The sequence below is a fragment of the Vibrio sp. TAP-3B genome (genome assembly GCF_057784735.1).
The window spans coordinates 2,479,699-2,537,369 of sequence record NZ_CM173495.1; the positions used below are offsets into that span (position 1 = coordinate 2,479,699).

Annotated in this window: 52 protein-coding genes and 1 pseudogene (1 of these 53 running past the window's edge); 34 read left to right on the forward strand and 19 right to left on the reverse strand. The window is 47.5% G+C overall.

Annotated features, from left to right (window positions below; all coding sequences use genetic code 11):
* From AC3D28_RS11730 to AC3D28_RS11750, 5 genes are all read left to right on the forward strand, one after another.
* Positions 1 to 415 carry the final stretch of a dipeptide ABC transporter ATP-binding protein gene (locus AC3D28_RS11730; RefSeq protein ID WP_488534834.1) on the forward strand. Its footprint begins 1,301 nt before the window's first position, so only the last 415 of its 1,716 coding nucleotides appear in the window; its start codon lies beyond the left edge, outside the window; it ends in the stop codon at positions 413 to 415.
* A 92-nt stretch (positions 416 to 507) separates the two neighbouring features.
* Positions 508 to 2,061, forward strand: coding sequence for an ABC transporter substrate-binding protein (locus AC3D28_RS11735; RefSeq protein WP_488534835.1), 1,554 nt, complete (start codon positions 508 to 510; stop codon positions 2,059 to 2,061).
* 144 nt (positions 2,062 to 2,205) lie between these two features.
* On the forward strand, positions 2,206 to 3,183 hold the full coding sequence (locus tag AC3D28_RS11740) for an ABC transporter permease (RefSeq protein ID WP_098416924.1): 978 nt from the start codon (positions 2,206 to 2,208) through the stop codon (positions 3,181 to 3,183).
* A 2-nt stretch (positions 3,184 to 3,185) separates the two neighbouring features.
* A complete protein-coding gene (locus AC3D28_RS11745; protein WP_488534836.1) occupies positions 3,186 to 4,142 on the forward strand; it encodes an ABC transporter permease in 957 nt (318 codons plus the stop codon).
* 163 nt (positions 4,143 to 4,305) lie between these two features.
* Positions 4,306 to 5,301, forward strand: a complete 996-nt coding sequence (locus tag AC3D28_RS11750) for an SPOR domain-containing protein (RefSeq protein WP_488534837.1) — start codon at positions 4,306 to 4,308, stop codon at positions 5,299 to 5,301.
* Positions 5,302 to 5,357: 56 nt separating this feature from the next.
* Here the strand turns inward: AC3D28_RS11750 and AC3D28_RS11755 are convergent, their stop codons facing one another.
* Complete coding sequence (locus AC3D28_RS11755; RefSeq protein WP_488534838.1) at positions 5,358 to 7,574, reverse strand: putative Ig domain-containing protein; 2,217 nt, start codon at positions 7,572 to 7,574, stop codon at positions 5,358 to 5,360.
* Between the two features lie 241 nt (positions 7,575 to 7,815).
* On the opposite strand from AC3D28_RS11755, the gene AC3D28_RS11760 reads away from it, so the two are divergent.
* Entirely contained in the window at positions 7,816 to 8,682 is an 867-nt protein-coding gene (locus AC3D28_RS11760; protein WP_488534839.1) for a hypothetical protein, read from the forward strand.
* Between the two features lie 9 nt (positions 8,683 to 8,691).
* On the opposite strand, the gene AC3D28_RS11765 is transcribed toward AC3D28_RS11760, so the two are convergent.
* The 4 genes from AC3D28_RS11765 to AC3D28_RS11780 are packed head-to-tail and all read right to left on the reverse strand — an operon-like array spanning position 8,692 to position 13,675.
* Entirely contained in the window at positions 8,692 to 10,260 is a 1,569-nt protein-coding gene (locus AC3D28_RS11765; RefSeq protein WP_488536085.1) for a hypothetical protein, read from the reverse strand.
* 2 nt (positions 10,261 to 10,262) lie between these two features.
* Positions 10,263 to 10,835: an ECF-type sigma factor gene (locus AC3D28_RS11770; protein ID WP_488534840.1), complete on the reverse strand. Its 573-nt coding sequence runs from the start codon at positions 10,833 to 10,835 to the stop codon at positions 10,263 to 10,265.
* A gap of 2 nt (positions 10,836 to 10,837) precedes the next feature.
* On the reverse strand, positions 10,838 to 12,307 hold the full coding sequence (locus AC3D28_RS11775) for a chromosome partitioning protein ParA (protein WP_488534841.1): 1,470 nt from the start codon (positions 12,305 to 12,307) through the stop codon (positions 10,838 to 10,840).
* A 15-nt stretch (positions 12,308 to 12,322) separates the two neighbouring features.
* A complete protein-coding gene (locus AC3D28_RS11780; RefSeq protein WP_488534842.1) occupies positions 12,323 to 13,675 on the reverse strand; it encodes a serine/threonine-protein kinase in 1,353 nt (450 codons plus the stop codon).
* A 220-nt stretch (positions 13,676 to 13,895) separates the two neighbouring features.
* Between AC3D28_RS11780 and AC3D28_RS11785 the strand changes: the two genes are divergently transcribed.
* Positions 13,896 to 14,903 carry a LacI family DNA-binding transcriptional regulator gene (locus AC3D28_RS11785; protein WP_488534843.1) on the forward strand — a complete coding sequence of 336 codons (1,008 nt, stop codon included), beginning with the start codon at positions 13,896 to 13,898 and terminating at the stop codon, positions 14,901 to 14,903.
* 211 nt (positions 14,904 to 15,114) lie between these two features.
* Here the strand turns inward: AC3D28_RS11785 and edd are convergent, their stop codons facing one another.
* Together edd and AC3D28_RS11795 are read right to left on the reverse strand one after the other, a co-directional pair.
* Positions 15,115 to 16,911, reverse strand: a complete 1,797-nt coding sequence (gene edd, locus AC3D28_RS11790; protein WP_488534844.1) for a phosphogluconate dehydratase — start codon at positions 16,909 to 16,911, stop codon at positions 15,115 to 15,117.
* Positions 16,908 to 17,436 (reverse strand): annotated as a pseudogene (locus AC3D28_RS11795) (gluconokinase). Before AC3D28_RS11795 ends, edd begins: the two are co-directional and overlap by 4 nt.
* A 154-nt stretch (positions 17,437 to 17,590) precedes the next feature.
* Between AC3D28_RS11795 and AC3D28_RS11800 the strand changes: the two are divergent.
* Positions 17,591 to 18,967, forward strand: coding sequence for a GntP family permease (locus AC3D28_RS11800; protein WP_488534845.1), 1,377 nt, complete (start codon positions 17,591 to 17,593; stop codon positions 18,965 to 18,967).
* A 9-nt stretch (positions 18,968 to 18,976) separates the two neighbouring features.
* Positions 18,977 to 19,588 carry a bifunctional 4-hydroxy-2-oxoglutarate aldolase/2-dehydro-3-deoxy-phosphogluconate aldolase gene (locus AC3D28_RS11805; RefSeq protein ID WP_098416903.1) on the forward strand — a complete coding sequence of 204 codons (612 nt, stop codon included), beginning with the start codon at positions 18,977 to 18,979 and terminating at the stop codon, positions 19,586 to 19,588.
* 131 nt (positions 19,589 to 19,719) lie between these two features.
* Here the strand turns inward: AC3D28_RS11805 and xapA are convergent, their stop codons facing one another.
* The gene (gene xapA / locus AC3D28_RS11810) at positions 19,720 to 20,544 is read right to left on the reverse strand and encodes a xanthosine phosphorylase (protein WP_488534846.1); all 825 of its coding nucleotides are present in this window, start codon (positions 20,542 to 20,544) and stop codon (positions 19,720 to 19,722) included.
* A 121-nt stretch (positions 20,545 to 20,665) separates the two neighbouring features.
* On the opposite strand from xapA, the gene AC3D28_RS11815 reads away from it, so the two are divergent.
* Positions 20,666 to 21,571, forward strand: a complete 906-nt coding sequence (locus tag AC3D28_RS11815; protein ID WP_488534847.1) for a LysR family transcriptional regulator — start codon at positions 20,666 to 20,668, stop codon at positions 21,569 to 21,571.
* Between the two features lie 80 nt (positions 21,572 to 21,651).
* On the opposite strand, the gene gorA is transcribed toward AC3D28_RS11815, so the two are convergent.
* Together gorA and AC3D28_RS11825 are read right to left on the reverse strand one after the other, a co-directional pair.
* On the reverse strand, positions 21,652 to 23,007 hold the full coding sequence (gene gorA / locus AC3D28_RS11820) for a glutathione-disulfide reductase (protein ID WP_488534848.1): 1,356 nt from the start codon (positions 23,005 to 23,007) through the stop codon (positions 21,652 to 21,654).
* Positions 23,008 to 23,264: 257 nt separating this feature from the next.
* Positions 23,265 to 24,104 carry a 23S rRNA (adenine(2030)-N(6))-methyltransferase RlmJ gene (locus AC3D28_RS11825; protein WP_488534849.1) on the reverse strand — a complete coding sequence of 280 codons (840 nt, stop codon included), beginning with the start codon at positions 24,102 to 24,104 and terminating at the stop codon, positions 23,265 to 23,267.
* Positions 24,105 to 24,490: 386 nt separating this feature from the next.
* On the opposite strand from AC3D28_RS11825, the gene prlC reads away from it, so the two are divergent.
* Positions 24,491 to 26,533, forward strand: coding sequence for an oligopeptidase A (gene prlC, locus AC3D28_RS11830; RefSeq protein ID WP_488534850.1), 2,043 nt, complete (start codon positions 24,491 to 24,493; stop codon positions 26,531 to 26,533).
* Positions 26,534 to 26,596: 63 nt separating this feature from the next.
* On the opposite strand, the gene asnC is transcribed toward prlC, so the two are convergent.
* The gene (asnC, locus tag AC3D28_RS11835; protein WP_098416896.1) at positions 26,597 to 27,061 is read right to left on the reverse strand and encodes a transcriptional regulator AsnC; all 465 of its coding nucleotides are present in this window, start codon (positions 27,059 to 27,061) and stop codon (positions 26,597 to 26,599) included.
* Positions 27,062 to 27,195: 134 nt separating this feature from the next.
* On the opposite strand from asnC, the gene AC3D28_RS11840 reads away from it, so the two are divergent.
* Positions 27,196 to 27,975 (forward strand): class I SAM-dependent methyltransferase, encoded by a 780-nt coding sequence (locus tag AC3D28_RS11840; protein WP_488534851.1) that lies wholly within the window; start codon positions 27,196 to 27,198, stop codon positions 27,973 to 27,975.
* Between the two features lie 187 nt (positions 27,976 to 28,162).
* On the forward strand, positions 28,163 to 28,735 hold the full coding sequence (locus AC3D28_RS11845; protein WP_488534852.1) for a hypothetical protein: 573 nt from the start codon (positions 28,163 to 28,165) through the stop codon (positions 28,733 to 28,735).
* A 73-nt stretch (positions 28,736 to 28,808) separates the two neighbouring features.
* Here AC3D28_RS11845 and AC3D28_RS11850 read toward each other — a convergent pair whose 3' ends face one another.
* Both AC3D28_RS11850 and uspA read right to left on the reverse strand, forming a co-directional pair.
* A complete protein-coding gene (locus tag AC3D28_RS11850; protein ID WP_488534853.1) occupies positions 28,809 to 29,687 on the reverse strand; it encodes a carboxylate/amino acid/amine transporter in 879 nt (292 codons plus the stop codon).
* 64 nt (positions 29,688 to 29,751) lie between these two features.
* Entirely contained in the window at positions 29,752 to 30,177 is a 426-nt protein-coding gene (uspA, locus tag AC3D28_RS11855; protein ID WP_098416889.1) for a universal stress protein UspA, read from the reverse strand.
* A gap of 155 nt (positions 30,178 to 30,332) precedes the next feature.
* Between uspA and ftnA the strand changes: the two genes are divergently transcribed.
* The 3 genes from ftnA to AC3D28_RS11870 all read left to right on the forward strand — a co-directional run bounded on the left by ftnA (position 30,333) and on the right by AC3D28_RS11870 (position 32,653).
* A complete protein-coding gene (gene ftnA / locus AC3D28_RS11860; RefSeq protein WP_098416888.1) occupies positions 30,333 to 30,860 on the forward strand; it encodes a non-heme ferritin in 528 nt (175 codons plus the stop codon).
* A 90-nt stretch (positions 30,861 to 30,950) separates the two neighbouring features.
* Positions 30,951 to 31,274: a universal stress protein UspB gene (uspB, locus tag AC3D28_RS11865; RefSeq protein ID WP_098416886.1), complete on the forward strand. Its 324-nt coding sequence runs from the start codon at positions 30,951 to 30,953 to the stop codon at positions 31,272 to 31,274.
* Positions 31,275 to 31,459: 185 nt separating this feature from the next.
* Entirely contained in the window at positions 31,460 to 32,653 is a 1,194-nt protein-coding gene (locus AC3D28_RS11870; protein WP_488534854.1) for a BaiN/RdsA family NAD(P)/FAD-dependent oxidoreductase, read from the forward strand.
* Positions 32,654 to 32,735: 82 nt separating this feature from the next.
* On the opposite strand, the gene AC3D28_RS11875 is transcribed toward AC3D28_RS11870, so the two are convergent.
* A complete protein-coding gene (locus tag AC3D28_RS11875; protein WP_488534855.1) occupies positions 32,736 to 34,079 on the reverse strand; it encodes a sigma-54 interaction domain-containing protein in 1,344 nt (447 codons plus the stop codon).
* A 433-nt stretch (positions 34,080 to 34,512) separates the two neighbouring features.
* On the opposite strand from AC3D28_RS11875, the gene AC3D28_RS11880 reads away from it, so the two are divergent.
* The 4 genes from AC3D28_RS11880 (at position 34,513) to AC3D28_RS11895 (ending at position 37,824) form a co-directional block, all read left to right on the forward strand.
* Positions 34,513 to 35,064 carry a BON domain-containing protein gene (locus tag AC3D28_RS11880; protein ID WP_488534856.1) on the forward strand — a complete coding sequence of 184 codons (552 nt, stop codon included), beginning with the start codon at positions 34,513 to 34,515 and terminating at the stop codon, positions 35,062 to 35,064.
* A gap of 233 nt (positions 35,065 to 35,297) precedes the next feature.
* Entirely contained in the window at positions 35,298 to 35,495 is a 198-nt protein-coding gene (locus tag AC3D28_RS11885) for a hypothetical protein (protein ID WP_048624594.1), read from the forward strand.
* A 110-nt stretch (positions 35,496 to 35,605) separates the two neighbouring features.
* Positions 35,606 to 36,037 (forward strand): hemerythrin domain-containing protein, encoded by a 432-nt coding sequence (locus AC3D28_RS11890; RefSeq protein ID WP_488534857.1) that lies wholly within the window; start codon positions 35,606 to 35,608, stop codon positions 36,035 to 36,037.
* A 146-nt stretch (positions 36,038 to 36,183) separates the two neighbouring features.
* Entirely contained in the window at positions 36,184 to 37,824 is a 1,641-nt protein-coding gene (locus AC3D28_RS11895) for a diacylglycerol kinase family protein (protein ID WP_488534858.1), read from the forward strand.
* A gap of 154 nt (positions 37,825 to 37,978) precedes the next feature.
* Here the strand turns inward: AC3D28_RS11895 and AC3D28_RS11900 are convergent, their stop codons facing one another.
* Both AC3D28_RS11900 and AC3D28_RS11905 read right to left on the reverse strand, forming a co-directional pair.
* Positions 37,979 to 38,374 carry a hypothetical protein gene (locus tag AC3D28_RS11900; protein WP_488534859.1) on the reverse strand — a complete coding sequence of 132 codons (396 nt, stop codon included), beginning with the start codon at positions 38,372 to 38,374 and terminating at the stop codon, positions 37,979 to 37,981.
* A gap of 148 nt (positions 38,375 to 38,522) precedes the next feature.
* The gene (locus AC3D28_RS11905; protein WP_488534860.1) at positions 38,523 to 38,957 is read right to left on the reverse strand and encodes a DUF2383 domain-containing protein; all 435 of its coding nucleotides are present in this window, start codon (positions 38,955 to 38,957) and stop codon (positions 38,523 to 38,525) included.
* 387 nt (positions 38,958 to 39,344) lie between these two features.
* On the opposite strand from AC3D28_RS11905, the gene AC3D28_RS11910 reads away from it, so the two are divergent.
* The 4 genes from AC3D28_RS11910 (at position 39,345) to AC3D28_RS11925 (ending at position 41,575) form a co-directional block, all read left to right on the forward strand.
* Positions 39,345 to 39,593: a hypothetical protein gene (locus tag AC3D28_RS11910; RefSeq protein ID WP_488534861.1), complete on the forward strand. Its 249-nt coding sequence runs from the start codon at positions 39,345 to 39,347 to the stop codon at positions 39,591 to 39,593.
* A gap of 88 nt (positions 39,594 to 39,681) precedes the next feature.
* Positions 39,682 to 40,194 (forward strand): hypothetical protein, encoded by a 513-nt coding sequence (locus AC3D28_RS11915; RefSeq protein WP_488534862.1) that lies wholly within the window; start codon positions 39,682 to 39,684, stop codon positions 40,192 to 40,194.
* Positions 40,139 to 40,498, forward strand: a complete 360-nt coding sequence (locus AC3D28_RS11920) for a DUF883 C-terminal domain-containing protein (protein ID WP_488534863.1) — start codon at positions 40,139 to 40,141, stop codon at positions 40,496 to 40,498. The genes AC3D28_RS11915 and AC3D28_RS11920 overlap by 56 nt, the downstream gene beginning before the upstream one ends.
* 60 nt (positions 40,499 to 40,558) lie before the next feature.
* Positions 40,559 to 41,575, forward strand: a complete 1,017-nt coding sequence (locus AC3D28_RS11925; protein ID WP_488534864.1) for an AI-2E family transporter — start codon at positions 40,559 to 40,561, stop codon at positions 41,573 to 41,575.
* 47 nt (positions 41,576 to 41,622) lie between these two features.
* Here the strand turns inward: AC3D28_RS11925 and AC3D28_RS11930 are convergent, their stop codons facing one another.
* Positions 41,623 to 44,061: an EAL domain-containing protein gene (locus tag AC3D28_RS11930; protein WP_488536086.1), complete on the reverse strand. Its 2,439-nt coding sequence runs from the start codon at positions 44,059 to 44,061 to the stop codon at positions 41,623 to 41,625.
* A gap of 182 nt (positions 44,062 to 44,243) precedes the next feature.
* The gene (locus tag AC3D28_RS11935) at positions 44,244 to 45,152 is read right to left on the reverse strand and encodes a DMT family transporter (protein ID WP_488534865.1); all 909 of its coding nucleotides are present in this window, start codon (positions 45,150 to 45,152) and stop codon (positions 44,244 to 44,246) included.
* A 168-nt stretch (positions 45,153 to 45,320) separates the two neighbouring features.
* On the opposite strand from AC3D28_RS11935, the gene rmuC reads away from it, so the two are divergent.
* The 7 genes from rmuC to tatC all read left to right on the forward strand — a co-directional run bounded on the left by rmuC (position 45,321) and on the right by tatC (position 51,506).
* Positions 45,321 to 46,853: a DNA recombination protein RmuC gene (gene rmuC, locus AC3D28_RS11940; protein ID WP_488534866.1), complete on the forward strand. Its 1,533-nt coding sequence runs from the start codon at positions 45,321 to 45,323 to the stop codon at positions 46,851 to 46,853.
* 77 nt (positions 46,854 to 46,930) lie between these two features.
* A complete protein-coding gene (gene ubiE, locus AC3D28_RS11945) occupies positions 46,931 to 47,710 on the forward strand; it encodes a bifunctional demethylmenaquinone methyltransferase/2-methoxy-6-polyprenyl-1,4-benzoquinol methylase UbiE (RefSeq protein ID WP_098416859.1) in 780 nt (259 codons plus the stop codon).
* A 12-nt stretch (positions 47,711 to 47,722) separates the two neighbouring features.
* Complete coding sequence (locus AC3D28_RS11950; protein ID WP_488534867.1) at positions 47,723 to 48,358, forward strand: ubiquinone biosynthesis accessory factor UbiJ; 636 nt, start codon at positions 47,723 to 47,725, stop codon at positions 48,356 to 48,358.
* Positions 48,355 to 49,989, forward strand: coding sequence for a ubiquinone biosynthesis regulatory protein kinase UbiB (gene ubiB / locus AC3D28_RS11955; RefSeq protein WP_488534868.1), 1,635 nt, complete (start codon positions 48,355 to 48,357; stop codon positions 49,987 to 49,989). Before AC3D28_RS11950 ends, ubiB begins: the two co-directional genes overlap by 4 nt.
* 48 nt (positions 49,990 to 50,037) lie before the next feature.
* Positions 50,038 to 50,283: a Sec-independent protein translocase subunit TatA gene (gene tatA, locus AC3D28_RS11960; RefSeq protein WP_098416854.1), complete on the forward strand. Its 246-nt coding sequence runs from the start codon at positions 50,038 to 50,040 to the stop codon at positions 50,281 to 50,283.
* A 3-nt stretch (positions 50,284 to 50,286) separates the two neighbouring features.
* Complete coding sequence (tatB, locus tag AC3D28_RS11965; RefSeq protein WP_488534869.1) at positions 50,287 to 50,685, forward strand: Sec-independent protein translocase protein TatB; 399 nt, start codon at positions 50,287 to 50,289, stop codon at positions 50,683 to 50,685.
* A gap of 68 nt (positions 50,686 to 50,753) precedes the next feature.
* Positions 50,754 to 51,506: a twin-arginine translocase subunit TatC gene (gene tatC, locus AC3D28_RS11970; RefSeq protein WP_488534870.1), complete on the forward strand. Its 753-nt coding sequence runs from the start codon at positions 50,754 to 50,756 to the stop codon at positions 51,504 to 51,506.
* Between the two features lie 36 nt (positions 51,507 to 51,542).
* On the opposite strand, the gene AC3D28_RS11975 is transcribed toward tatC, so the two are convergent.
* Positions 51,543 to 52,304 carry a TatD family hydrolase gene (locus tag AC3D28_RS11975; RefSeq protein WP_488534871.1) on the reverse strand — a complete coding sequence of 254 codons (762 nt, stop codon included), beginning with the start codon at positions 52,302 to 52,304 and terminating at the stop codon, positions 51,543 to 51,545.
* Between the two features lie 184 nt (positions 52,305 to 52,488).
* On the opposite strand from AC3D28_RS11975, the gene hemB reads away from it, so the two are divergent.
* The 3 genes from hemB to polA all read left to right on the forward strand — a co-directional run bounded on the left by hemB (position 52,489) and on the right by polA (position 57,517).
* Positions 52,489 to 53,550 carry a porphobilinogen synthase gene (gene hemB, locus AC3D28_RS11980; RefSeq protein ID WP_098417127.1) on the forward strand — a complete coding sequence of 354 codons (1,062 nt, stop codon included), beginning with the start codon at positions 52,489 to 52,491 and terminating at the stop codon, positions 53,548 to 53,550.
* A 127-nt stretch (positions 53,551 to 53,677) separates the two neighbouring features.
* Positions 53,678 to 54,112 (forward strand): GNAT family N-acetyltransferase, encoded by a 435-nt coding sequence (locus AC3D28_RS11985; protein WP_179885740.1) that lies wholly within the window; start codon positions 53,678 to 53,680, stop codon positions 54,110 to 54,112.
* Between the two features lie 618 nt (positions 54,113 to 54,730).
* The gene (gene polA, locus AC3D28_RS11990) at positions 54,731 to 57,517 is read left to right on the forward strand and encodes a DNA polymerase I (protein ID WP_488534872.1); all 2,787 of its coding nucleotides are present in this window, start codon (positions 54,731 to 54,733) and stop codon (positions 57,515 to 57,517) included.
* The last annotated feature ends 154 nt before the right edge of the window (positions 57,518 to 57,671 follow it).

Sequence of the window (57,671 nt, forward strand, 5' to 3'; positions counted from 1 at the left end):
TCATGACCTGCTTGATCACGTTGGCTTAGGCCGTATGGCAGGGCTTAAATATCCTCATGAATTCTCCGGTGGCCAGCGTCAACGTATTTCAATTGCACGCGCTCTGGCAACCCGCCCTCGACTTATGATCTGTGACGAACCGACCTCGGCATTGGATGTCTCGGTACAGGCACAAATTCTGAATTTGTTGAAAGATCTACAAAGTGAGCTGAACTTGACGATGTTGTTTATCAGCCACGACTTACCGGTTATTCGTCAAATGTGTGACCGAGTGGGTGTCATGCAAATGGGCACATTATTGGAAGTGGCGCCAACAGAACAGCTATTTATGGCACCTCAACACGAGTACAGCCAAAAATTGATTTCTTTGATGCCTGAATTTACGGGCTTGAGAGAAGAGATAAAAATGGCATAAACCAAGTGACTCGCTTGGCCAACCTTTAGTCATAATAAAGACGCAAACACAACAACAAGGGATCCGGATCCCCGCATGAAGGAGTTATGCAAATGAAAACCATGAAAAGCAAATTAGCAGTGGCGCTAATGGCCGCTGGCCTGAGTTTTAACGCATTAGCAGCTGATATTACCGTGGGCTACGCCGCAGACCCTGTCTCGCTTGACCCACATGAACAGCTGTCTGGCGGCACACTGCAAATGTCACACATGGTGTTTGATCCACTGGTTCGTTTCACGCAAACCATGGACTTCGAACCTCGCCTAGCAGAAAGCTGGGAGCGTATTAACGATACGACCGTTCGCTTCACCCTGCGTGAAGGCGTGACGTTCCACTCAGGTAATACACTAACGGCTGATGATGTGGTGTGGACGTTCGAACGTCTTCAAAATTCGCCAGACTTTAAAAACATCTTTGACCCTTACGAAAAAATCGTCAAAGTGGACGACAACACGTTCGATTTAGTCACAAAAGGCCCATACCCACTGGTACTGCAAACGGCGACGTACATCTTCCCTATGGACAGCAAGTTCTACACGGGTAAGACAGAAGACGGCAAAGACAAGTCCGAGCTCGTAAAGCATGGTAACTCATTTGCATCGACTCACGTATCCGGTACGGGTCCGTTCATCGTGACATCACGTGAGCAAGGGGTAAAAGTTGAATTTGAGCGTTTTAACGATTATTGGGATAAAGCGTCAAAAGGGAACGTAGACAAGTTAACGCTAGTGCCAATTAAAGAAGATGCGACACGTGTGGCAGCGCTGCTTTCCGGTGGTGTAGACATGATTCACCCCGTCGCACCAAACGATCACAAGCGAGTGAAAGGTGCGGACGGTATTGACCTCGTTACGTTGCCAGGTACACGTATCATCACCTTCCAAATGAACCAAAACAGCAATGAAGCGCTGAAAGATGTACGCGTTCGTCAGGCGATTGTGCATGCCATCAATAACGAAGGCATCGTGAAGAAAATCATGAAAGGCTTCGCCACTGCAGCAGGCCAACAAAGTCCGATTGGCTACGTGGGGCATGATGAAAAACTCGTTCCGCGCTATGATCTGAAGAAAGCGAAACAGTTGATGAAAGAAGCCGGTTACGAGCAAGGCTTTACGCTGACCATGATGGCGCCAAACAACCGTTACGTAAACGATGCAAAAGTAGCACAAGCATCGGCCGCAATGCTGTCTAAGATCGGCATCAAAGTTGATCTGAAAACTATGCCTAAAGCGCAATACTGGCCTGAATTCGATAAATGTGCCGCAGACATGTTGATGATCGGTTGGCACTCGGATACAGAGGATTCGGCTAACTTCAACGAGTTCTTAACCATGACTCGTAACGAAGAAACCGGTCGTGGTCAGTACAACTGTGGTTACTACTCAAACCCAGAAATGGATAAAACGGTTGAAGCGGCGAACGTCGAAACGGACCCAGCGAAACGTGCAGCAATGCTGAAAGGCGTTGAAGCGACGCTATACAACGACGCTGCATTCGTACCATTACACTGGCAAAGTGAAGCGTGGGGTGCGAAGTCTAACGTGAAAGCGGCTGACATCGTTAACCCAATGGTCATGCCTTACTTTGGTGACCTAGTGGTTGAGTAATCATTGAGTCATGACAGAGAGGGGCGTCAGTCCTTCTCTGTTTTCGACACTTGGCTCAGTTTTATTTCAGTCGGATTGAGTTCGTTTTACAGACTGAATTTTATCTCTAAGTTTAGAGAACTATGGACAGTTAAGGGGCAAGGAATGTTTTCGTTTCTGGTCAAGCGCCTGTTTCAGGCACTGATAGTGATGTTTGTGATCAGTTTGGTGGCGTTTGCCATTCAGGACAACCTGGGTGATCCGCTGCGTGAGCTTGTAGGTCAGTCGGTTTCAGAATCGGAGCGCCAAGCGCTGCGTGACGAATTGGGCCTGAACGATCCCTTTATCACAAAGTACACACGCTTTGTCGGTAATGCACTGCAAGGTGATTTGGGTACATCATACTTTTTTAAGCGACCTGCGGTTGAGGTTATCCTCGACAAGCTGGTGGCCACGCTCGAGCTGGTGTTGGGCGCGACGCTCATCATCATCGTTTTCTCTATACCACTCGGGGTATATTCCGCCATTCACCCAAAGAGTGTCTTTACTAAATTTGTCATGGCGATGAGCAGTGTCGGTATCTCGATACCGGTTTTCTTAACCGCCATCATGCTGATGTACGTTTTTTCTATCGAGCTTGGTTGGCTACCGTCGTATGGACGGGGGGAAACGGCGAATGTTCTCGGATGGGAGTCGGGTTTCTTCACCATTGATGGCATTAAGCACCTGATCCTGCCGTGTATTGCGCTAGCATCGATCATGTTACCGTTGTTTATTCGGTTGGTGCGTTCAGAGATGCTCGAAGTTTTGAGTTCGGAATACATTAAGTTCGCCAAAGCCAAAGGGTTAAATTTACAAAAGATTTATTACCAACACGCTCTCAAGAACACGATGTTACCGGTACTGACCGTCGGTGGGGTGCAAATTGGCACCATGGTGGCTTACACCATTCTTACCGAAACGGTATTCCAGTGGCCGGGAACCGGCTTCCTTTTCCTTGAGGCAATCAACCGTGTTGATACACCGTTGATCACTGCTTACGTTATTTTTGTTGGTTTGATTTTTGTGGTAACCAATACCATCGTTGACTTGCTATACGGCATCATTAACCCAACTGTGGACCTGACTGGAAAAGGAGCTTAATCATGAGCCAAACCAATACTCCTGCTGCTCCTTCTGCTGTGCCAACGGCGTGGCAGCGCTTCAAAAATTCGGACTTTTTATACTATTTTAAGCGCGATAAAGTGGCGATGGCGAGCTTTACGGTATTTATGGTGTTCTTAGTATTGGCATTAGCAGCGCCGATCCTAGCCCCGAGCGATCCGTATGATTTAACTTCTATCGATATCATGGACTCAGAATTGCCACCTTCCTGGATGGAAGACAGTGATGAGCGTTTTGTCTTAGGTACAGATGAGCAAGGCCGTGATATTTTATCGACCATTCTTTACGGCTCACGCTTATCGCTCACCATCGGTTTCCTAGCGGTCGGTCTACAGCTGATTCTGGGTATCATTATTGGTTTGTCAGCAGGTTACTTCGGGGGGCGTATCGATAGTTTCTTGATGCGTTTTGCCGATGTGCAGTTATCGTTCTCAACCATGATGGTGGCTATTATTGTATCGGCCATTTTTAAAGCCAGCTTCGGCAGTGATTTCTACAGTCAATATGCGGTCGTGATGTTGGTGGTGATCATCGGCGTCGCGGAATGGCCTCAGTATGCGCGAACGATTCGTGCATCGGTACTTGCAGAGAAGAAGAAAGAGTACGTAGAAGCGGCGCGCGTGATGGGCTTTAAAGCGCCACGCATCATGTTTCGTCATATCTTGCCAAACTGCCTGTCGCCTATCTTGGTTATCTCAACCGTACAGGTCGCGAATGCCATCATGTCGGAAGCGGCACTGTCGTTCCTAGGTTTGGGCCTGCCGGTTGATCAGCCATCGCTTGGCGCACTGATCAGCATTGGCTTTAATTACATTTTCTCTGGCGCTTGGTGGATCACCGCCTTCCCGGGCATTGTGCTCGTGACGCTGGTTTTGGTTATCAACCTGCTGGGTGACTGGCTACGTGATGTGTTTAACCCGAAATTGTATAAAGGGTAAGGCTTTTTTCACCAAGCGCTGTCAACTCGCTTGATTCCTTCTAAAATTGAGAGCCGGATACACAATTCCGGCTCTTTTTTTGCTAGCTATTCTTTATTCACATTTTTTTGGCGCTTTGCCGCCATAATGACCTTACCCACTAACTAATAGTAGAGTGAAGCGTATGGAAATGAAGAAGGCACGATCCCTCTCTCATCTCATCCCAACAAGCCTAAGCTTCGGGTTGTTAATCGGGTGCGCCCAGTTTTCTAGCTCGGTATTTGCACAAGAGTTTTTTTGTCAGGCGATCCAGACTAGTGACAAAGAGCTGCCGATGCTTGAGCAAACATGCCCGATTGGTAACGGGGTGTGGGGAAGTAAAGTGCCGCAAGGAGGCAATCACCTCTACTGGATCCAATGCGGGTTACTGCCTAAACCAATATCACTCGCGAAAGCGAAACCGATTTATAGTCACATCACTACAGACGTATGGATGAAGCCGGAACCGAATGGCTACCGTTGTTTGATAGGGCCATACAAAGTGCTGTCAATCGCGATGAAGGATTTGCGCGGAGTTAAAACCTTGTCGAGTTACAAAGAAGCGTTTATCCGGGTGGTTGGAAAAGGCGCTACACAGTCTGCGACACCACCTAAACCTGCAACGTCCTCGGTGACACCTACCCCGCCGATTGCCCCCAAAGCCGCTCCAGAACTCGCCATTCGTGCGGATACCGAGGCGTTTAAAGCACCAGCAACGAACCCTGAGACCAAGTCCAAAAATACGCGTGGTAAGTCATCGACTAAATCTGTCGTTAGGCCTAAGCCGACGCTAATCGTCACGGGGAATGATGACCTTGAAGTTCGGCTGAAAACCTCGTTGCAAGATAAAACCTATGTGGTGCCATACTCGCTTGACGACAATAACCAGTTTTATATGGAATACGGTAAGCCGTGGAATCGTCTTAACTATGAAAATGCGCAGCAAATATGTCAGCAGCTCGGAATGAGGTTAGCCACGCCAGATGAGTTTAAGGTGTTAAGATCCTCAGGCGTGATGGAAAAAAATCATTGGCCACTGCAGTTGCCGTATTGGGGCCAAAGTAGAAAAGGATTGTTTGCTGATCGTGAGTCGAATCAGCTCACCGGCACTTCATTGTTGAACGTGCTGTGCGTGAAATAATCAGGCTTTAATCACGAAGAAAGCCCCGCAATGCGGGGCTTTTGTTGTCAATACGATTATTCGTTATTGCCGGTACCAGTCCAGGTAACATTGAACTTCACGGCTTCGATGAATTGACCTTGAGAATCTTTTACTTTACCCACAAAGCTGTAGACTTCGTTTATTGCTAGTTGTGGTAAATCAAAGTCGATGGCGGCGTGAGTGATGCTGTTTTCGACATTGTCATAACACTCAAAGCCATTGGTTGGGTCGCCAGAAGCAACACCGTTTGCTGGCAAGCCTGCGCCAGTGAATCGCATGCTTTGGTAAAACTCACTCACATCAGCACACGTAAAATCTTGATTATCGAATTCAAGAATCAGGTTTGCGTCCATCGCGCCATCATCGCCAGAGTGTGTGTTTGCAAGCAGCGATACCGACGCTTTACCCGTGGCGTATTGACCTTCCGTCGAGGTGGGTAGCGTCATCGGGAACATGCGCTTATCTGCGATGTCATCGGATTGGATCTGGATACGCGCCTCAGCATCAACCTTGTTGCTAAATAAGGTGTACAGTTCAATCTCTTGAGTGTCCGCGTACTTCCATTGTAAAGACTTCGCACCTGTAGATACGGCGTCGGCATCGCTAACGGTCAGCTCCGCTGTCTCAGGCGTGCCGTTTTCACCGGTAAACGTCGCAGTTAGGGTGTTACCCTCAATGGTGTAGGTGCCGGTTGAGAAAGACTCTGCAGCAATATCGCCACACTGAGTGAGGTTGGTTAAATCTCGGTGGTTACCGAGCACTTGGCCATCTTCGAAACGAATTGAATCACACCAGATACGTGAGTAATCGAAGCTGATGGAGTCCGTACCGCCGCCATGTTCTAGGCGATACCAAGTCTTACCTTCAAGCGGATGCAGGGTTGGCTCAATGGCCGCTTCTTTGATATTGATGGTAATATTTGCGGTGGCTGCGGTGTGGTTGATCCCATCTTTTGCAGAAAGTGTCACAACGTTAGCACCTTTTACAGCTGGGGTACCAGTTAACGTTAGCTGGTTATCTGTCAAAGTTACGGTCATGCCGCTAGGAACATTGCTTGCCGTATAGTTTAGCTTGTCACCATCAACATCTTGGAATAACCCAGTAGAGGTGATTACTTCATTCACCGCTTCACCTTGAGTGAAAATGCGAGCATTCAATTCTGTTTGAAGAGTTGCTAGCGTTGGTTTACTAAGCGTTGGCGCGGTATTTGGCGTTTCAATAGTCACTGTCAGGGTAGCAGGGTAAGACAGTGAGCCTTTCGCATCTTCGGCAAAGATTTGGTAAATAAACTCGCCTGCTGCCTTTGGTTTGCCTGTAATGACACCGGTTGTTGTATCAATCGCTAGCCCATTTGTATTGCCGCCAATCGCTTGCATGCTGAACGTCAGTGTGTCGCCTTCTGCATCGCTGAAGTTTTGGCTCGCATCCATGCTTGTGAATGCATCGCCAAGTTGTAAAGTGACGGCTTCAATCGATGTTGAGACTACCGGACGGGTATTTACTGTTACTGTGACCGTACCATCGACAGATACGTCTACCACGGGAGCAAAATCATCAATCTTGTTAGGAGTCACACTGCTGATGATTTCTTGAGTTTTTTCTGCGACGGCAGTTGTGATGGCTAGCTGTTTTTCAACGGATTGATCTTTATGGTCGACCAGCGTTTCACCAATCACTTTCAGTGCTTTTGCTTCGTCAGAGGTTGATGAGTTAGCGATATAATCACCGAAAATCATTGCGGCATCTGCTTTTAGGCCTGAGCCTGATTGAGTCACGGCGGCGACAACTTCATCTTCTGCCGCTTTCTTCGCTGCAACGACATCCAGTGTTGGATCGCCAGCGAGTTGACTCTTAACCTTTGCAACTACCATGTTGGTCATCGGGTTAACGATGAGCTGATCATGGTCGTTTGCTAGTGACGCGAGAGTGAAATCGGATGCAACAAGGCCACGGTCTTTATCAATAGTGATATCCTTTACCGCTTTGATACACACATCCATACCGGCAAAGTCGGCTTTGCTGATGGTCGCTTGACCATTTTCATCGGTCAGCTCTCCAGTATTAAGCTCACAGCCGTTGCTACGATCACCGTCTTCATCGACCCAGATTTGAGCCTGTTGTAGGTAGCCATCAATGGCCGTGATGACCAAGCCACCGGGAGTCGGCGTGCTGTCGGAAGACCCTCCGTCTGAGCCCCCACATCCAGTAAGGGCGATAGCCACTGACGCTGCGAGTAAACTAAGCTTTTTCATTTTTTATTATGTCCTTAAATCGAATTCAACTTTCATTTCCCAAGAGGAAAGAAATCGTCATACATGCCGACTGTGGCATAGATGGCGCTGTTTTTATCAGCGATTGAGGTGCGATTTCAAGACACGAAAAATAGCGGAAAAACCGTAAAGTTTATTTTTGTTTTTTTATCAACAACAGGTTTGGAATTGCATAGCGCAACGTTATTATCTGCCGCCGTTAAGGGTATAAAGGATAAGACTAATGAAGAGTTATGTGGCTTTCGCGTTATTGGGCGTTGCTTCGTCGGTCACGGCGAATGAGCTCGATGATCGCCATGGTTATTCGTACTTTACTCTAGGAGTCGAGAACGTCAATTACGAGGAAGCTGGTGCTGCACGCTCGAGTGTCAATTTACTCAATCCGGTGATCAATACCGGTGGGCTTTATCGGATTAATGAGGATTTCGATTTTTCTATCGATGCACTGGCGACTTTCTCACCGGTGAACAGTAAAGAAGAGTGGCGTTGGAACGGTCAAGTGATTCAACATAATGAAGCGGAATACTTAAAAACCGCCACCAATATTCTCGTGCATTACAAATTGGAAAATAACTGGCGCTTTGTGGCCGGTCCATCGTTGAGCTATCAGACTTTTACCCGCTACGGCCTCAAGAACTACACCGCGCAGGGCAACAAATTTTTTCACGGCACATGGGAAGAAACCACCACCAGTATCTTTGCGAATTTGGGCATGGTTTACGATGACGGCACATTATTCGCTGAGGATAAGTGGCATATTTCAGGTAAGGCGCTGATTGGTCTTCCGTTGTACAGCCAGACCTCTTCTACCCAATTTAGCGACACGGATTTCGATAGTCACAGCCTTCGTACCAGTGTGGAAGGCACGATCAGTTACGAAATTTTCGAAGGCCTACATCTGGGTTGGTTTGCTATGCTTGGGTTTGAGAAACGTCTTGAATCGGATTCTCATACCGTGAGTGCCACCTACTGCAAAACCATGACCGATGGCATTTGTCAGGAACAGGTGACACAGCATGTGAAAGCGACTTTACCTGAATCGGAAACGCTGACATGGAGCACCGGTTTAAAAGCTCTGTGGAGCTTCTAAACATCACAGTTACTGGGGTGGAGCGTGATAAATCAGATTTAATTTTATCTCTTCCACCCTCTGTGCGTACTGGGGCTTGGGACGAAGAATATAACTGTAAACTTCACCTTCGAGTAGCTCATCATAGGGCGAATAATTCAGATCAAACGCTAAGGATTTTTGTCCTGTTTCTCGGTCGCTGGTGTATTGGTAACAATCAATGTTATACGTTGGATCGTCTGGGTACGGTGTCGAGATGATGTCTATCTGATAATTGCCTTGGCCGGCGATGACGTGGCTGTCATACCAAGGTGCGATATCGGCGCAGCGCAGGGTTTGATCGTAAGTTCGCAGGTTGAGATCGGAGTCGAGGGTCTCACCAAACGGGCCCACCACCTGAGTCTCATGATTATAAATAAAGTTACCTATTTCGCTGACCAGATACTCGCCGTTAGGAAGTGGCAGCAAATAGTCAAAAAATGCCATCTGATACAGATATTGCCCCGTGGATGCGTTAATGCGCGCTTCCATCGCAGAGCGGCTTTTTTGCATGGTGTAGCTTTCGAACTGTTTCCCATTGTAGACGCTGACAAAATAGTTACTGACTTGTGGGTGTTTAAGTGATGGGTATTGCTTTTGCAACGTCCAGGTCTGTTGTGCGTCGAGGGACGATAACTGGCTGGAAACGGTTAATTCATCTGCGTTGACGGTATAGGTGCCCACTTTGGTCAGTTGTCTATCAGATGGACAGTGTGTTTTATTGTTGGAGGCGGCATAAAACACGTCTTGCTGAACAAATTTGAATGCCTCGCAGTACACAACTTCATACAGCGTGTATTGGCCGTTTAACCGGTGGGTGGTTTCAAGGCGATAAACGATATCCCCCTCCAATGGATGCTTCGTGTCATTTTGCTCTTGGGTTACGGCAGGCAGCTCAAAGCGCGTGGTGGTCCAAGCGTGGTCGCTATCGCCATGGTAATCATCGCGAGCGGCGACGGTAAGGTATGTGGTCGTTTCAATATTTTCAGCGGCACCTTGCACCATGATTGACCCTTGATTCATCACACTTAACCCATTGGCATTGTCGAGCCAAATCCGTGTGGTGAGGAAATCGTCGTCTGGGTCCTCAAATAAATGGTTGAGGCTTAATGAATAATTGATGGGTGAATTTTGGCTCAACTCCCAAGCATAAATCATGGTTTGAAGCTGTTGTTCTACCATGAGGTTGATGATCGGTTTGCGGTTGTCTGTTGGGCCATCTTCAGCGGGGTTCTGGTCGCCCCCAACCGTCGTGCTGTAAGGTGAGCTTGTTTCAATAGTATTCAACGGACTGGTCAGCGAGTCTTCCTGTCCCAAAGGGGCGGAACGAAATGCGTCCTCATCAGTCTGCTGGTGGGGGCGATTGAGGGCCGATGCTGTTAGTGCTTGTTTTACTTCGATTAAAGGTGTGCGTCCATTCTGCTGTTTCGTGTTATCGGCCGAGCTTATTGCGATGTCCGACGGATTGGCCGCAGAGGCCAAGTTGCTTTCAGCAGAAACCCAATAAAGACCCAGTAAACTGGCGCAAAGTACGCCGGTTATCCAAAATTTTTTCGTCATCATTACGTGTGTGCCATTCGTAAGTGCAGCCAACTGCGAGAGAATTTGAGATCTTTTTCAATCAAACTGGCGCTGCATTCGAGCAGTTCACAGATTTCTTGATTTTTCATCCCCATCAAATACTTGAGTTTTAGTGCACTGGATTGGCGTGGATAACGGTTACTGAAACTGTCTAGCACTTTATCCATGATGAGTAATTGCTCGAAGCGATCTTCCTCATCGTTCATCACCGTGATGTGTTGACGCTTTTGCGCTTGGTGTGAGCGTGCGTTATCGATCAGAATTTGGCGCATGACTTTGGCTGCCATCAAGAAGAAATCACGTTTTGTCTCAATGTCACTCATGTCACAATGGGACATTTTTAGATAGGCATCATGGATCAAGGCGGTGGTGCTGTTGACGCTATCGGCCAATACTTTGTTGTCCATGCCATATTTTTTGGCGTTGCGATCGCGCTCTTGCTGAGCAATCTTGCGCAGTTGTAAATAAGCAAACTGGTATAATTCACTCTCCGCTTGTTTATCACCGGTTTGCCATTGTTGAATGATTTTTGTCAGTACTGCAGTGGTTGCCATCGTTATACATCCTCGCTCACTTTGACAAATTCGGAAATGGTGTGGGTTTCGATGCGATCGGATCTGTCATGGTTACGGTGAACCTCTTGTTGATAGCGATATAAAATACCTTGATCCCAAGTTTTGCCAGCAGGTAGGTACTCCCAGGTGGTGTAGTTAATTTCAGCGGGAGTAGGGTACCAACGTACCATCACATTCATTTGGGCAAGTTCGGCTTGTGGTTTAGCATTGTTAACCCACCACATGTCGGCATATTCCATGGTGACGTCTTGGGTATATACACTTGGATTGATTGGACAGGTTTCTGCGGACTTCGGTAAGCGCAGTACTTGCTGGTGGCGTATCAGCAGGCATGATTGAGTCATCGTTTGGCCGCGATACTGGGTTTGCTGCCAGATACCACGGTAGTCAATGCTATGGTCCTGTGATTGTGGATAGGTAAACCACAACATTTCGGTGCGGTTGCTGTGTTGAATGTGTTTGTGGTGGCCTAAACCTTGAACTTTCTCCATTAACAGTTCAGTACTAGGGTCGAAGTTAAGAGCGGCAGAGCGGTATTTCCAGTCACCTTCATCATCAAAATCTTCAACGGAGAAGCCATTTAAATCGTTTCTCGTGCAGCCTGTTAGCGAGCACCCGACCAAGTTATACCAATCAGAAAAATGGCGGAGTGGTTCAATGATGTCTTCGGTTACTTGATGATTCAATGACAGAAAACAGCCCTGAAAATGGTCGCCTGCACTTGGGTGTTGAATGAGCGAATCTTGCGTGATGGTATACGTCATCTCGGTAAAGGGGGGACGATATTTGGGATGATGTTGGTAGCGAAGATCGTACGCACACGCACGGCCCTGCCAGTCTTTTTTCTTGATGACAATATTTTTGAATGTGACGCCGCGAGGTTGAAAGATGATGTCATCGGACGCGAAGTTTTTTTCAATGTAGGCTTGGCTCTCATTGAGGTGCGCGATGGCGTCTTTGGTAGAAACCCAGTCGAGATTAAGCAGATTTGCTGCGTCGTCTAAGTAATTCAGGTCAAGGCTTTTTAACTGACGTTGAAAGTGAGGATCTGACAGCACTTGATTTGCCAGCACGATCTCTTTGCGGTTTTCTGGCGTGCTGTCAAGCGACAGCAGTAAGCGGGTCATATTGATGCTGCGACTTGGTTTCGTTGTGGCCATCGTGGGGGTGAGCACTTCTTGGCTCGATACCGTGGCCAGTAAGTACCCCGTATCGTCGTTACCGAGAAAGAAGCTGACCACATCCCCCGGCTGATACTGGAATGCGCCTTGCTTTGTCACGCCGGTGATCTCGGAGCTGGTTTTGTAATAAAGCCCAGTGACTGGTGCATCAATAAAGTAGCCTTGCTTGAGCGTTGTATCTTGGAGTTGGGTTGCAACAGAAGGGGCCGCGGTTAAAGCGGCGGCTGCCGTATATGTGGACAACCATAGTGACAATGAACGTGTATACATCTTGTTTTTTAAGCCTTACTGATCGGTGCTGTCCTTAGACGCGCAATTAGAATGACACTTTTTGGCTGTGGTTAGGTGCTTCTCTGGCACTGGTGTCATCATTGCCAATAACATTTTTTGTTTTATCTGTTTTGGGATGTCTGGATTAGAGAGAATCCGCCGTCTTGTTAGCTCCATCATGGCACTAACTGACATTTGCTCGAGGTTTTGCCCTTTAGCATGAAAGATAAGACGAGTGAGCTCGAACATCATATCTTGTGCTATTTTCTTCTCGTGTTGCAGTTGACTATTCTTTTGCATCATTGCACTGCCAAATAGTACCCCTGAGAGTACAATGGTGGTTGACAATATAGATGCGAGTGGCCTGCGCTGCACTAAGCGAAGCGCGCTATAGAAAGGCCAGTGTTTTTTCTGCTCGATGGGGCGACGTTCGATGATTCGCTCGATGTCCATTCTCAATGCGCTGACATTCTGATATCGCTGCGGGATGGCAGGACGCGTCGCTCGTCTTATCACCCAATAAATATCAGACCAAACCGCTGGTGACGGAAACATTAACGCGAGAATTTTGCCCAAAGAGTAAACGTCGCTGTGTTCTGTCAGAAATTGTCCGGCTTGTTGTTCCGGACTGGCAAAGTTCTGGCTGAATGCCACCAATACCGAGGGTAAGTCACCTTGGTTGGGGGACACTTTTTGAGTTAAGTTAAAGTCGAGCAGTTTGGGTTGGTGACTATGGTCGATCAGAATATTGTCTGGTTTAAGATCGGCATGCAAAACGCCATGCTGGTGAGCGTGCTCCACCGCCTGACAAATCTGCTTAAACAGCCGCAGCTTTTGACCCTTTTGTCGCTCGGTGTCCAACAAGTAATTATCCAAGGTTTGGCCGAATATCCGCTCCATCACGATGTAAACCGAATCTTGATGAAGACCGCCGTCAAACACTTTAGCGATGTAAGGGTGGTTCAAGCGTGCAAGCAGTTGAGCTTCGTCGAATAAGGCACGTTGCCCCAGCACATGACTCAAGTGACTTTGAATGAATTTGATCGCTAAGTCTTGCTCGAAGGTCTTATCGGCACGCTGTGCGGCGTAAACAACCCCCATACCACCGCGGCCCAATTCATGGTCTAGACGATATTTACTAATCACTTGGCCACTCAGATCGACTTCCCGATTCGTTGCCTGGTGAGCGCCAAAACAGAACAATTGCGTCAGTTGTTCATCAGTTGTTGCCTCTGCTAAAAGGAGAGCGAGTTGTTGATGGAGCTCTGGTTGGCTTTGTTGCAAGGCTTGGAGGTATTGCTGCTGTTGCGCGTCGTCCAGATCAAGCAGGTGGTAGTAAATCTGGGTTTCTTTTGAGCCTAACTGCACTGTGCGTAATGTCTTATTCTTATTAGGTGCGTCATTTTATAAGAAACTTGACATAAATGTCATTTATTTATTGGGCCTTAAATCACACTGTGAGCAACCTAATTTGGTGAAAATTCACACAGCAACCTGTTGATTTTATATATTATTTTCACTTTGCTTGTCGGCGGAGAGTCTATTGGTCATAATGTTACTAGTAACATTAATAATAAGTCACACATTTATGGCTCAACAGAATAAAAAAACACGCACGACATTACAGGATGTCGCAGCCCAAGTTGGCGTAACCAAGATGACGGTTTCGCGTTATATGCGTAATCCTGACTCGGTTGCAGAAAAGACTCGAACCAAAATCGCGGCCGCAATTGAGGAGATGGGGTACATCGAAAATCGTGCGCCGGCGATGTTGTCAAAATCGTCCAGCAAAGCCATTGGTATTTTACTTCCCTCGTTATCCAATCAAATTTTTGCTTCTTTTGTTCAGGGCATCGAGATGGTGACCAAGGTCAATGGCTATGAGACGCTGTTGGCGCACTTTAGCTACGATGAGTTAGAAGAAGAACGCAAAATCGCCGCATTACTTTCTTATCAGGTTGATGGGCTCATCTTGACGGAGAGCCACCATACCGCGCGTACGTTACAAATGATTAAAAGCGCCGGTATACCCGTGGTCGAAACCATGGAATTGCCACCACAGCCGATCGATATGGCGGTTGGCTTAGATCACGAAGATGCCTCCTACACGGCGGTAAAACGTATGTTGTTATCGGGTAAACGTCGCATCGTTTATTTTGGGGCGCGGTTGGACACACGAACCAAACTGCGTAAGCAAGGTTACGATCGTGCGATGCTCGAAGCAGGCCTTGAGCCAAAGCACGTCTTAACCGGCGACCATTCAAGCTTCTCTTTAGCGCATGACTTACTCGGGCGTGCGCTAGCGCTGTACCCCGCACTTGATGGGGTGTTCTGTACCAACGATGATATTGCGATTGGTACTATGCTCAGCGCCCAACAGCGTCGTATTCAAGTGCCTCAGCAGTTGGCGGTTATTGGTTATAACGCACTAGATATCGGGCAAACGATTAGCCCCAAGTTAACGAGCGTCGATACACCGCGTTTCCAAATTGGGCAAAAAAGCGCGCAGCTTTTGATTGCACGTTTAAAAGGGGAGCCTCTGGAAGACAAAGTGGTCGATATGGGGTATCGAATCACCGCGGGTGAGAGCGTTTAACGTGTGGTGAGTACTGCGTGTTTCGCATATCGGCAGGTTAATCCTCCTTATGGGGAACATGGCGGGGAGGGTGAAACCGCTTGAAGCGCTTTCACCCTCGATGAATAAAAAGTGCAGTGAGAACAAGTGCCGCTGCTAATATCACCACACTTTGCGACGCAACCCTGACCGTACCTAGGCTCGTGGTTAGGACGGTGAAGTGATGCTTACCTTAAACAATAAAACTTGCGCCTTCTTCGGCGCTTGAGACGTTTTGGCGGATCGCGCTGAACAAACCTCGTCCCCATGTTTGTTGAGTGGATTCGGTGTCGAAATGAATCGGTTCGCGACCTGTGGTGTCGCTTAAGTTGTTTAACTCTCCCGTTTGGCAATCGAGACGAATCAAATCGCCATTGCGTACCAAACCAATCGCACCGCCACGAATGGCTTCTGGTGAGAGGTGAATGGCCGATGGGATCTTACCTGACGCACCCGACAAACGACCGTCGGTCACCAGTGCAATTTTAAATCCGGCTTTTTGCACGTTGCCTAAAATGGGCATCAGTTTATGCAGCTCTGGCATGCCATTCGCGGCGGGACCATTGTGTGTGACCACGACGATGCAGTCTTTATTCAACTCGCCACGTTTGTACGCCGCTTCCACTTCGTGTTGGCATTGGAACACGATTGCTGGTGCGACGATCACGCGTTGCTCTTCTTTCACCGCTGACACTTTCACAACCGCTTTACCCAAGTTGCCAGTCAGCACCCGAGTGCCGCCCGTGTTTTGGAAAGTGGCTTCTGGTTTGGCGATCACTTCCCCGTCTTGGCTGCCTTGGCACGGCGTCCAAATCAGTTGGCCATCGACAAGACTTGGTAGCGTCATTTGGTCTTCAAACTCACCAAATACTGGCTTTACATCGCGATGTAAAAGCTCGGATTGGTTCAAGCGGTGTAATAACGCAGGTACGCCACCCGCGTCTTGGAACGCGTTCATGTCAGCGGGACCGTTTGGGTAAACGCGAGCCAACAAAGGAACCACATCCGACAGATCGCTGATGTCTTGCCACGTGAGCAAGATACCAGCGGCACGCGCCACCGCAATCATGTGGATGGTGTGGTTGGTGCTGCCGCCAGAAGCGAGTAGAGCGATGATGCCGTTGACCAAGCTTTTTTCTGTCACCACTTGAGACAGAGGCCGGAAGTTACTGGTACCGGCCGTCATTGAGGCGATTTTCAGAGCCGCGTGGTTGGTTAGGGCTTTGCGTAGCTTGGTATGTGGATGGATAAACGCGGAACCTGGCAACATCAAGCCCATGGTCTCAAACACCAGTTGATTGGTGTTGGCGGTGCCGTAAAACGTGCAGGTCCCCGACGAGTGGTAGGCGCTGCACTCCATATCAAGCAAAGCGTCTTTCCCCACCTCTCCGGCTGCGTATTTTTGGCGAACGTCGACTTTTTCTTCGTTGCTAATGCCCGTGGCCATTAAGCCTGCTGGTACAAACGCGGTCGGAAGATGTGCGTAAGACAGCGCCCCCATCAGTTGCCCTGGTGCGATTTTGTCGCAGATGCCAAGCAGTAAGGTGGCATCAAAGACATTGTGGCTCAAAGATAACGCCGTTGATTGCGCGATTAAGTCGCGTGAGAACAGCGACATATCCATGCCGGCTTGACCTTGAGTCACCCCATCGCACATCGCTGGTACGCAACCGGCCACCTGTGCAGTGTGGCCGTATTCTGCGAGCGCATGTTTGATTTGTATTGGGTAATCTTGATACGGCTGGTGAGCACTCAACATATCGTTATAGGCGCTGATCAGCGCCACATTTGAGTGCGTAAAATCGAGAATGCTTTTTTTCTCTGAAGAGCATGAAGCGGCAACGGCGTGCGCTAAGTTACCACAAGATAAACCGACGCGGCCTTTGCCAGCGTTCGCTTGGACTTCCGTACGCGCGAGAAACTCAGCTCGAGCTTCGTGACTGCGTTCAATCAATTTTTGTGTGACTTTGTGTACGACGGGATGAATCATGATGCCACCTCAACCGGTTGTTGTTTTAATAGTTCGACAACAGAGCGTTCCACCACATCACTGATGTCGCCGTCGATGCTGACGACGAGCGTTTGAGGCTCATTATCTGGGCGCTCAAGCGTGTCGAATTGGCTTTTCACCATGTTCTCCTTCATAAAGTGGCCTTTACGCATCCGCATGCGATCTCAGGATCAAATCGATATCACCGTCGAGGAAGAGGAAGGTCACGTTATGGTTGCCTTCACGGATCTGATCGCGGTAAGTCTTTTTTAGTGCAGAACAGACGATAATGCCGTGTTCATTTTTATTTTCTAGGCTATATGCCGCATCACGAATGCGTTCTAACCATGGCTTGCGATCGTCATCGTTCAGAGGCTGGCCCGATGCCATTTTCTGAATGTTTGCTCGTGGATGAAGATCATCACCATCAATGAATTTACGCCCCAATTTTTTCGCCAATTGCTCACCAATTGTGCTTTTACCACTAGCACAAACGCCCATAACGATGACACTACTACCAGCCATAATTTATCCTCATAACTAAACTTGCGCGTGATCTCAATTTTTGAATTCATTTTGAAATATGAGTTTATCTTATTCATGTTATCGGTAACATGTTACCGGTAACTTAGATAAATGTGAACCATCACACAAACAATAACTCTTACAAGGTGAACTCATGGAGTCCTTAACCCTAACCCCAGATCCTACATTCTTGTTAACGATTGCAGGCCTTGCCATTGCAGCGTTACTCGTACTTATCATTAAATTAAAAGTCCACGCCTTTGCTGCGCTCACTATGGTGAGTTTAGGTACGGCAATCGCAACGGGCGTCTCTTCTGAACAAGTTGTACCGACGATGATGGGCGGCTTTGGCGGCACATTAGCTTCCGTTGCTTTGCTGGTTGGTCTTGGTGCGATGATCGGAAAAATTCTCGAAGTGACTGGTGGGGCAAAAGTGCTGGCAGACACTTTGATTGGTCGATTCGGTAAAGAGCGTGCGCCATTAGCATTGGGCGTGGCTTCATTACTGTTTGGCTTCCCGATTTTCTTCGATGCTGGCCTTGTGGTGATGATGCCAATCATTCTCAGTGTAGCGGCTCGTTTTGGTGGCTCACCAATTAAATACGCGTTGCCTGCAGCTGGTGCTTTTGCGGTTATGCACGCGTTTGTCCCTCCACATCCGGGTCCGGTTGCGGCGGCGGAGTTCCTTGGCGCCAACATCGGTCTATTGTTGGTGGTGGGTATCTTGGTCGCGATTCCAACGTGGTACCTTGGCGCATACTTATTCGGCTTATACGCCGGCAAAAAATTTGATATCCCATTATCTAAAGCCTTCTTTAATGGCGAAGCGATGGTGGATGAGCGCAACGCGCCAAAATTTACCACGGTCATGACCATCCTGGTGTTGCCTGTCCTGCTAATCTGTTTGGATACAGTATTGAACACACTGGCGGTGGCGGGTGTGATTGATGGCAGCACGGCACTGGTTGAGTTCCTACGTATGCTAGGTAAAACCCCAGTGGCGCTACTGATTACCTTGCTCGTCTGTTTGGGTGTTTTCGCTAAAGATTACGGCATGGCAAAACTAGAAAAATTGTGTGGTGAATCATTGGCTCCGATCTGTGGCGTTATTCTGGTCACGGGGGCGGGTGGCATGTTTGGTGGTGTATTGCGTGCAAGTGGTATCGGTGACGCACTTGCGGGCGTGCTGACGGACACAGGGATGCCAGTGATTGTGGCGGCGTTTGTTATTTCAACCTGTCTGCGTGTGGCTCAAGGCTCTGCAACCGTCGCCCTGACCACCACCGCGGCTCTTATCGCACCTGTGGTTGCGGCATCAACCGGTTTGAGCGAGCTTGATCTGTGTTTTATCGTGATCGCAATTGCGGGTGGTGCAACGGTACTGTCTCACTTCAATGACTCTGGTTTCTGGTTGGTATCTCGTCTGCTTGAGATGGATGAGAAAACCACATTAAAAACTTGGACGGTAATGGAAACGTTGCTTGGCAGCATCGCATTTATTATCGTCGCACTATTAAGCTATATTCTTTAGAGGTTCCTCATGACAACACTTGAACAACGATTAAGAGACATCAAAATCGTCCCAGTTATCGCAATTAACGACGTAGCACACGCTTTGCCACTGGCAAAAGTGTTGGTCGAAAACGGTTTACCCTGTGCGGAAGTGACGTTTCGCACCGAAGCGGCGGCGGAGTCGATTCGCCTCATGCGTGAAGCGTACCCAGAGTTACTGATCGGCGCGGGGACGGTGCTGACCACAGAGCAAGTCGACACTGCAATCGAAGCGGGGGTGGACTTTATCGTTAGCCCAGGCTTTAACCCAACTACAGTGAAATACTGTCAACAACGTGGCGTGACTATCGTACCGGGTGTAAACAACCCAAGTTTGGTTGAGCAAGCGATGGAAATGGGTCTGCGTACACTGAAGTTCTTCCCAGCAGAGCCGTCGGGCGGCGTAAACATGCTAAAAGCACTCACCGCGGTTTACCCAGTGGAATTCATGCCAACAGGTGGCGTCAGCCCATCGAACGTCGAAGATTACCTCGCGCTGAAATCGGTTGTGGCGTGTGGTGGTACGTGGATGGTGCCAACGGCAATGATGGACAACGGCGATTGGGCAGGCATTGCCGAATTGGTGCGCGCGGTTAAGTAATTTCCGCTCACTCATTTCGCCCCTTAGCAACAACCGCTCCACAACCCCCGAACGTTGTAAAGCGTGATACGAAAAAGGGTCATCAAGTTACTTGATGACCCTTTTTCTTTTGCTTTTGGTTTGAATCGGCTTTAGAAGTGATGCTGCATAAAGCGCTTAATAAAGCGAATGAAATCCGCCTCGGCCAACTTGGCGCACTTCAATGTTTGGGCGTGAGACAGTTCCACATCTCCCAAGCCTTCTGCCATGTTGGTGATCGCGCACACCGCCAATACGGGTAAGCCGCAATGCGCCGCAGAAATCACCTCTGGCACCACCGACATGCCCACCACATCACCACCGATGATTTGCATCATGCGAATTTCAGCGGCGGTCTCAAAGTTGGGGCCGGTGTAAGAGACAAACACGCCTTCATTCAGATGAATGTCGTTGGTTTTGCCGACTTCAAACGCTTCTGCGCGCAGGTCTTTGTCGTACGCATTGGCGAGGCTGAAGAATCTCGGGCCGTACTCTTCGTCATTCGGGCCAATCATTGGCGATTCGGGCATGGTGTTGATGTGGTCATGAAAGACCACCAGCGAGCCAACATCAATGCGTTCTGGGCGAAGCGAGCCTGCCGCATTGGTGACGAGCAAAAACTCGCAACCCAGTTTTTTGAAGGTGCGAACCGGTGTCGTCATTACCTTCATTGAGCCGTGTTCGTAGTAGTGGCCGCGACCTTTCATGCACACGACGTCCACGCCGCCCATGGTGCCAAGTACCAACTCACCAGAGTGGCCTTGTACGGTGCTAACCGGAAAGCCTTCGAGCTCTTCGTATGGAATGACCACTTTGTCTTGTAGCTCGTCGGCCAATACGCCTAAGCCAGAGCCTAAAATAAACGCCGCTTTAGGTTGGAAGTAAGGTTTGCGTTCGCGAATGGTTTGTAGCGCGCCGATTACTGGATCATGATTCATGTTGGTCACCTTCTGGTTGTGTGTCGATTCCATTGTGTGACTTTCTGCGCTGGTTATCTTTGCTTTATTCGCTACTATCATGCTTAAAAAGAGGATGATTAAATTCGCTAGGATTCAATGCATGAAGTCAGAACCATTTGAGCGCGTGACGCTGAAGATGCTGCGTTACTTTTACGAGGTCGCACAAACCAAGCATTTCACTAAGGCCGCTGAGAACCTCAATATCACCAATTCGCCGTTGAGTAATCGCATCAAAGAGCTGGAAGCGGTGCTCAACGTCAAACTGCTTGAGCGAGACTCAAGAAACGTCATGCTGACGGAGGCCGGACGGTTGTTGGAGTCCAAGTGCCAACTGATTTTTCAAACCCTCGACGTGTCTCTCAACCAAGTACAACAAATAGGGCTGAACCAACGCAATATTGTGCGCGTTGGTGTCGTGAGCAGTGCTTTTTGGGGGGGATTTGATCGACACTTACAGCGCTTTCATAGCCAGCACGGCAACTACCAAGCGGACATCTTCGACCTCAATCCAGAAACGCAGAAAAAGCACTTGAGTGAGAAGAAAATCGATGTGGGTATTGTGCGCTTTGCCGATGCACTTAATATTTCCCCATATCAATCGATCTCGCTGGGCAAGGACGAATTTGTGGTGGCGGTATCGGAGCAGCATGAGTTAGCCAGCAAATCTTTGTTGCGGCTCCAGGATTTAAAGGCGAGTGAGTTTGCGTTTATGAGTTTAGCGAACTCTGCCTCGGCAAACTTCATCATCAATGCTTGCCTACAAGAAGGCTTTTCACCCCATATTGGTAAACAAGTGGTGGAGCCAAGCACCTTGATGGCGTATGTAGCAAACAGCAATACCGTCACCTTGGTGCCGTCGACGTTTTCTCAGCATCATTGGCATGGGATTCGTTTTATCAAACTGAAAGAATCACTGCGTGCAGACTTGTGTCTGATTCATGATGGTAAGCAGAAGAGTGCTATCAAAGCTGAGTTTATTCGCACCTTATTGGAGAATATTAATTAAAAAAATATCGCGAATAAAGAAAAGGGCCATCCGAAGATGACCCTGAGTATTTTTGCATTAAGCGCTTTAAAATCAATAGATTATCGCATAGTAACGAACTCTTCGCTACCTGTTGGGTGAATCGCCACAACCGAGTCGAAGTCGGCTTTGGTTGCGCCCATCTTCATCGCTACGCTGAAGCCTTGAATCATTTCATCCACGGTGAAACCGATGCCGTGCAGGCCAACCACTTTTTCGTCTTCGCCCGCACACACGAGTTTCATCTTACAGGGTTGACGGTGCTTAGTGACAGCGGTGTACATCGCGGTGAAGCCAGAAGTGTAAACTTTGACGTTGTCTTGGCCGTATTTCTCTTCTGCTTCTCGAGTCGTTAGACCGATGGTGCCGATTGGCGGGTGGCTAAAGACCACGGTTGGAACCAAGTCGTAATCCATTTTCGCGTTAGTTTTACCGTTGAACAGGCGTTCAGACAGTTGACGACCCGCTTTTACCGCGACGGGGGTTAGTTCGATACCGCCTTCCATGATGTCACCCACACAGTAGATGCCTTTCACGTTGGTTTCTTGGTACTCGTCTACCTTGATGTAGCCTTTTTCATTGGTTGCCACGCCAGTTGACGCTAGGTTGATTGCGTCCGTCGCTGGGTGACGACCGATTGCCCAAATCAGTTGGTCAACGTTTTGGCTCTCACCGTTTTCTAGGTGCAGAGTCAGGCTGCCATCGGCTTCTTTTACCACTTCTTTTGGTACAGAGTGGGTGTGCAGTTTTGGACCTTCTGCGTCCATCACTTCAACCAAGGTCTCGATGATCATTGGGTCGAAGCTACGTAGTGGTGACTCTTTACGTACGAACAGATGTGTTTCTGTACCGAGTGCGTGCAGCACGCCGGCAATTTCAACCGCGATGTAACCTGCGCCCACAACCGCAACGCGTTTTGGTTGCTCTGCTAGGTCGAAGAAGCCGTTTGAATCGATGCCATATTCAGCGCCTGGAATGTTTGGAATAGTAGGACGACCACCCACCGCGATCAGGATGTGGTCGGCGGTGTAATGTTCACCGTTTACTTCCACGGTTTTTTGGTCCACAAACTTAGCAAAGCCTTTAATCACGTTGACTTTGTTGTTGCCAAGCACGCGATCGTAAGATTGGTGAATACGACCAATGTACGCCTGACGGCTCTCAACCAGTTTGCCCCAGTCAAAACCTTTCACGTCGACATCAAAACCGTAACCTTCTGCGTACAGGTTCATCGCTTCTGCGATTTGCGCGCCATGCCACATCACTTTCTTCGGTACACAACCTACGTTTACACAGGTGCCACCAAGATCTTGAGCTTCGATTAGCGCAACTTTCGCGCCGTACATCGCTGCACGGTTTGCCGATGCGATGCCGCCACTGCCGCCACCGATACAGATATAGTCAAAATGAGTCGCCATTACTTTCTCCAAGAGCTGATAAATTTTATCCGGTACATAGATAGATTGGGATGACCTTGCCTGAACTCAATGCCACCGTTATCCCATTATCATAAATCGAATGTAACGAATTCCTAAATGAGAAAAAGTGACATTGCTTATGACAAATAGCGATGAGAGGCACAAAAAGAAGAATAAGCGCGATGAGACGGCGAACTTGAGAGGGTAAAAAGCGCAACGAGAGCGTCGTTGCGCTGGGAGATATCGGTGAGAAGTGCTTACTCTGGCACAATCCAGTCCACTTTCCAGTGGCCTGTGGCTGGCGCGATCGCGTCTTGCAGAAATGGCAGAACCTCTTTCATCTGGCTTTCCAGTTTCCACGGTGGGTTAATCACAATCATGCCAGATGCCGTCATGCCGCGCTCGTTGGTATCGGGTGCGACACCTAACTCGATTTGCAGAATTTTACGAATGCCTAGTGCTTCCAAGCCTTCGATCATGTCTCCGATGTCGTGGCGGTTTACTACGGGGTACCAAATTGCGTAAATACCGGTCGCCCAACGTTTATGGCTTTGGTAAATCGCTTGCACTACATCGCGGTACTCTCTGGCGAGCTCGTAGGGTGGGTCAATCAGTACTAAACCACGACGCTCTTGCGGCGGCAGGCTCGCTTTAAGACGCTGAAAGCCATCTTCTTTGAAAATGCTGACCTGATGATCGCGGTGGAACTCTTGTTCTAGTAGTGGGTGATCGGCTGGGTGTAACTCAGTCAGCACCATGCGATCTTGTGGGCGGATTTGCGCGCGTGCCACCCGAGGAGAGCCTGGGTAGTAACGAAGCTTCTCACCGTTGTTGAGTACTTTGATGGCAGCGATGTAGCTTTTGATGTCTTCAGGAATGTTTGGGTTATCCCAAATACGCGCGATGCCTTGTTTGTATTCGCCCGTTTTTTCAGACCATTCGTGAGTCAGATCGTAACGGCCCACACCCGAGTGGGTATCGTGATAAACAAACGGCTTCTCTTTTTGTTTCAGCGCATCAAGAATGAGGCTTTGAACGATGTGTTTGACCACGTCGGCATGGTTGCCAGCGTGGAAGCTGTGGCGGTAACTTAACAAATTAAACTCTCGAAACACTCTTTGGCTGAGTGTGGTCTGTGATTTTCACTCTATGGCGGTATTATACTCAACTAACTTGAAGATGTAGAACTTCCAATCAAATCCGTTCACCTGATAGGAGAGCGCTATTGAAATTTCTTTCAGTCACCCACACTTACTAGTGGTAATCGAATTGAACTAGGTGAGCTTATCGCGCTCCAACAGGGTGTGAATGCGCATTTAGGTATAATAAGACTCAAGGACAGAGTGATTCTGGTTGGCCAACATGGCCATCACCGCATAGAGAAAGGGAACGGATTTCCCCAATCCATGTTGTTGGTTACCTGTGCATTGAGTTGGCCTAGCAGATAGGCAATCACAGCGCCAAAACACAAAAGGAATGCTTCATGTCTAATCCACTTCTGACGTTTACGGATTTACCGCCGTTTTCGCAAATTAAACCAGAACACATCAAGCCTGCCGTTGAACAAGCGATTGCTGACTGCCGAGCGAAAATCGATGAGGTTCTAAAAGATAATGCTAATCCAACTTGGGATAGTGTGATTGCGCCAATTGAAGAAGCGGATGACCGCTTAAGCCGCATTTGGTCACCAGTCAGCCACATGAATTCGGTCGTCAACAGCGAAGCGCTGCGTGATGCGTACGAAAGTTGCCTACCAATCTTGTCGGAATACGGTACTTGGGTTGGTCAGCACAAAGGCTTGTATGAAGCTTATAAAGCGATCAAGGCCAGCAATGCATTCGCGACGTTGACTCGCGAGCAACAGAAAACCATTACCGATGCACTGCGTGATTTTGAGTTGTCAGGGATCGGCCTGCCCGCAGACGAGCAGCACCGCTATGGCGAAATCAGCAAACGCATGTCTGAGTTGAGCTCAACATTCTCTAACAACGTGCTAGATGCCACCATGGGATGGACCAAGCACATTACCGATGAAAAAGATCTCGCGGGTATGCCGGAGTCGGCACTGGCTGCAGCCAAAGCGGCGGCAGAAGCCAAAGAGCTGGATGGCTACCTCATCACGCTCGATATCCCGTCTTACCTACCCGTCATGGTCTACTGTGATAACCAAGAGTTGCGGAAAGAAGTGTACGAAGCGTACGTGACGCGCGCCTCTGATCGTGGCCCAAATGCGGGTCAGTGGGACAACTCAGAAATCATTACCGAGCAACTGAGACTGCGTCATGAAATTTCCCGCATGTTGGGTTTCAATACCTACAGCGAGAAGTCACTAGCAACCAAAATGGCGGAAACGCCGGATCAGGTGCTCAACTTCTTGAACGATCTTGCGACTCGCGCCAAACCGCAAGGGGAACGTGAAGTGGAAGCGTTGCGTCAGTTTGCGAAAAGTGAGTTTGGCGTGGAAGAATTGAATGTGTGGGATATCGCTTACTACAGCGAGAAACAAAAGCAGCACTTGTTCCAAATCTCGGATGAAGAACTGCGCCCGTACTTCCCAGAATCAAAAGTTGTCAGCGGTCTGTTTGAAGTCCTAAACCGCGTGTTTGGTATGACCGTTACCGAGCGCGAAGGCGTGGATACCTGGCATGAATCGGTGCGCTTTTTCGATATCTTCGATGCAGAAGGCAAACTGCGTGGCAGCTTCTACCTCGATCTCTACGCTCGCGAACACAAACGTGGCGGCGCATGGATGGATGACTGCCGTGGCCGTCGTGTCACGCTGTCTGGCGAGTTACAAACGCCAGTGGCGTACCTGACTTGTAATTTCAACCGACCGATAGGCGACAAGCCAGCGCTGTTTACCCACGACGAAGTGGTCACCTTGTTCCACGAATTTGGCCACGGTATTCACCACATGCTGACCCAAGTGGATACGGGCGCGGTATCCGGCATCAATGGGGTGCCATGGGACGCGGTGGAACTACCAAGCCAGTTCCTAGAGAACTGGTGTTGGGAAGAAGACGCGCTGGCGTTTATTTCTGGCCATTATGAGACGGGCGAACCACTGCCAAAAGCCATGCTAGACAAAATGCTTGCGGCGAAGAACTTCCAATCGGCAATGGGCATCTTACGTCAGTTGGAATTCGGTCTGTTTGATTTCACCCTGCATACCGAGTACGACCCAGACGTGGGCGCGCGCGTGCTAGAAACGTTGGCAGAAGTGAAAAAGAAAGTCGCGGTGGTTCCAGCCGTTGAGTGGGCGCGTTTTTCTCATGGTTTTAGTCATATCTTTGCCGGTGGTTACAGCGCAGGTTACTACAGCTACTTGTGGGCTGAAGTCTTGTCTTCGGATGCGTATTCACGCTTCGAAGAAGAAGGCATCTTCAACAAAGAAACCGGTCAAAGCTTCCTGAATAACATCCTAGAAAGGGGGGGCAGCGAAGAGCCAATGGAGCTGTTTAAGCGCTTCCGTGGTCGTGAGCCACAAATCGACGCACTATTGCGCCATTCCGGTATCGCAGTCTAAGCTCGAGTTCGACATCATCAAGGTCAACCATGCGGTTGGCCTTGTTTTTTGTTGGATAAAAATTTATGGATTCACGTTGCGATTGATTGGGTTTTGCAACGATATCAAGGTCTCTGTCGACTGTACCTCATTAATGGCTTGCAGCTTGTCGATCAGCACAAACTGCAGCTCTTCAATCGATTTACACATCAATTTGACGAAGATGTTATACGCGCCCGTGGTGTAGTAAGCCTCAACGACTTCGTCGAGCGCATTGAGTTTTTCTAGCGCAGAATGGTAATCACGCGCTGCGTTGAGGTTGATACCAATAAAGCAGCACACATCGTAACCGAGTTTTTTGGTATTGATGATCACTTCCGTTCCCTCGATGATGTCAGCCGATTTCATCTTCTCAATACGCACATGAATGGTCGCGGGGCTAACATCGAACTGCTTTGCCATTTCAGCGTAAGGCGTTCTCGCGTCAGCCATCAGTGTTTTTAAGATTGCGCGGTCAAGGTCGTCGAGTTTCGGCAGGTTCGCATTCATGCAGTTCGTTCCGTGGGGGATAGGGTCTAAGTTTCATTCTATACTGATTCCGAGCCGCTCGTACAGTTACTGCAAGAAAAGCGGTAGTAAGTTAAACTCAGCGCCAATAACGACGATTTTATTGGAGCCTCCTTTTGCAACTGCAATTGATTTGTGAAGACCTTTCTCAACAATCTCATCTTGATGAACTGGCGGCGCGCTGGCAGCTTTCTCATACTGACGAGAGCAATTTTGCGTTGGTGCTGACTACGGAGCGTGTAGAGCTACGTAAAGTCGATGAACCCAAGTTGGGCGCAATTTTTGTCGATTTGATTGGTGGCGCGGTGGGGCATCGCCGTAAATTCGGTGGTGGCAAAGGGCAAGCGATTGCCAAGGCGGCGGGATTGAATAAAGGGGCAACGCCGACGGTCCTTGATGGCACCGCGGGTCTGGGGCGGGATGCGTTTGTGTTAGCCTCGCTCGGGTGTAAAGTACAGATGGTGGAGCGTCACTCCGTGGTGGCGGCGTTGCTCGATGATGGATTAGCACGCGCAAAGCAAGACCCTGACATCGGCGCTTGGGTAACGGAGAGGCTGTCTTTGATCCACGCGTCCAGTCACGATGCGTTAGAGCAGCTCGCGCAAGATAGCGACTTTGTTCAGCCAGATGTCGTGTATCTCGACCCGATGTACCCACACCCAGAAAACAAAAAGAAATCGGCGTTGGTGAAAAAAGAGATGCGCGTGTTCCAATCGTTGGTGGGGGCGGACTTGGATGCCGATGGTTTACTTGAGCCCGCCATGATATTGGCGACCAAGCGTGTGGTGGTCAAACGTCCAGATTACGCGGGTTGGCTCAATGAGCAAAAACCCACCATGGCGATAGAGACCAAAAAAAATCGTTTTGATGTTTATGTGAAGGCCTCGATGGCGTAAACCTCGTAACTTCCTGACGCCATAATGCTTCTTTGCACCGCGCCCAATTCGGCGCGGTGAGTGTGTTTACTCTTGGTCATATTTAATCGCAGTTTTCTCTTGCCAATTGGGCAGACTGATTGTATATCTAAGTAAGAATCATTATTATTACAATTATTGTAATGCGGTCGATCATGGGGAGGCGGGTATGGCGAAACACTTATGTAAGATGAGTCGCAAACAGATTGTGGCTGATCTCGACGAAATTCATCGTTTGGTGATAGCGCCTAAATTTGTTTGTCGCTCTTGTGCGCGCGCTTCTGCTTCCAAAGACACATTGTGCAAACCAGCCGCCATTCCCTTATCAAAATGCCAAGATAAGTCACTTACCGAGCAACCAGCGAGAGGTTTGGTGACCAAAGCCTTACCAGCTCCAGTACTTTCAGCAATGCCAACACAAAACGCAGAAAAAGCGGCGATGGTGAAGTGTGTGGTGGAAAGAGTGAAAGAGAAAAAGCAAGCTGAAAAAGTATTGGCGCCTGTGAAAGCAGACGCGCCACGAGTGTTTGATTTAGCGGATAAGAAAGCACTGAAGAAGGCCAAGAAAGCCCTCAAAAAGCATTACAAGCAGCAGAAGAAGTTGTTAAAAGTAGCGAAAAAACAACAAAAGTTACTTAAGCGTCAGCGCAAGCTTGAAGCGCGCAATGCAAAGCTAGAAGTGTTGTTGCCAACGTCGCCCAAGGCGTTGATGAGCGCAAGTTCGCAAGTGAAAGTACATTAATCTAATCAAAAAACGCTCTCCAAATGATGGAGAGCGTTTTTTATTGTCGGTATGTGTGTTGGAAGCGGTAGCGTTACTTCTTGGCGTAGCTCATCTCAACCCGTTTTTTCACCCAGGTTTCATTCATCCACAGTGATAACATGATGATCGCCCCACCAACGGCTAAACGCATGATGTCAACATCACGGTTCCAAATCACAATGTTTACCACCAAGCCTGCCGGAACCAATGCATTGTTCATGACGGCTAATGCGCCCGCGTTCACCAGTGTGGCGCCTTTGTTCCAAGCGAAATAACCAAAGCCAGAGGCGATTAAACCAAGGTACGTCAGAATCCCCCACTGGGTCGCTGTTGTTGGCAATTTATCGAGATTGCCCATCAACGCGAAAGCCACGGTGGCGACACAAAGCGCCCCTAAGTAGAAGTAACCGAACACGGTGTGCTGCGGTAAATCGACGGGCTCACTTTCCATGATGTATTTGTAGCCGACCTGACCGATGGCAAAACACAGATTCGCTCCTTGTACGACTAAAAATCCCATCAGAAAGCTTTCATTAATACCTGCAAACTTAATCCATGCGGCGCCCAACACGGCAATCGCCGCCGTAACTAAATACCACGGAGAAAAGCGACTTTTAAGAAGATCGTAAATCAGCGTGACATAAATCGGTGTAAACACGGTGAACAGCAGGACTTCTGGTACAGAAAGGAGTAAGAAAGATTGGTAATAGAAGCAGTACATCAAACCGAGTTGGAAACCGCCAACGGTCATTAACTTCGCGATCAGAGGTTTGCTTACGCCACGGAATTTTAAGAAAGGAAGGAAAATCAAGCTCGCCAACGCGACGCGCATGAACACCGAGAGCCAAGAATCCACCTGACCGGCGAGATAAACGCCGATCAAACTAAATGAGAATGCCCAAAGTAGGGTAACTGCAGATAGATAAGCCATAGATGAGAATTTTTATCAACAACAAATGTATCCGCAGTCTAACCAAGTTTTATCGTTGCGCCAATCAGTCTTTTAGCGGTACGACCAGCATATCGACCGGTGAGCAGTTAATCAGCTGTCGAGTTGAAGACAGGATCTTGCTCCAGAAGTCTTGGTGATGACCACAAACCACTAAGTCGATACTGTGGTCTTGAATGGTATCGCACAGCTCATTACTCAAATCGCCACTGCCGACTAAAGTATGGGCAATGGGATATTGTGCGTATTCAGCAAAATTAGCCAATTGCGTATGCGAAGCTTCCATGGCTTGGTGCTGCGCTTCTGCCATATTAATATCGATAAGCCCAGTGTAGAGCTCGGCGTAGTTCACATCGATGTGAATAAAAGAGACTTTCGCATCCAGAGGTTTAGCCAGTGATACGGCTTTCTTAATCAACACTTTACTGTCGTCTGAAAGGTCGACTGCCACAAGTATGTGTTTGTAACTCATATTGCTATCTCCTTGTAAGGTCATAGTTTTAGAGTAGCACTAACCTTCAAAAAAATTTGCTGAAATGATCTCATATCAGTGCTGTAGGTACAAAGTCTTGTCTCGGTAATCATGTTATAGTGATATCAAACGCATGCACATAAATAGGAGTTAACATGCTGTCTCAAACTATGGTTGAACAATTGAATGAGCAAATTAATCTAGAATTTTTCTCATCCAATCTATACTTACAAATGAGTGCTTGGTGTGAAGACAAAGGTTTTGAAGGTGCAGCTGAATTTTTACGTGCGCACGCCGTAGAAGAGATGGAGCACATGCAACGCCTGTTCACCTACGTAAGTGAAACTGGCTCGATGCCGATTTTAGGTACTATTGATGCTCCAAAACATGACTTTGCTAGCTTAGGTGACGTGTTCCGCGAGACCTTCGAACATGAGCAAATGATAACGGAAAAAATCAATAAACTGGCGCATGTTGCATTTACTAGCCAAGACTACTCAACGTTTAACTTCCTACAGTGGTACGTGTCTGAACAGCACGAAGAAGAGAAGTTGTTTAAAGGGATTTTAGATAAGATCGAATTGGTAGGTGAAGACGGTAAAGCGTTGTTCTTCATCGACAAAGATCTAGCACAAATGGCGAAAGAAGGTTCATCTTCAATCATGGGTGCCCCAGCTGCATAAACGCGTCGTTGGACGCACTAAGTAGCGGTTAAAGGACGAAGTTGCTCGTCTTTTTCTCTTGGGCATTGTTGAAGATGTAGGGAGGAAAAGATGATCAGTGTAGACACAATCTTATTTACGCTAATGGTAGTCACTGGGGTCAATATGGTCCGGTATCTCACCACTCTTCGTTCTTTAATTTACATCATGCGTGAAGCGCATCCACTGCTGTATCAACAAGTGGACGGCAATGGCTTTTTTACCACCCATGGTAATGTCACCAAACAGGTACGTTTGTTCCACTATATCAAGAGTAAAGAGTACCACCATCACCACGATGAGGTCTTTACTGGGAAGTGCGAGCGGGTGCGTGAGTTATTTGTCCTCTCGACGGCTTTACTCGGTGTGACCTTACTTGCGGCCTTCATTCTATAGCGGGTCTCGTCATTACTTGCTGAGGTAAGCCTCTAAGATGATTAGGGACAACCAGCGCTTAGAGTTTAAGCGCTTTTCCCTTTGGATATTTGTCGGTAGAATGTCGTTCCTAGAAAGCAAGGATGTGCAACGCGCACATCCTTTTTTTATTTCGATGCGATACCAATCAGTTTAAGAGCTACCCGATGAGTAAGAAATTTGATGTTGTTGTTATTGGCGCAGGCGCCGCGGGTTTGATGTGTGCTGCCGAAGCTGGCAAACGAGGCCGCCGTGTGTTGGTGCTCGATCATGCTAAAAAGCCAGGGCGTAAAATCCTTATCTCGGGAGGGGGCCGCTGTAATTTCACCAACTACGATGTGTCAGCTCATCAATACCTATGTCAAAACCCACATTTCGTTAAATCGGCGCTGTCTCAGTATACCAATTGGGATTTTATCGCGATGGTGTGTAAGCATGGTATCGAGTTTGAAGAGCGCGATCATGGGCAGCTGTTCTGTGTGGGCACGTCGAGCGCGAAAGACATCGTCAAGATGTTGTTGGCTGAGTGCGATATGCCTAATATTCAGCAGCGTTACCAGTGTGATGTTCACTCGATTAAGAAAGCCGACAATGGTTTTCAATTGTACGCAGATACCGAATTGGTCGAGTGTGAGTCTTTGGTGATTGCCACTGGTGGCTTGTCGATGCCTAAATTGGGGGCGACGCCATTTGGTTACAAAGTCGCTGAGCAGTTTGGTCTCCGAGTCATTCCTACCACCGCAGGCTTGGTGCCATTTACGCTGCATAAAGAAGACAAAGAAGATTTTGCCGAGTTATCCGGTATTGCAGTGCCAGCGCAAATCACCGCAGAAGATGGCACCATGTTCAAAGAAGCACTGTTGTTCACACATCGTGGTTTATCTGGCCCAGCCGTTTTACAGATTTCTTCATTCTGGCGAGCGGGACAAAAGGTGACGATTAACCTAGTGCCAAACGATGATGTTGCCGAGTTATTAGAACGCAGCCGTGACAAGCATCCGAATCAATCGCTCAAGAATACGTTAGCTAAAGTGCTACCCAAGCGCTTAGTCGAAGTGCTGATAGAGCGTAAAGAGCTGGTTGATAAGCCGCTCAAGCAGTTCAACCACAAAGAGCTGACTGCGATAGTGGGGCGCCTAGAGCAATGGGATATCGCCCCAAATGGGACGGAAGGCTACCGAACAGCAGAAGTGACACTCGGCGGTGTGGATACCGACCATTTATCCTCAAAAACCATGGAATGCAAAAACATCAAGGGCTTGTACTTCATCGGCGAAGTCATGGACGTCACAGGCTGGTTAGGGGGGTATAACTTCCAGTGGTGCTGGTCGAGCGGCTTTGTTGCGGGTCAGAGAGTGTAAGCAAAGGCGACACATCCACATAAAGATAAGATAAAAAAGAGCACTGAGTTAGATTCAGTGCTCTTTTTTTGTCCGCTGAAAGCTACTCGTCTTGATACTTTTCGAGTTTGTTGTAGAGCGTTTTGACGCTGATACCTAACTCCTGAGCGGATTCTGTTTTATTTCCTTGATTCTCTTCCAGTGTGTTGAGAATGGCGGCCTTTTCCAAGGCTTCCAGAGATACTCCCGCCGGGATCACCTCTTCGATGCTGGTGCCCGTTTCGAGTGGTGGAGTATCGAAAATCAAATGCTCATCTCTGATGGTGTCATCGGCCAAAATAAATGCACGCTCGATGGAGTGTTTCAACTCACGTACATTTCCAGGCCAATCATGCGCGGCGATTTTCTGAATCACTGAGTCCAAAATGGTTTTGGTTTGCGCTTCATTGGCATTGCGGTGCGCAATAAAGTGCTTGGCAAGCCCGATAATATCCCCGCCTCGGTCTCGTAAGGGCGGTACTGTTAATGGGAAGTGCGATAACCGGAAAAACAGATCTTCACGTAAGAAATGCTCTTCGATGGCGACGGTTGGGTCACGGTTGGTTGCTGCAATGATTCGAGTATTGGCGATGTGAGCGGCGTTACTGCCGACCGGACGGTATTCGCCAGTTTCCAGTACGCGTAATAGCTTTACTTGATGCTCGAGGGGCATTTCCGTGATTTCGTCTAAAAAGAGTGTGCCCCCTTCAGCTTGCTTAAACACACCTTGGTGGGCTTTATTCGCCCCAGTAAAGGCCCCTTTTTCATGGCCGAACAGTTCACTATCGACCAACTCGGGGCTGATCGCGCCACAGTTAATTGCAATAAAGGGTTGCTGTTTGCGATCACTTGCTAAGTGGATGGTCTGTGCCACCAATTCTTTACCTGAGCCGCTTTCACCGACAATCAGAACGTTGGCGGCTGTTTTGGCGACGCGTCGGATCATGCGGTAGAGCTGGTGCATCGGAGGTGAGGAACCCACTAACAAACCAAATTGGTCTAAATCGCTGGTGGAGACTTTACGCCCTTGAACCTGTTTATGCTGATAGTACTGACTGACTTCGCTGAGGGTGTCAGACAGTATCGCGATGTCGACGGGCTTTCTGTAATGAAAAACTGCCCCTAAGTTCATGAGCTTGTCCAAGTTTTCGTTTGGAGTACCAGAGCTAATGATGATCAAATCCATATCGTAGATATCTTCGATATTGGAAAGGTGTTGGTAATCGGCGTGAGTAAAGTGAGCCACTTCTACAATCGCAACTTCAGGTTTAAGCTGGAGGAAGTCTTCAATCCAATTGTCTGCGGCATCAGTATCATGCAGACGGAATTTGTTCAGTTCCTGGCAAGAGGCAATCGCATCTTTAAGTGTCGGGTCTTGTATTCGTAGAAATAGGCTTGGCAGTGACATAGAAATGTCCTCTTCACGATGACAACAATAAATGTACGTGGATTATCCTGGGTATACAAGGCAAGTATTGTCAGTATTGGTTTAACGGCTCATGGGGTTTCACCACCTGATTGACCTAAAATATCAGCGCCTCATGTTGATATGATTTATTAGGTGAGGTTTATGTGCCTAGTTGAAATAATATCTTTATCATTCCTATTTTATCGTTAAATAGTTTCGTTGCTCCTTAGTTCTTCTGATTCTGGCGGTATATATTCTTCCTCTGCCACTGATTAAAAATTACATGTTTGTTGTGTAAATAATTCATGCTTATGTTTCCTTTTTTAGCATAATTTCATTTCATACTTAAATTAGTCCTTTAAAAATAAAAACTTATAAACTTGGCATATGCTTTGCTCCTATTTAAATGCAACGTCAATAAAGGAGAATTACCATGAAAAACATCGCAGCTAAAATTGTACTTACGTCAGTGCTAGCTACTTCATCGACAGCAGTCTTAGCGAGTGATAAATGGGAAAAAGAATCCATGGACGCTTGGCTAGATGGTAAGGCTGAAACGACGCTGCTGCTAAACAGTAACCTTAACTCGTTTGATATCAACACTGATGTTGAAAATCAGATCGTTACCCTTTCTGGTTCGGTAAACAATGACCTTGAAAAATCGCTTGCTGAAGAGCTTGTAACAGGTCTTGATGGTGTAAAAAAAGTAAATAACGAATTGTCAGTGATGAATGAAGGTAAGAAAGAAACCGATTCAGAGGCATTAGCCACACTGACCGACTCTAAAATCACGACTATAGTTAAAACGCGCCTACTGATGGATACCAATATAAGTGGTACAGATATTGATGTCACGACGGAACGACAAACGGTCACGTTGGCAGGTCAAGTTAATTCAGATGCGGAACATGATCTTGCACTTTCAATTGCCAATAACACCAATGATGTGAATAAGGTGATTGATAAGCTAGAAGTGGTTCAATAATAACGGACAGCGTGACTTAACGGCTTTATAAATATAAAGAGGGAGCGCAATAGTTCGTTAGATGTTTATTTTTCTGGCTTTGGCGCTGGTTTCGGCACTACTTGGATTTACGAGTAGTGCTGAGGCCGCGCCTCCATCGTGCAAGTGGTGCTTTACCTATTCCTATTGTCATTAATTATCTCAATAGTGATGGTTCTGCTAGGAAGAAAAAACGTAAATAGAGAGGAGATTTCATGCGACTTACGTCATTAATTTACCGTATCGCCGCAGTATTTGGTTTGGTGTTCGCACTGGCTGCTTGTAGTGAAGAAGGGCCAATGGAACAGGCTGGCAAGAAGATCGATGAAGCCGCCGAAGAAACCCAAAATGCGATTGAAGATGAGTGTGAAAATATTAAAGAGAACCTAAATGCAGAAGACCAAGATTGTTAGTCGAGTCAGGTAAGTTTTTTGTTCACGGCGATATAGATATAAAAGGAAGGGCGGTCAATCACCGCCCTTCCTTTTCTCCCAATTGTTAACAGTCAGATGAGGAGTCAAAGATGAAAAACATATTTGATGTACTAAAAGAGAGTCATGAAAAGCAACGCCTTTTACTCGATGCTCTGATGGAAACGTCTGGAGATTCCCCTGCACGCGAAGAGTTTTACCACAATCTTAAGGATGAGCTCGAACAGCATGCCGCCGCAGAAGAGCGTTTTTTCTACGCGCCTTTAATCGAGAGCGATAAAACCATCGATCTAACTCGTCATGGCATCGCAGAGCACCACGAGATTGATAAAGTGATTACGCAGCTTGATGCAACCGACATGAGCTCACCAGCGTGGTTAAACCTAATGAAAACCTTGCGTCACAAAGTATTGCATCACCTTGAAGAAGAAGAGCAGCGTTTCTTCCAGCTTGCTGGGAAGGTGATGACCGATCAGCAGAAAATGAAACTAGCGGATGGCTATGTTGAAGAAACATCTAGTTAGCATGCGTTTTTGTCCTTTTCGTGCCATTTCGGCACGGAAAGGGGCTCAATGAAGGCGTTTCGCCTAAGTTAATTTGCCTAAACTAACAACCAGCGTATTAAAACTTCCCACTAAAAAAGCGCACTCGCTGCAGGCAAGGAGAGCGAATGTTTATCATCAAATATTATATTCTTGGCGCTCTGATCAGTTTATTGGCCGCTATTTATATTCCCCAAATCATAATTAGCCTGCTGTTATTGTGGGTATCTCTTTCTTTAACATTAGTCAGCGTAGCCTACGTTTTCGACATTCCCTCCATTTTTAGAAAAAACCAAGATGGCAAGATTGTCAGATGGATCCGCTGGGCATTTATCCCCTTTTTATTGGGGGCTAGAGCGTATAACGCCTGGGAAAGACGGCGCGACACCGTGCCTCCCATCCAAAAGGTCAGCGATAATTTATACCTATCCCGCCGCTTATTTCAGAGCGATTTAGACTTTCTCGAATCCAATGACATCTCTTGTATTGTCGATGTCACCGCAGAATTTGCTGGGCTTGAAAGTGCGATGACCGACAAGCAATTTCATTACCTTTCGATTCCGGTACTCGACCATAAAGCCCCAACGCTGGAGCGTCTGCGCCATGCGATTAATTGGATTGATACCCAAATCTCGTGCTCGCGTTCTGTGGTTGTGCATTGCGCGTTAGGGCGTGGTCGATCGGTGTTTGTTGTTGCGGCGTATCTACTGAGCAAAGATCCTTCTCTGACGGTTGAATCTGTGATGAAAAAAATTAATGACGTTCGCAGTACCGCGAGATTGAACAAATTGCAGATCAAAACCTTACGAGCGATCAGTGAAAAAGGCGTGCTTGGGCTAGCTCAATCCACTTGGATGGTGGTCAACCCTGTTGCTGGCGGTGGTAAATGGGAGGAAAACGAACAACATCTGATTCGTGAGCTAACCAAAAAATACCGCTTGAGTATCCATCAAACCAGTGAAAGCCTCAGCGCAGAGCAACTCACGCAGCAGGCAAAACAAAGGGGGGCTAAGCAGATCATTGTAGCGGGTGGCGATGGCACAGTGACCGAAGTGGCGAGCCAGTTGGTGGATACAGACATCAAACTCGGTATTGTCCCGCTGGGGACGGCCAATGCGTTGTGTCATGTGCTGTATGGCGTGGGGGCAAAATTGTCACCAGTAGAAAAAGCGTGTGAGGCATTACTGTCGGGCCGCTGCCAGCGCATCGATACGGCGGAATGTAATCAGCGACTTATCTTGTTAGTGTTAGGCATCGGCTTCGAGCAGAAAATGATCAAGCACGCTCAGCGAGAAGAAAAAAATACCCTTGGCCAACTGGCCTATTTAACCGGTTTTTTCAATGCAGTTGTGGCGAAAGACACGCAAACCTTAAAAGTGGTGATGGATAATACGCCATCTTCTGATCCAAACCACAACGGCGAGCAAACTTTAGCAATTCATAGCTTCGTTGTGGCGAATATCGCGCCGTTTAGTACGCTTTTGGCACAAGGTGGTGGGGCTCCTCAACCAGATGATGGCAAGTTACATATCACTTACTTAGATAATACTGAATCTTTAAGTGGACGCTTGGTGGCGCTTTCGGAACTGACATTAACCAGCGTTGGAGCGCAGGAAAAGTCGACACGCTTCAAATACACCACTGCTCAACACATGACCATTTGTGCCGATAAACCGATCGAGTATGTGATTGATGGTGAGCTCTACTCAGATAAGCAATTGACTATCCGTATTCGCCCGCAATCATTGAATGTTTTTGTACCGAGTTGAGCCGCTAACGAAGTGTAGGGTGAGGTTTAAACAAGTTAGGTTGCTGCGTTGGTGCCGCGGCGATTTGAATGGGTTTGATTGATGTTTATGAGCATTGGATTGGTGAACAAGGTATGTCAACAGTAAACAGAACAGAGAGGGTGAGTGTGGCTGCTCACCCTTGAGGTAAGTGCTTTTCAAGCTCGTCGTTTTCAACTTGTAGAGCGGCTAACCAATACGAAACAAGCGCAGTTAGGTTGGCATCATCGATCGCTTTGAGTAACGTTTTCAAATTGTTCAGCAGCTGCTTATTCATAAAGTGCATTTCTTTGTAGTTTCCCAGTTCAGCAACACCGTACACGGTGGCATTTTCTGCCATGAACTGATCGCCGTCCTGATCAAAAAACAGTTTAGCCATCTTCTTAATCATGACTTTTTCTATTTTCACGAATTGAGAGGCCGACCGAGCGAGTGCCATGTGAGAATGCTGATTGACGAGGGGCAAACAAGTTTGGCGATGGTGTACCATTTTTACGAGTAGCTCCCTTACCCGATGATTATCCAGTGTCATACTGACCTCTTTAATATGATGACCGCGCTGACCGAGTCAGCTGATTATTTTTACACATGTCTGTCGTAATGGTTCTGCCTGGCGAATGGCCAACCATCATTGACCATCGCTTGTGCTTGGCGTATTGATTCAGGTTGCAATTCAGCGGCTAGCTAATCAGGCTGATGCTGCCGAGTTTTTCTTTACAACTCTCAATGTCACTACGTACTTTGATTAAAACACTGTGATCGGCTTGTGCTGATTGAGTCGTGATCAGGTTTTCAATTTCTTTCAAGACTTTGCTTTCTACGCCCTCAAGTTGTTCGAGGTACATCGATTCTTTGTCGGTAGACACTTCCTTCATGACGTCGCTATACACTTCACGCGCTTTAATGGTGTACGAGACGGGCGTGTCATCGGCAGACTCATCGGTGCTTACCTGCGCGTAAGGCTTAAGCTCAAGCACGGCCCGCTCACGCACTTGTACAAGGTCGAGTAACACATTACTCAGAGAAGTGTTATTAATGTTGTCGATTGCCTTGTTGTAAATGTCATTACCGCTTTCGATGAGTTCAATGATTGAGGCGATATTTTCATTTTTCATATATCACTCCTTTTTATATGTTGACGATTACTTATGTCGGTACATCTTGACTCAAGCACCAGACCTTTCACCTTAATAAGCATGTTGTATGCCAAGGGAGTTAAACTTCCTTTTAATCAATTTGTTATAAAGGGTTTGTTGGGTGAAACGTAACATGACGGTTAACCACCGAGAAAAAATTACAGGCCGGAAGGGATAGCAGCAGAAATAATTACAAGCTTTCGCAGATGACATGACGGGTTTTAACTCTTATTGCTTTAAAAGCAATGAGTTAAATAGTTGGCATGGTTATAGCTTGTTGTACTTGTAGCATCAAAAGTAGTGAGGGTATAAGAGAACTCAATATCATTTCTCACTCAATGCTCAATTCATCAATGGAGGCTGATTATGGCTACGACAAAACAAAGCGCAGTAAAACCTCAAGAACAATTGGAAGAAGCATATCACTTAGCGGAGCAGGCCACGACGGAAGCGGTAAGCGCAGTGAAGGGTCAAGCTCAGGAGAAACTGGATGTTGGCACAGAGCAGGTTCAAAAAGCGACGCAGTCCGCCGAGAACGTGATCAAAGAGCGTCCACTACTCAGCATTGGTTGTGCCTTTCTTGCAGGTTGGGCGGTTTCTAAATTGATTAAGTAACCTCAGTTCAACGAAATTAGCTTGTCGTGTATACACAACTAGTCGTATACAAAATGAGTAAAGCCACGCCATAGAGGTAAGTGTTTCAATGAGTAACTCCGGACACATCGCTAATGAGCAACCAAGCTCGGCCACAGAAAACAGTGGCCAAGCCCCTGATGGGGCTGAAGAGCATGAGGTGCAGCAAACCATTAACGGTTTAAACAGCATCCTCTTACAGCTGGAACAACTGACGAAATCGCTGAGAGCTTGGTCGGGTTCGACTTTGGATCTGTTCTTGTTGGAACTCAAAGTCAACTCCGCGGCCGCTCAGCAGATCTTGCTATGTGCGGTTGTCTTTACCTTACTGTCGGTACTGTTTGTTTTCAGTTTGTGTCTTGCCTCTGGCGTGGTGGCTTATCAATTGACCACTAACGTGTATATTGCTGTCGGGGTTTTTATCGCGTCTTTAGGCTTGGCGCTATTTGCTCTGGCTTGGTGGCAGAAACGTTTAGTTGGTTTCCTTGGCTTCAAAAATACGACGGAACAGTTGCAGGAGGGGTGGAATGCGCTCGCTACAAAAGCTCAATCGAGCAATGCAAGTCAAGCGGATGGAAGGTAAGGCATCGCTGGAACAGTGCTGTTTATCGATGGAAATGTTCACCTTCACCACTAAGAAGTTTGTGAGAGAACACCCATGGACGACACTAGGAGTTAGTGCTCTGGTGGCGGTGATCGCCGCGAAAGCAGGGCGTTTGTCTCGTCTCACCTCTTCAATCTCTTCAATGGGATTTTTTGTGAACAGTGTCTCTGATATCACGGCGTCATTATCATACCCAGTTGCGGCGCACGCTGAAAATGAGCGCGCGGGAGTGGGAGGTGCTGAACTAAACGTCGGCACTGAAACGGCTCCGATAGATGACTAGTCACAATAACGCCTTTGTCTCACCGAGCTTCGTGATGACCGCGAAGAATTAGTAATAGTTATGAATGCAAAACGGACCCTTCCTACCAATACGGCCATCAGCGTCGCACTGCTTGTTTTGTTGCTTGTCCCTGGACTGTACTTTGCTAAGCCAGTTTTACTGCCGATAATAATCAGCACTTTTATCTCTTTGCTATGCAGCCCTTTGATCAATTATCTTGAAGGTAAAGGCCTTCCTAGGACCATTGTTGTAGTGGCCACCCTGACCTTGTTAGTGGGGGCGTCGGTGGGGGGCGTCGCGGCGATGTCCGAACCGGCCAAGCAGTGGTGGTCCGAATTACCCAGTATCGTGAAAAATGTGTCACAAGAAGTGAGCGAAGTGACTCAAGCATCAGCTGATCACCTCAATACTCCGCTGAACATTGCCAGCAACATGAGCATGGATGAAGTCGGGAACAACACGGTATTTTCTTTAGTGAAAACACTCGCGACCACGACGCCGACCATTTTGACACAAGCGATGATCGTGCTGTTTATGGTTTACTTTATGCTCAATCATGGGCGAAGCTTATTTCGCAAATCGGTGTCGAACTTACATGGATTTTCCAAACAGCGCCAAGCGGTAGCGTTGGTCAAAGCGCTGCAAAAAGACTTATCTCGCTACATCGGCACTATTACTTTCGTCAACGCTGGATTGGGTTTGGGTGTTGGGGCGGTCTTTTTTGTGTTGGGGCTGGAAGACCCGTTCTTATGGGGGGCATTTGCAGGCGTAATGAATTTCGCCCCTTATCTAGGGCCCGTTATTTCGATGGTCAGCTTCGGTTTTGTTGCTTACCTGCAGTTGGAATCTGTCAGCTTTATGTTCACCGTCGTGTCTCTTTATTTGCTGCTCAATTTGATTGAGAGCCAGTTTGTGACACCGACGTTATTGGGTAAAAGGTTCAACTTAAACCCGTTGGTCATTTTTATTTGGTTGGTCTTTTGGGGTTGGCTGTGGGGCGGTATGGGGTTGCTCATCGGCATGCCGCTGTTGGTCTGCATTAACATTTTTATTGAGCGATCAGTGCGGTATCACTGAGCCCTGCCTCGTAAGGTTTTAGGGATCAGCGCGCACCGCGTTGTACGTCAGTGAAAGAGCTTGTCCGCCGTTACTGGGCGACTGAACAGGAACCCTTGTCCATAAATGCAGCCGTTATCGGACAGATAGTCGGCTTGTTCTTGGGTTTCGATACCTTCAGCCACGATTTTTAACGAGAGCGTTTTGCCCATTGCGATGATGGCATTCACAATGGCGTTGCTGTCGTTGTGGCTTGGCACATCACTGACAAAGGAACGATCGATTTTCAGCTTATTAATGGGCAAGCCCTTTAAGTAAGACAATGATGAATACCCCGTGCCGAAGTCGTCCAACGAGATTTCAATGCCCAAGTCTCGCAGTTGATTCAGCGAAGTGATGGCGTGTTTCGGATCGATCAGCAAAAAGCTTTCCGTGATTTCTAAATCTAAGCGTTGAGCTGGAAATCCTGTTTCGTCAAGTATCGTACGGAGTCGATGAATAAAATTGGATTGTTGCAATTGTAAAGCCGATACATTGACCGCAATTCTGCCAAATTCGATACCACGCTCAAGCCAGGCATTACCCTGCAAGCAAGCCTGTTTTAATACCCATTCGCCAATACTTTGGATGAGCCCGGTTTTTTCGGCAATCGGAATGAAATCGGAGGGAGAGACAGGCCCAAACTCAGGGTGGTGCCAGCGTAATAAGACTTCGACACCCATCATCACGTTTCGCTCTACATGGTATTGTGGCTGAAACTCCAAATGGAGCTGCTGCTTTTCTATCGCTTGATGTAACGCGGATTGAATGCGTACGTGTGATACCGATTTATCCGTCAAATCCGGCGAATAAAACGCGTAGCCGTTACGACCATTTTTCTTTGCTAAGTACATAGCGGTATCTGCATTTTTCAGCAAGCTTTCGCTGTCTTGCCCATCTCTGGGATACAAAGCGATGCCGACGCTGGTCGAGACGCGCAATGAATCATGATGGACCAAATCGAAAGGCTGCTGGAAGACAGCTAAGATATTGCCTACCGTCTCGAGTAATGCCATGTCACTGTTGGTGCTCGGCAAAATGATCACGAATTCATCACCACCAATGCGCGCTACATGAGCATTCACTTGAAGAATGTTTTGTAGCCGAATGGCTAACTTAGACAGCAATTGGTCACCACAGAAATGCCCCATGCTATCGTTGATATGTTTGAAATGGTCGATATCTAAAAACAGCGTGACAAACTCTTGCCCCATGTCGATGTGCTGCTCAAGTAGGCGGATTAAATGGGAACGATTGGGCAGGTTAGTGAGTGGATCATAAAACGCCATGCGCTGCAGTTTTTCTTCATGGGCTTTACGCACGGAGATATCTTCAAACACACAAATGTAGTTAATCAGCTGGTTTTTGTCGTCCATGACCGCACTAATGGTCGCGAGCTGAGGGTAAATGCTGTCATCTTTCTTACGGTTGATGAACTCTCCCTTCCATTGGCCTTTCGTTTTGAGTTGATGCCATAGTTGTTGGTAGAAGCTGTCGTCATGATGGCCAGAGCGAAGCAGGCTGGGGTTTTTCCCCATGACTTCTTCCGAACTATAACCGGTGATGTGCGTGAATGCTGGGTTGACATCAATGATGTTGGCATTGCGATCGGTGATCACCATGCCTTCTTGTGAGTTGTTGAAAATCCTCGAGGCCAGCGAAAGCTGAGTCTCAATCATTTTTCGGCGAGTAATGTTGCGTGTCATGCCCAAGATGCCGATCACATTACCGGCATGGTCATGGACAGGAGATTTAATGGTTTCCAACCAAGTTGGGTGGGTATGTTCATCACTTTTCCGGCACTCTTCGACGATTTTCTGCGAACCTGTCGCCATGACCAATTTATCTGCATTAGTGAACTTCTCTGCACGCTCTTGGTTAAACAGTGCGAAGTCGTCTGTGCCGATGACCTCATGGTTCGTTTTTTGCCAGGCTTGTTCCACGCTTCGGTTGGTCATCAGGTAGAGACCGTCCACCCCTTTAATCCAAACATGATCGTCGAGGCAGTTAATAAACTCTTGTAACGTTGGCAGTGGCGTTGTTGTCGCGGTTGGATGATGTTTTGGGGCTTGTTGATAATAATGCGAGCTAACATCAAAGCTCACTCGTCCTGCCAGTGCGCTTAGCCACGCTGACACCACTGTAGTCTGAGCGTTTGAGTGGGTCAGGGTGAACACGGCAAACAGTTCGCCATTCGGCAGCCAAACCGGAGCGACGCTGAGAGCTTGCGCTTCAAAGGGCTTACTGATCACTTCAAAGCTGAGTGGGGTAAATTGAGCTGCGATTTGCTCAATCACAGCGACGATGGCGTGATGAGTTTGCTTGGTAGTCGATACCTCAGTCGATCGCCACTGCTGGGAATTGCTCAGAGTGTAGAGTTGCCCCTGAGCTTGAGTGGCATCACAGCATTGTCGCAGAGCATGTTGCCAATCTGCCAGCAAAGGTGAAGGAATAGCGAAGTGAAACATCATTAATAACGTGTCCTGAAGCGGCCGTGGGTATAAAAATCGAACTTAAGCGAGTGGGCTATATTGACATCGTATCCAACGCACCGGCAATTTGACGCAGCGTAAGTCGCTTTAGATCGTTAAACTGTTAGCTACCTCTCCTTTTTACCCAACTCGTTGCATTGTGTTTTGGTAACAACGCACTAGTGAGAGACGTCAGCCGCGTTGGCTTTTTTGCTCCACCTCACTTGTTGGATAACCAAACCACTGATGATCAGAATGAGACCGATCAAGGTTGAAGGGTGAATCTCTTCGCCGATGATGGTCGCGAGGAGCATGAGCGAAATAAAGGGGGAAGCGAAGATGAGATTACTGATACGAGCCGTATTTTCGGTGGACTTAAGTGCGTTTAACCAAAGGACGAAAGTAATGCCCATTTCAAACAGGCCCACATAAGTCACGGCCGCCCAACCCTTGAGAGAGATGGCTTGCCAGCTTGCGCCTTCATAGATACTTAAGCCGATGGCAAGTGGGATGGCGACTAAAAAGCCAAGGAGGACGCCGATCACGGGGTCGGCTTTATTTTTGGTATTCAGAATCCAGTACCCAGCCCATAGCAACGTGGAAAGTAGCGCGAGGCCAACGCCGAGTGGGCTTTCAAACTCCATGCCCAACACATTGCCTTGAGTGGCAATGATAATGACTCCCAAGTAGCTGAAGCCACAGGCAATCCAATCCTTATTGCGGATTTTTTGGCCTAAGAAAAACGCCGCCATTAAGGTGAGCGTAATCGCCCAACTGTAGTTAATGGCTTGCGCTTGAGACGCTGGAAGTAAGTCATACGCTTTAAAAAGGATGACGTAATACGCCAAAGGATTAATTAACCCGAGCAGCAAGTAATACCAAGGATTAGAGAGAAACGTAGCCGTTAATTGGCTTAACTTTCCTTGCACACCACAGATGAAGGTCAGCGCCATGGCAGAAACGATACTGGCCACGCCTAGCATCTGAATCGGCGTAAACTCTGCCAGCGTGAGTTTAAATGCGGTTGCAACCGTAGACCAAAGTAATACTGCTGAGAGCCCAAATCCTAGGGCGCGACGCTCGTTCATGATGCCTCTGTGTGGTGATGTATCGCTCTGTCGTATTCATATGAGCGTCAGTGAGAAGGTTGAAGGAGAGCCTAGTGTATGCGAGGATTTTTCATTCAACAAACTGGACATTTATCCAGTGTCTAAATACCATTGATACAGATATAAAACACAGGCTAACTCGCGATTATGCAATGGATTCTTGAGCACCAATCTCTCATTCTTTCTTCTCTTTGTGCGGCGACCATCAGCGGCGCGGCAGTAGGTTGGTGGGTGAAACAGCGCTTTATCACCCAAACTCAGCTTCTCGAACAGCAACTCGCTTCAGAAAAACAATTGCATCAACAGCAGCTTGAGCAGGTGAAGCAAAGCCTTGCCAATGCTCAGCAAGAGCTGGATGAACTAGATGACGAGCGAGACAAAGCAGCGTTTGACGTGCGTCAAACGCACGGAAAACTCATGGCCGCCATGGAAAAATTGCGTTACTTCGACGCGGTCAAGCAAGAGCGTCAACAATATTTTGATGAGCTTGGACAAATGCGTGAGCACAAATCTCGTCTAGAAACGCAACTGCGGGAACAACAAGCGCGTCACGAGCAAATCAACCAAGCCAACGCTGAGAAGCTACAAATTCTGGAACACGCCGAATCTCGCTTAAAACAGCAGTTTGAGCATCTCGCCAATCAATTATTTGAAGACAAAACCGCCAAGGTCGATGTGCAAAATCGCCAGAGTTTGGAGGGCTTACTCTCGCCGCTTAGGGAGCAGTTAGAAGGGTTTAAAAAGCATGTGAATGACAGCTTTAGCCAAGAAGCGAAAGAGCGCCACACATTAGTTCACGAACTGAAAAACCTGCAACGCCTGAACGAGCAAATGACGCGTGAAGCGGTGAACTTAACGCAAGCCTTAAAAGGCGACAATAAGCAGCAAGGTAACTGGGGGGAAGTGGTGCTCGCCCGTGTGTTGGCTGAATCTGGCTTACGTGAAGGGCATGAATACCAAACTCAGGTCAATTTACAAAATGAAGCGGGTAAGCGCTACCAACCCGACGTGGTTGTTCATCTACCGCAAAATAAACAAGTGGTCGTAGACTCAAAGATGGCGTTGGTCGCCTACGAGCGCTATTTTAATGCGGAAACCGATGTCGAGCGTGACCAAGCCTTGAGCGCCCATCTTGCCGCTCTGCGCGCGCACATCAAAGGCTTAAGCATGAAGGACTACCACAAACTCAAAGGCATTCAGAGCTTGGATTATGTGCTGATGTTTATTCCGGTCGAGCCGGCATTCCAAGTCGCAATTCAAGCTGATCCGAGTTTGGTCAAAGATGCGATGGAACAGAACATTATTTTGGTCAGCCCAACCACGTTGCTGGTGGCGCTGCGTACCATCGACAACCTTTGGCGCAATGAACGCCAGAATGAAAACGCCAAAATAATTGCGCAGCGCGCGACCAAACTGTACGACAAGCTGCGCTTGTTTATCGATGATATGGAAGGGCTAGGTGGGGCGTTAGACAAAGCCAACCAAAGCTATCAAGGCGCAATGAATAAGCTCGCGACGGGGCGCGGAAATGTGATTCGTCAAGCTGAAAGCTTTAAACACCTTGGGGTAGAAATCAAACGTCCAATCTCTTCCGATCTCACACAGCTGGCGCAACGTGATGCATTTTCAGAAAATGACCCGTTAGTAGAAAGACATCCGGCTGAGGATAAAGTAAACTAATCGCCCGCAGTGCAGTGGGCGATTATATTTGTCAGCAAACGCCCGTAGTGAGAAAGTGCTGCCTAAGAGGAATTAGAATGACGGACACAAGCTTGCAATCCAATCCAGCGTTAGAGAATGAAACCACCCACTTTGGTTTCTCCACCGTGGCGAAAAACGAAAAAGTGACCAAAGTTGCTGAAGTTTTCCATTCAGTAGCAGCGAAATACGACATCATGAATGACCTGATGTCGGGTGGTATTCACCGCCTTTGGAAGCGCTTTACCATCGATTGTAGTGGCGCTCGCCCAGGACAGCGTATTCTTGACCTTGGTGGCGGTACCGGTGACTTAACCGCGAAGTTCTCGCGCATTGTTGGCGATGAAGGTCATGTCATCTTGGCCGATATTAATAACTCAATGCTTAACGTTGGGCGCGACAAGCTACGCGACAACGGCATTGTCGGTAACGTGCATTATGTTCAAGCCAATGCGGAAGAACTGCCGTTCCCAGATGATTATTTTGATGTGATCACCATCAGTTTCTGTCTGCGTAATGTGACCGACAAAGACAAAGCGCTTCGCTCAATGTTCCGCGTACTTAAGCCCGGTGGACGCCTATTGGTGCTGGAGTTCTCAAAACCCATGCTGGATCCGTTATCGAAAGTGTACGACGCGTACTCATTCCACCTCTTACCGAAAATAGGTGAGTTAGTGGCGAATGATTCAGAGAGCTACCGTTATCTAGCAGAGTCAATCCGCATGCATCCAGACCAAGAAACACTGGAAGGGATGATGGTTGATGCGGGGTTCGAAAACACCAAATACTACAACCTAACCGGTGGTATTGTGGCGTTGCATCGCGGTTATAAATTCTAAGGGTAAAACGGCATGCCATTTGAATCGCTGATCACTGCTGTGATTGAAACCTCGCTGAACACATTGATTAAAGATGACCCTGCGCTAGGTCGTCGTTTGGCGCGGCTAAAAGGTCAGGTTATTCAAGTTCACCTTAAAGAGCTCAACAAGACACTGACGTTCATTTTTAGTCAACAAATTGATGTGTTGGGTCATTACGAAGGGCAGCCCGATTGCTACCTATCATTAAACGTAAGTGTATTGCCAGAACTGCGTGATCAAGCCAATATCACTCGCCTTATTAAACAAGACAAGCTTGAGCTTGAAGGCGATATCCAATTGGCGCAAAAGTTCTCTCAATTGATGGTCGATTGTAAACCCGATGTCGAAGAGTGGTTGTCTCGCGTGATTGGCGATGTCGCCGCGCATACCTTCGTACAAGGCTCAAAAGACATCGGCAGTTTTTTTGCCTCTCAAGCAGACAAACACCAACGTCATCTTGCGCAAGTGGTGACAGAAGAGTGGAAATTGGCACCAGGACCGTTAGAAGTCGCGTATTTTTGTGATCAGGTGGACGAGGTTCGCAGTCAAGCCTCTCGCGTTGAAGCGCGCTTGACGGCTTTGCTGAGTCAGCTCGATTCAGATAACTTTGCGCAGGAGACATCATGACCCCTGCAGAACTCAAGCGTTTATACCACATCGCCAAAGTACAACTGGAATACGGCTTGGATGAGTTGTTGCCAGAGCATCAACTGACTAAAGCGCCACTTTTAATGCGCAAAAGCCTATTTTGGATTAAGAATAAGCACCCTGAGAAGCCGCTTGGTGAGCGTTTGCGTTTGGCGTTGCAAGAGCTTGGCCCTGTTTGGATCAAGTTTGGTCAGATGATGTCGACGCGACGGGACTTATTTCCTCCGCATATTGCTGATCCGCTTGCGTTACTTCAAGACCAAGTCGCCCCATTTGATGGTGAGCGAGCAAAAAAGCAGATGGAGCAAGCGTTAGGTAGCTCGTTAGAAAACTGGTTTACCGAGTTTGATATCAAACCACTGGCGTCGGCGTCGATTGCACAGGTGCATACTGCGCGTTTAAAAGACACTAACCAAGAAGTGGTATTAAAGGTTATTCGTCCAGATATTCGTCCGGTGATTGATTCAGATCTAAAACTGATGCACCGAATGGCGCGTATAGTCGCCGGAGCGATGCCTGAAGCACGTCGTTTGAAACCGGTTGAAGTGGTGCGTGAGTACGAAAAAACGCTGCTCGATGAACTCGATTTGCGACGTGAAGCCGCGAACGCGATTCAGTTGCGTCGCAACTTTGAAGGCAGTGAAGAATTGTATGTTCCTGAAGTTTTTCCTGACTTCAGTAATGAAACTGTCATGGTTTCTGAGCGAATATATGGCATTCAAGTCTCTGATATTGAAGGCTTGAAAGCCAACGGCACCAACATGAAGTTGCTTGCTGAGCGCGGCGTAAGTGTCTTCTTCACTCAGGTGTTCCGAGACAGCTTTTTTCATGCCGATATGCATCCGGGCAATGTGTTCGTTAACCCCGAACACCCAGAAAATCCAATGTGGATCGGGCTAGATTGTGGGATCGTTGGTACACTTAACAGTGAAGATAAACGTTATCTAGCGGAAAACTTCCTGGCCTTCTTCAACCGTGACTATCGTCGAGTAGCGGAGTTGCACGTGGATTCAGGGTGGGTACCCGCAGATACTAATGTCGACGAGTTTGAGTTCGCGATACGCATAGTGTGTGAGCCGATTTTTGCTAAGCCGCTGTGTGAAATCTCCTTTGGTCATGTGCTGTTGAACTTATTCAACACAGCACGTCGATTCAACATGGAGGTTCAGCCCCAGTTGGTGCTGCTGCAAAAAACGTTGTTGTACGTGGAAGGGCTTGGTCGCCAGTTGTACCCTCAGCTTGACTTGTGGGCGACCGCAAAACCATTTCTAGAAGAATGGATGATGAATCAAGTTGGGCCGCAAGCGCTAGTGAATGCGATTAAAGATCGCGCACCATTTTGGGCGGAGAAGTTACCAGAGTTGCCAGAGCTGCTTTACGATAGCCTCAAGCAAGGTAAAGCCATGAACCAAAGAATGGATCAGCTTTATCAAGGGTACCGTCAAAGCAAGCGTCAGCAGGCAACGGGGAATTTTTTATTTGGCGTTGGCGCCACTTTAGCCGTATGCTCGGCAATATTGGTGAATAACGCTTTTGAGCAGCTGTCGGTGGCCAGCGGTATCGCAGGAATCACATTTTGGCTGTTTAGTTGGCGAGCTTATCGTCAATAGACGTTAAACTCTTGAAATAATTTAGTTTAAAGACCCGAGGTAAAGAGAATGGGTGGTATCAGTGTTTGGCAACTTCTAATTATTGCTGTAATTGTCGTATTGTTGTTCGGAACGAAGAAACTGCGTGGTATCGGTGGTGATCTGGGCGGTGCCGTTAAGGGCTTCAAAAAAGCGATGAGTGATGAAGGTGCGGCGAAGGATGACAAAGACGCAGACTTCGAGCCAAAAAGCTTAGAAGAGCAGCAGAAAAAAGAAGCTGCGACCGAAACAAAAAAAGACAAAGAGCAGGCATAAAACGTGTTTGATATCGGTTTTTGGGAACTGGTATTAATATCTGTTGTTGGTCTGGTCGTTCTTGGCCCGGAGCGTTTGCCTCATGCTATTCGTAGCGTGTCTCGTTTTATCGGTGCCGCTAAGAGTATGGCAAATAACGTTAAAGACGAATTGTCACACGAGCTGAAAGTCCAAGAGCTGCAAGAAAACTTGCGTAAAGCTGAGAAAATGGGGATGGAAGACCTGTCTCCTGAGTTGAAATCTTCAGTCGAAGAGCTCAAGAAAGCAGCGCAATCTGTAAACCGCCCTTACGCAGACAAAACTGAGTCAGACGCTGAGCCTGCAAAAGCAGCATCAGAGCTTGATAAGGTAGCAAAAGCGGAAGAGAGTAAGGTTACAGCGGCAGATAAGAAAGCCGAATAGTCTCATTAGGAGGAGCTGCTAGTGATTGGTAGCTCCTTTTTGATCTGTTTTTTAATAAGAGGTTTGCCATGTCTACCGTCGAGCAGACACAACCTTTAATTAGTCATTTGTTAGAACTTCGCAACCGACTACTGCGCGCAATCTTGGCAGTGTTGGTGGTGTTTGTCGGGCTAATTTATTTCTCCAACCACATTTATGAGTTTGTTTCCGCGCCTTTGGTAGAACGTTTACCGGAAGGGGCAACCATGATTGCAACGGATGTGGCGTCACCCTTTTTTACGCCACTTAAGCTGACATTAATTGCTTCGGTATTTATTGCGGTGCCTTTCATTTTGCATCAAATCTGGGCCTTTATTGCGCCGGGCTTGTACAAACACGAACGCCGCTTGATCATGCCGTTGCTATTTTCGAGTTCCTTGCTCTTTTACTGTGGTGTCGCGTTTGCTTACTTTGTCGTCTTCCCACTAGTCTTTGGCTTCTTTACGGCGATTTCACTTGGTGGTGTTGAATTCGCAACGGATATCTCTAGCTATTTAGACTTTGTTCTGGCGCTGTTTATGGCGTTTGGTATTGCATTTGAGGTACCGGTTGCCATCATTTTGCTGTGTTGGACGGGCGCAACGACACCGCAAGAGTTAAAAGAAAAACGCCCTTATATTGTCGTTGCGGCTTTTATTATCGGGATGGTTTTGACACCACCTGACATGATCTCGCAAACCTTATTGGCAATCCCAATGTGTTTGCTGTTTGAAGTTGGCTTGTTCTTTGCCCGTTTCTATACGCGAAGAAGTGAAAACACGGAAACAGAAACTGAAGAGTAATGCTCATCGGGCTTTAAAAGCGGCTCAATCGAGCCGCTAAAGATGAAAAAGAGTTTTCGCGTTTTCGGTTGTGATTGCATCGATTGTCGCCACCTCTTCCTCGCGTAAACCGGCAACACGCTGCGCAACCAATGCAGTGTAAGCGGGCTCATTGCGCTTACCTCGATGAGGCACGGGGGCCAAGTATGGACAATCGGTCTCTAAAAGGACCCACGCCATGTCTAGGTGAGGAATCACCTTATCCATTCCCCCATTTTTGAATGTCGACACGCCACCCAATCCAAGGTGAAAGCCTAACGCATTAATGGCTTGGGCTTCCGCTAATGTGCCACCAAAACAGTGGAACACACCACGTAGACGGCCATCTTGCTCCTGACGTAGCAGTGTTAGTGTCTCTTCAATCGAGTCACGAGTGTGAATCACGACCGGTAAATCTAGCTCTTTTGCCCAGTTAAGCTGTGTAGTAAATGCCATCTCTTGCTCGGCACGATAGGTTTTATCCCAATACAGGTCGATGCCGATTTCGCCCACAGCAATAAATTTATGCTTTTCAAACCAGCCGCGGATGATGTCCAACGTTTGTGCAACATTGCCATCCACATAACAGGGATGAAGCCCCATCATGGAATGGCACACGTCAGGATACGTTGCTTCGGTTTGCAGCATGGGCGCGATAGAGTCGAGATCGATATTAGGCAGTAGGATTTTATCAATGCCTTGGGCTAAGGCACGTTTTACAACGTCGTCGCGGTCATTATCAAATTCGCTGGCGTATATGTGTGCGTGGGTATCGATCATCGTTGGTCTCTATACTTTATCGTTTGTGTAAGATGAGAAGTATACTTGAGTGTGAGTGTTGGGTCATTTTCAGTTTTTTTCAGTCCCTTTTTCCAGATTGCCACTCGCAAGGTGCATCAAGAGTGATATGATTTTAGTCACCAGATGATTCGATCATCCTAACCGTCCAGACAAGGAGAAAATGGTGTCTGTATCAATTCAAGGTCCATTCCCTGCACGCCGTATGCGTCGTTTACGTAAGCACGATTTTAGCCGTCGTTTGATGGCTGAGAACCAACTTTCTGTGAATGATCTGATTTATCCGATGTTCATTTTGATGGGGAAAGATCGCCGTGAGAGCGTGGAGTCCATGCCGGGTGTAGAGCGTTTGTCGATTGATTTAATGCTAGAAGAAGCACAATACCTTGCCAATCTAGGCGTTCCAGCAATCGCGCTTTTCCCTGTCGTAAACCAAGACGCTAAAAGCTTATGTGCTACAGAAGCTTATAATTCAGAAGGTTTGGTTCAGCGCGCAGTACGTGCGCTTAAAGAACACATCCCTCAAATCGGTGTGATCACAGACGTGGCACTCGACCCTTTTACCACACACGGCCAAGACGGCATCATCGATGAAGATGGCTATGTCATGAATGATGAAACCACAGAAGTGTTGGTGAAGCAGGCGCTGTCTCACGCAGAAGCGGGGGCTGACGTCGTCGCACCTTCTGACATGATGGATGGTCGTATTGGTAAGATCCGCGAAGCACTAGAAGATGCGGGTTACATTCATACACAAATCATGGCGTACTCGGCGAAATACGCATCGAACTACTACGGACCATTCCGTGATGCGGTCGGTTCTTCTTCCAACCTAAAAGGTGGCAACAAGAAAAACTACCAAATGGATCCCGCTAACATTGATGAAGCGATGCACGAAGTGGCGCTGGACATTAATGAAGGTGCGGACATGGTGATGGTTAAGCCTGGTATGCCATACTTAGACGTAGTCCGCCGTGTAAAAACCGAGTTGCAAGTACCGACATTTGCGTATCAAGTCTCTGGAGAGTACGCAATGCACAAAGCGGCGATCATGAATGGCTGGCTCAAAGAGCGTGAAATTGTGATGGAATCACTCCTGTGTTTCAAACGTGCAGGTGCGGACGGCATTTTAACTTACTTTGCTAAAGACGTAGCAGAGTGGCTGGCAGAAGAGAACGCACAAACGGCTCAACACCTAAATCGTACACAGGAAGCGACAGAAGAGTAATTATTGCTTGTGAGAAACACCGGACTAACAAGAGTGTTCGTCTGTATATACCCAAGTAACCTCAGACGGATTACAAAAGTAAACAATCTAAGGAGCTTGGGTATATTTATTTCTGGAGAATAAAATAATGACAATGTTGATTCGTGAAGGAACATTGGAAGAAGCGCTTAAAGTGGTGGCTCGTGTGACAGAGTTCGCTAAAGGAGAAACCGTTGACTCCATGACGCAGCGGCTAGGAGAAAGAAACAGCTTAATCCTAGTTGCGGAAAAAAATGGCGTGATCGTAGGCTTCAAAATAGGTTACGAGTTGGATGAGAGTGTTTTTTATAGTTGGCTTGGCGGTGTCGTACCAGAAGCTCGTAACGAAGGTGTGGCACAGATGCTTTTGGAGGCGCAAGAAGACTGGGCAGCAGAGCAAGGCTACAACACGCTAAAAGTGAAATCTCGAAATCAGTTTCCCGCCATGCTTCGATTGTTATTGAGAAATGGCTATATCATTGAAAAATTTGAAGAAAAAGTTAACCTTCGTGAATCTCGAGTTCATTTCATTAAAGCGATGTGAAAATAAATGAGACTTTTTCTCATTTAACTATTGACTGAGAAATGAGAATCATTATTATTAACCCTGTCTTAGGGAATGAGGAAGAGTTCACAAGAACGTTGAATGACTTATTAACAGAAGTTGATTAACTGAAAGTTGAGAAGTGATGAAACATTTTTCTGAGAACTTGCACGAATTCTTTTTGACACGACATTGCTCACATTGCTTCCAGTGTAATTTATAGCTTCTTGATGAAGCGATTCTAATGACAGAATTTGCTTTATCACTTCTGCTAGGCGACCCATTTGGGTCGCTTTTTTCTTTCTACAATTTCTATTTGACGTCTCTATCCATAACTTTTCCACACGTGATGATCATTTAAGGATCGTTGATTAGTTCACTGTTTTTTTAATAATATCAATAAAAACAATGCTTTGAATGTAATGCTTTGTGTTTTATCTAGTGTTGGATAACCAGTGGATAATTTCTATGAACAGACTTATCCACAGCATGGTGTGGGTTTTGTGAATAACACCGGAATATTTACGCGAGTTGAATCGAGCGAACAAGATAGATTCAGATCTGTAGTCATGGCATTCTAAGCAGATCTATTAAGTACTGATTTGGATACAGACAATTATGGCAAGTATTCCTGAAAACCCGTTGATCCTCATTGATGGTTCTTCTTACCTATACCGCGCTTTTCATGCCTATCCTGGCACGATGAGTAATGGTGAAATTCCCACTAATGCTGTTTACGGTGTGGTGAATATGTTACGCAGCATGATGCGCCAGTTCGCCTCTGACCGTATTGCGGTAGTTTTTGATGCGAAAGGGAAAACCTTTCGAGACGATATGTTTCCGGAATACAAAGCAAACCGTCCACCAATGCCAGATGATCTGCGCTGCCAAATTGAACCGCTACATGATGTGATTCGTGCGATGGGACTACCGCTGATTTGCGTCCCTGGTGTCGAGGCCGATGACGTGATTGGAACACTTGCTTACCAAGCATCACAACAGGGCATGCCTGTATTGATCAGTACTGGTGACAAAGATATGGCGCAGCTGGTGGATGACAACATTACGTTGATCAACACCATGACCAATGTGGTCATGGATCGCAACGGTGTGATTGAAAAGTTCGGCATTCCACCAGAGTTGATCATCGATTATCTCGCGTTGATGGGGGATAAAGTCGATAACATTCCTGGTGTTCCCGGTGTGGGTGATAAAACCGCCACCGCATTGCTACAAGGTATTGGCGGCATCAGCAAGTTGTACGAAAATCTTGATGATGTTGCTGCTCTTGGCTTCCGTGGTTCAAAAACGATGGCGAAGAAGCTTATCGACAACAAAGAAAATGCGATGCTGTCGTACGAGCTGGCGACCATTAAGCTAGATGTTGCGTTAGAAGAAACGCCAGACTCGTTACTAAAAGCGGAGCCAAATAAAGACGAACTGATTAAGCTGTATGGTCAACTGACGTTTAAATCTTGGCTGAATGAATTACTGGAAGGTGGCTCTGGCTCTGTTGTCGCGGTCGAACTGGCAGGCTCAGCTCAAGCATCATCTTCTCCATCAGGGATGGAAACTTCCGCTGTTACTCTCGATCGTAGCCAATATGAAACCATCCTAGATGAAGAAGCGTTCAATACGTGGTTAGAAAAACTCAAAGCTGCTGAGTTATTTGCTTTCGATACCGAAACTGACAGTCTAAATTACATGGTCGCAAACCTAGTTGGTTTGTCATTTGCTATCGATGAAGGTATCGCGGCATACGTACCAGTTGCTCACGACTATTTAGATGCACCGAAGCAACTGGATCGCGACTGGGTTCTTGAGCAACTAAAACCGATTTTGGAAGATGAGTCGTTAGCTAAGGTCGGTCAAAACCTCAAATACGATGCGTCTGTATTGGCTCGGTACAATATTGAGCTAAAAGGCATTAAGCACGACACCATGTTGGAATCGTACGTTTACAACAGTGTGGGTGGTAAACACGATATGGACAGCTTGGCACTGCGCTTTCTTCAGCACAGTTGCATCTCCTTTGAGCAAATTGCAGGTAAGGGCAAAAAACAACTCACGTTTAACCAAATCGAATTAGATCAAGCATCACCGTATGCGGCAGAAGATGCGGACGTGACCCTTCGTCTGCACAATCGCCTGTTTGCTAATATCGAGCAAGATGAAAGTTTAAAGACCATTTACGAAGAAATAGAAATGCCGTTGGTGCCTGTGCTGTCTCGCATTGAACGAACTGGCGTATTCATTGACGAAATGCAATTAAGCGCACAGTCGGTAGAAATTGCGGCACGCCTCGATGAACTTGAGAAGAAGGCATACGAAATTGCAGAGCAAGAGTTCAACATGAACTCGCCCAAACAACTTCAAGCCATCCTGTTTGAAAAAATGGGTTTACCGGTTGTGAAGAAAACGCCATCAGGTACGCCGTCGACCAATGAAGAAGTATTACAGGAGCTGGCGCTCGATTACCCATTGCCAAAATTGATTTTGGAATATCGCGGTTTGGCGAAGCTTAAATCGACGTACACGGACAAGCTGCCGAAGATGATCAACCCAAATACAGGGCGAGTGCATACTTCTTACCATCAAGCGGTCACCGCAACTGGTCGTCTATCTTCTACCGATCCGAACTTACAGAACATTCCAATTCGTAACGAAGCCGGTCGTCGCATACGCCAAGCATTTGTCGCGCAAGCGGGTCACAAAATCTTAGCGGTCGATTACTCGCAAATCGAACTGCGCATCATGGCGCACCTTTCTGGCGACCAAGCACTATTGGATGCATTCCGTGACGGAAAAGATATTCACGCCGCAACCGCGGCAGAAATCATGGGGTTGGATATTGATCAAGTATCGAGTGAACAGCGTCGCCGCGCTAAAGCCGTTAACTTCGGGCTTATCTACGGCATGAGTGCGTTTGGCTTGGCGAAGCAATTGGGGATCCCTCGCGGCGAAGCGCAAGCCTACATGGATAAATACTTCGAACGTTACCCTGGCGTAATGCAGTATATGGAAGATACACGCAGTACGGCGGCTGATAAAGGCTACGTTGAAACGATTTTTGGTCGACGTTTGCACCTACCCGAAATTAAATCGCGTAATGGTATGCGTCGTAAAGCGGCAGAGCGAGCGGCAATCAACGCGCCGATGCAAGGCACGGCAGCAGACATCATCAAGAAAGCGATGTTGCTTGTGGACCAGTGGATTCAGGAAGAAGGTAATGGTCGTGTGAAGTTGTTAATGCAAGTACACGATGAATTGGTCTTTGAAGTTGAAGAGTCATCATTGTCCGAAATTGAAAGTAAAGTACAGAAACTGATGGAGTTTGCAGCAGAACTGAAAGTGCCTTTAATCGCGGAAGCTGGTCATGGTGATAACTGGGATCAAGCCCATTAGTCACTTTTAAACCATTTCTGCCAATTAAGTATGAGCTAGCGCACAAACGTTGGCTTTTTTTAGCGATTAAAAAAGCGAGCGCAAAGTTAGCTTTAATGTTGCTTAATAAAAATTTCATGAAAAAAAACTACAAAAATTCTTTGCAATTCTGACC

Excerpts from the sequence above, each read along its gene's own strand:
- AC3D28_RS11985 (WP_179885740.1), top strand. The coding sequence starts at position 53,678 with ATGACAATGTTGATTCGTGAAGGAACATTGGAAGAAGCGCTTAAAGTG.
- AC3D28_RS11735 (WP_488534835.1), top strand. The coding sequence starts at position 508 with ATGAAAACCATGAAAAGCAAATTAGCAGTGGCGCTAATGGCCGCTGGC.
- AC3D28_RS11815 (WP_488534847.1), top strand. The coding sequence starts at position 20,666 with ATGAAGTCAGAACCATTTGAGCGCGTGACGCTGAAGATGCTGCGTTAC.
- AC3D28_RS11775 (WP_488534841.1), bottom strand. The coding sequence starts at position 12,307 with ATGTATACACGTTCATTGTCACTATGGTTGTCCACATATACGGCAGCC.
- prlC (WP_488534850.1), top strand. The coding sequence starts at position 24,491 with ATGTCTAATCCACTTCTGACGTTTACGGATTTACCGCCGTTTTCGCAA.
- AC3D28_RS11755 (WP_488534838.1), bottom strand. The coding sequence starts at position 7,574 with ATGAAAAAGCTTAGTTTACTCGCAGCGTCAGTGGCTATCGCCCTTACT.
- xapA (WP_488534846.1), bottom strand. The coding sequence starts at position 20,544 with ATGAATCATGATCCAGTAATCGGCGCGCTACAAACCATTCGCGAACGC.
- AC3D28_RS11845 (WP_488534852.1), top strand. The coding sequence starts at position 28,163 with ATGGCGAAACACTTATGTAAGATGAGTCGCAAACAGATTGTGGCTGAT.
- tatC (WP_488534870.1), top strand. The coding sequence starts at position 50,754 with ATGTCTACCGTCGAGCAGACACAACCTTTAATTAGTCATTTGTTAGAA.
- AC3D28_RS11915 (WP_488534862.1), top strand. The coding sequence starts at position 39,682 with ATGAGTAACTCCGGACACATCGCTAATGAGCAACCAAGCTCGGCCACA.
- AC3D28_RS11770 (WP_488534840.1), bottom strand. The coding sequence starts at position 10,835 with ATGGCAACCACTGCAGTACTGACAAAAATCATTCAACAATGGCAAACC.
- rmuC (WP_488534866.1), top strand. The coding sequence starts at position 45,321 with ATGCAATGGATTCTTGAGCACCAATCTCTCATTCTTTCTTCTCTTTGT.
- AC3D28_RS11850 (WP_488534853.1), bottom strand. The coding sequence starts at position 29,687 with ATGGCTTATCTATCTGCAGTTACCCTACTTTGGGCATTCTCATTTAGT.
- AC3D28_RS11890 (WP_488534857.1), top strand. The coding sequence starts at position 35,606 with ATGAAAAACATATTTGATGTACTAAAAGAGAGTCATGAAAAGCAACGC.
- ubiE (WP_098416859.1), top strand. The coding sequence starts at position 46,931 with ATGACGGACACAAGCTTGCAATCCAATCCAGCGTTAGAGAATGAAACC.
- AC3D28_RS11745 (WP_488534836.1), top strand. The coding sequence starts at position 3,186 with ATGAGCCAAACCAATACTCCTGCTGCTCCTTCTGCTGTGCCAACGGCG.
- AC3D28_RS11910 (WP_488534861.1), top strand. The coding sequence starts at position 39,345 with ATGGCTACGACAAAACAAAGCGCAGTAAAACCTCAAGAACAATTGGAA.
- asnC (WP_098416896.1), bottom strand. The coding sequence starts at position 27,061 with ATGAATGCGAACCTGCCGAAACTCGACGACCTTGACCGCGCAATCTTA.
- AC3D28_RS11765 (WP_488536085.1), bottom strand. The coding sequence starts at position 10,260 with ATGACGAAAAAATTTTGGATAACCGGCGTACTTTGCGCCAGTTTACTG.
- gorA (WP_488534848.1), bottom strand. The coding sequence starts at position 23,007 with ATGGCGACTCATTTTGACTATATCTGTATCGGTGGCGGCAGTGGCGGC.
- AC3D28_RS11760 (WP_488534839.1), top strand. The coding sequence starts at position 7,816 with ATGAAGAGTTATGTGGCTTTCGCGTTATTGGGCGTTGCTTCGTCGGTC.
- AC3D28_RS11935 (WP_488534865.1), bottom strand. The coding sequence starts at position 45,152 with ATGAACGAGCGTCGCGCCCTAGGATTTGGGCTCTCAGCAGTATTACTT.
- AC3D28_RS11895 (WP_488534858.1), top strand. The coding sequence starts at position 36,184 with ATGTTTATCATCAAATATTATATTCTTGGCGCTCTGATCAGTTTATTG.
- AC3D28_RS11785 (WP_488534843.1), top strand. The coding sequence starts at position 13,896 with ATGGCTCAACAGAATAAAAAAACACGCACGACATTACAGGATGTCGCA.
- AC3D28_RS11905 (WP_488534860.1), bottom strand. The coding sequence starts at position 38,957 with ATGAAAAATGAAAATATCGCCTCAATCATTGAACTCATCGAAAGCGGT.
- ftnA (WP_098416888.1), top strand. The coding sequence starts at position 30,333 with ATGCTGTCTCAAACTATGGTTGAACAATTGAATGAGCAAATTAATCTA.
- AC3D28_RS11900 (WP_488534859.1), bottom strand. The coding sequence starts at position 38,374 with ATGACACTGGATAATCATCGGGTAAGGGAGCTACTCGTAAAAATGGTA.
- AC3D28_RS11875 (WP_488534855.1), bottom strand. The coding sequence starts at position 34,079 with ATGTCACTGCCAAGCCTATTTCTACGAATACAAGACCCGACACTTAAA.
- AC3D28_RS11975 (WP_488534871.1), bottom strand. The coding sequence starts at position 52,304 with ATGATCGATACCCACGCACACATATACGCCAGCGAATTTGATAATGAC.
- AC3D28_RS11885 (WP_048624594.1), top strand. The coding sequence starts at position 35,298 with ATGCGACTTACGTCATTAATTTACCGTATCGCCGCAGTATTTGGTTTG.
- AC3D28_RS11925 (WP_488534864.1), top strand. The coding sequence starts at position 40,559 with ATGAATGCAAAACGGACCCTTCCTACCAATACGGCCATCAGCGTCGCA.
- AC3D28_RS11800 (WP_488534845.1), top strand. The coding sequence starts at position 17,591 with ATGGAGTCCTTAACCCTAACCCCAGATCCTACATTCTTGTTAACGATT.
- AC3D28_RS11950 (WP_488534867.1), top strand. The coding sequence starts at position 47,723 with ATGCCATTTGAATCGCTGATCACTGCTGTGATTGAAACCTCGCTGAAC.
- AC3D28_RS11750 (WP_488534837.1), top strand. The coding sequence starts at position 4,306 with ATGGAAATGAAGAAGGCACGATCCCTCTCTCATCTCATCCCAACAAGC.
- AC3D28_RS11920 (WP_488534863.1), top strand. The coding sequence starts at position 40,139 with ATGCGCTCGCTACAAAAGCTCAATCGAGCAATGCAAGTCAAGCGGATG.
- AC3D28_RS11805 (WP_098416903.1), top strand. The coding sequence starts at position 18,977 with ATGACAACACTTGAACAACGATTAAGAGACATCAAAATCGTCCCAGTT.
- AC3D28_RS11930 (WP_488536086.1), bottom strand. The coding sequence starts at position 44,061 with ATGTTTCACTTCGCTATTCCTTCACCTTTGCTGGCAGATTGGCAACAT.
- AC3D28_RS11740 (WP_098416924.1), top strand. The coding sequence starts at position 2,206 with ATGTTTTCGTTTCTGGTCAAGCGCCTGTTTCAGGCACTGATAGTGATG.
- AC3D28_RS11880 (WP_488534856.1), top strand. The coding sequence starts at position 34,513 with ATGAAAAACATCGCAGCTAAAATTGTACTTACGTCAGTGCTAGCTACT.
- AC3D28_RS11870 (WP_488534854.1), top strand. The coding sequence starts at position 31,460 with ATGAGTAAGAAATTTGATGTTGTTGTTATTGGCGCAGGCGCCGCGGGT.
- uspA (WP_098416889.1), bottom strand. The coding sequence starts at position 30,177 with ATGAGTTACAAACACATACTTGTGGCAGTCGACCTTTCAGACGACAGT.
- polA (WP_488534872.1), top strand. The coding sequence starts at position 54,731 with ATGGCAAGTATTCCTGAAAACCCGTTGATCCTCATTGATGGTTCTTCT.
- uspB (WP_098416886.1), top strand. The coding sequence starts at position 30,951 with ATGATCAGTGTAGACACAATCTTATTTACGCTAATGGTAGTCACTGGG.
- ubiB (WP_488534868.1), top strand. The coding sequence starts at position 48,355 with ATGACCCCTGCAGAACTCAAGCGTTTATACCACATCGCCAAAGTACAA.
- tatA (WP_098416854.1), top strand. The coding sequence starts at position 50,038 with ATGGGTGGTATCAGTGTTTGGCAACTTCTAATTATTGCTGTAATTGTC.
- edd (WP_488534844.1), bottom strand. The coding sequence starts at position 16,911 with ATGATTCATCCCGTCGTACACAAAGTCACACAAAAATTGATTGAACGC.